Below are 57,008 nucleotides of genomic sequence, written 5' to 3'. Positions count from 1 at the left end.
GAGCAAGCGTAGTTAACCAAGCAAGTGCTTGGTTAACTTTTTTCGAGAATCAACAGCAAAAGATCGCAGCCTGCAGGGAGCTGCGATCTTTTGGCGTTTATGGTTGCTTGATACTGTTGAGTTTCATGGAGCCGACCAACAACTCAGCACCATCGAGCTGCGCCAGACCGGCAGTGTCGACCCGCTCCGGCGGATGCCCGGCACCGTGTTGCAGGTAACTCAGCAGATTCCCCACCAAAGGGTTGTGACTGACCAGCAGCACGTCGCTGACCGCGACCATCTGTTCGGCCACCTTGTCCGGCTCGGTGTCCGGGGTCAGCCATTCCACAGTGCGGATTTCCGGCTCGAACCCCAACGCGTCGCGCACCAGCTGCGCGGTTTCCTGTGCTCGCCGGTACGGGCTGGCGTAGATCGCAGTCAGCGGCTGCCCGATCAGGTTGGCAGCGCTGCGCAGCACTTCCTCGCGCCCGTGCTCCGTCAGTTCCCGCTCCGAATCGTGGGGACGGGAGCCGTGTGGCACGGCTTCCCCATGACGCAATACCCAGAGTTTCATAGTTTGGGTTCCTCATCCCGGGCCGGGTGTGGCGCAGGCGCCACGGCGTGCGGCGCTTCACCTTCCGGCGTACGCGGCGTCGGCCAATCGGCGAACGGCCAGGGTTTCTGGTCGCTGTGAAAACTGCCGAAACGACCGATCTGGGCCAGGAACTGGCTCAGACTGTCGCCGAAGTTCATCAGGCTGGCGCTCGGGGCGCCATAAATCAAACGATAGATCAACTGCACCAGTACCACAGCGCCGAGCAGGAACTGCGCCACCTGCCAAACCAGCAGGAATACCACCATCCACAGCACCCGAAGCAGAATGGACTCGTATCTGGCTTCTACTTTTTGATCACTCATGTCTCGCTCCGTTCCGGTGAAGTAATGTTTCAGTTGAAGCCACTGGTGGAAATAAAGTCGACGTCGGTCTTCGGCTCGCCGCGCATCAACAGCTCGATCACCTGCTCAAGCGTGCGCCCTTCGAACAGGATCGCGTGCAGCCCGGCGACTAACGGCATGTACACGCCCACCTCCTGGGACTTGGCCTTGAGCACCTTGAGGGTGTTCACGCCTTCGGCGACTTCACCCAGTCGATTGACCGCCTCTTCGAGGCTCAAGCCCTGGCCAAGGGCGAATCCGACCTGATAGTTGCGGCTTTTTGGCGACGAGCAGGTGACGATCAGGTCACCCACGCCCGCCAGACCGAGGAATGTCATCGGGTTGGCGCCCTGATTCACGGCAAAGCGCGTCATTTCCGCCAGTGCCCGGGTAATCAGCATGCTCTTGGTGTTTTCGCCCATGCCCATCGCCACCGCCATGCCGGCGATGATCGCGTAGACGTTTTTCAACGCCCCGCCCAGCTCCACGCCAAAACGATCGGCGCTGGCATACACCCGGAAGGTGCGGCCATGCAACACCTCCTGGACGTGCTGGCAGAGTTCTTCGTCTTCACTGGCGACCACGGTGGCGGTCAACGCGTGCTCGGCGATTTCACGGGCCAGGTTCGGCCCGGACAACACGCCGATGCGGGCCAGTGGCGCGATCTCTTCGAGAATCTGACTCATCAGCTTGAACGTGTGGGCCTCGATGCCCTTGGTCAGGCTCACCAGCATTTTGCCGCTCAACCGTTCGGCGTGCGGGGCCAGCACCGAACGCAACGCGCTGGAGGGTAGCGCGACGAAACTCAGGTCGCAGGCCTCCAGGGTGGCCTGCAGATCGGTGACCGGCGTCACACCGGGCAGGATCTTGATGCCTTTGAGGTAACGCGGGTTCTCGCGGTTGACCCGGATGGCCTCGGCCTGCTCGGGGTCACGCATCCATTGCAGGACTTGATGTCCATTTTCTGCCAGCAAGTTAGCCACGGCGGTACCAAAACTTCCGCCTCCCAAGACTGCGATCGGGCGCTGTTCAGTCATATGCAATCCGTTAATCCATACCAGTGGCGATGCCGGCATTATACGGCGCGCCCACGTGTCGGCCAGTCCCCGCGTCAATTACCGGCATGCGTAGGAAGAAGTCCGGAAATACATAGGAAAATGCTTACATCGTGACTGGAAAAGTCAACGGGCTCGGTTAACATGCGCGCCATCGATCGTTGACAAGGATGTGATGTGTCCCTCGGTTCGCCTTCTCCCCGTACGCCCTTGGTACTGGCGCTGGTACTCAGCTCGCCAGCGCTGGCCGACGACTTGTTTCTAGACGGCGAACCGTTGCCGCAGGTACTCACGGCCACGCGACTGAAGCAGTCGCCGGCCGCCGTGCCGGGGAGCATGACGGTACTCGACAGCGCGCTGATCAAGGCCAGCGGCGCCCGGGATCTCAACGAAGTACTACGCCTGGTACCGGGCATGATGGTCGGCCATATCAGCGGCAATCAGGCTACGGTGAACTACCACGGCACCCGCGCCACCGATGCGCGGCGCATGCAGGTATTGATTGACGGCCGCTCGGTATACCGCGCAGGGCTGGCCACGGTGGACTGGAGCGATATTCCGGTGGCCATGGAGGACATCGAACGCATCGAAGTTTTCCGCGGCCCGAACACGGTCAGTTATGGCGCCAATGCGTTGATGGCGGTGGTCAACATCATCACGCGCAACCCGGTCGACAGCCATGGAACTCGAATCAAGGTCACCCGCGGCCAGCGTGGCATCGACGACTTCTATGCGAGCCAGGGCGTGGGTTGGGAGGATGGCGATTTGCGTCTGTCGCTGTCCGGTCAGCAAGACGATGGCTTTGACTCCGATCGCAACGGCGGCGACTACCATGACAGTCGACGCCTGAAGCGCTTCAACCTTGCCGTCAGCCAGACCCTCGACGAACGGCAAGGCATCGATTGGCAAGTGAGCGCCAAGGATGGCACCAATCAGCGACCCTATACCTACCAACCGGTGTTCTCGGGGATTACCCGCGAAGGGGACAATTCCGACGTCACCGCCAAGGACTACGCCGGTTCGTTGCGCTGGAACTTCGACATTGATACCCGGCACAGTCTTTATATCCAGGGTTCGGCCCAGCATTGGGACCGTCAGCAAACCTGGCGTGCATGCGATGCCGAGCTTTCGTTCAGTCCCGAACTCACCGAGCTGTGGCGACTCAACCCGAACTACACCGAACGCCTGGCGCGCAATATCGAGAGCTTTCTGGGCACCGGTGCACCGGACGGCGATCCGGCCCAACGCGCACTGGCCAATCAAGTCCTCGACCAGTGGCGCAACGGCGCCCGGCAAACGGTTTGCGGTGATATAGACCAAAGCACCCGGGAGTCGCGCTACGACCTTGAACTGCAGGACACCCTGAGCCTGTCCGATAACCTGCGGCTGGTCAGCGGCTTGAACTATCGTTACGACCGGGCAGACTCCGAGACCTACTTCAATGGCACCCTCGATGACACCACCTGGCGAGCATTCGGCCAGCTCGAATGGCGCGCCAGCGAACACTGGCTTGTGCAGGGCGGCGCCATGTTCGAAGACACGCAGTTGAGCGGCAGCTCATTGACCCCGCGGATGGCGATCAACTATCTGATCAATCCGCGCCACGGCTTGCGTGCGGTGTACTCGGAAGCTATCCGCTCACCGGACATGTTCGAAAACAACGTCAACTGGAGCTATCAGGTCACGCGCCTGCAACCCGGCGCCTATGGCCAGTCCAGTGCTCGCTATTTCGTCAAGACCCGCGGCCCCGGCGACCTCGACCAGGAACACATGCGTTCCCGGGAACTGGGCTACAACGGTTATTTTGCCGAGTCGGGGTTGGCTGTCGATGTAAAGCTGTTCTACGACGAGATCACCGGGATGATCAGTGAGCCGCTGCGCAACAATCAGTACATCGCCAGCAACGCCAACACCGCACGCTACACCGGCGCGGAAACTCAGCTCGACTGGAAAATCGGCAGCGCCGACCGGTTGCGCCTGACTTATGCCTACGTCGATGCTGACGCGAGCAATCCGCAGGATGCACAACAGACCGCACGCAACAGCGGCTCAGCTGCCTGGCTGCGCGACTGGGGCCACGGCTGGAACAGTGCACTCTTCTATTATGGTGACGACGCGCTCAACGGCTATCGCTTCGAACGCGTCGACACTCGCATCGCCAAGCGCATCCGCCTGGGCAAGGCCCATCTGGAGCTGGCTGGCGTGCTCCAGCAGCGCCTCGACAAACAGCCCACCACCTTTATCGACAACAATTATGACGAGCGTCGGGTGATGTATTTCAGCGCGGAGCTGGCGCTTTAAGATGCCGCATCGTCCGTCGCGCAAGCCGCCAACCCTGGCCCAACTGCTGGCCATTGTCTGCCTGGTATTCGGTGGCTGGCTAAACAGCCTGTCGGCCGACGCCGCGGACATTCTCCTGATCGGGGTCGACGACAGCCCCGGCATGCAATCCTTTGCCCGGGCCCTGCGGCAATTGCGACCGGCCGACAACGTGCACTTTCAACCACTGGCCAGCCTGCCGCCACCGGGCAAGCTGGAGGCAAACACCCGCTTGATCCTGCTCGACCTGCCCAGTCTCGACTGGCGCCTGCAGGACATCCACGGCCCGGCGACGCTGGTGCTGCGCATCAGCCGACTGCAGGCACGGCAACACCTGGGCCAAGCCCTGCCCGCGCACCTCTGCCTGCTCTGGAGCGATCCGCCGCTGGACCGGCAATTGCGCCTCACCCGCGTGCTGCTGCCCGAGGTCAAACGGGTTGGCGTGCTGTACGACCGCCATAGCGAATTCCTGTTGAAGGAACTGCGCCAGGCCGCCCATCCCTTGGGCCTTGAAGTAGTCACCGAGCGTTGGGACAACACTCAGGACAGTCGTCCTTTGCAGGCGTTGCTGGACAATAGTGATGTATTGCTGGGCCTCGACGATCCCGATCTGTACAACCCGAAAACCGCGAAAAACCTGTTGCTCAGCAGCTACGCGCGCCAACGGGCCCTGATCGGCCCCAATGCAGGGTTCGTCAAGGCCGGGAGCCTGGCCAGCACCTACAGTGATCAGGACGACTGGCTGGCAATTCTCGATGAACTACTCGACCAACCGCCCGCCACCTGGCCGCGCACGCAGTACCCACGCCGCTTTAAAGTCACAAGCAACCTTCAGGTGTCTCGCTCCCTGGGTCTGGAACCGGTGAACGATGCGACTGTCGCGACACTGCTGGCAGAAGGAGAACGCCACCCATGACCTTCCGTCGCCGCTGGGACATCAGTACCCGCACCCAGATCATCAGCCTCGGCCCTGCCCTGCTGCTGACGTTGCTGTTAATCAGCTTCTTTACCTTCGTGCGGATCCAGGACTTGCGCCAGGAACTCAACCACACCGGCCAGTTGATTGCCAACCAACTGGCGCCGGCCACCGAATACGGGGTGATTTCGGGCAATAACGAGGTCCTCGAAAGCCTGCTCAAGGCCACGTTGGCCACGCCCAACGTGCGGTTCCTGGAAGTGCAGGACAGCGCCAACCGCATTCTGGTGTACGTCGAACAACCCTCGGCAAGCTACCACCAGCCGCACCAGGTCGAAGTGTTCCAGGCCCCCGTGCGCCTGCAGCGAATCGCGCTGCACAATGATTTTTTCCAGGACGGCAAAGTGCCCCCCACGGCGCCCGCCGAGGATTATCTGGGCCGGGTGATCGTCGGCCTGTCCAATGACGCGTTCAACCAGCGCCAGCAGGAAATCCTGCTCAAGGCTGGCATCCTGGCGCTGTTCGCCCTGCTGTTTACCTTCCTGGTTGCCCGGCGCCTGGCCTCGAGCCTGTCGCAACCCATCCGGGATATCGGTGATGCGGTGAAGGCGATCCAGGCCGGCGACTACAAAACGCCCCTGCCCATCGTCGACGACACCGAACTGGGTGCCCTGTCGCAACACATCAACAACCTCGCCAAGGGGTTGGAACAGGCCAGTCATGAGCAGCATCAGGCCATGGCGCAGTTGATCCAGACCCGCGAGGAAGCGGAAAAGGCCAACAACGCCAAGTCAGATTTCCTTGCCATGATGAGCCACGAACTGCGCACACCGATGAATGGCGTGCTGGGCATGCTGCAGTTGCTGGAAACCACCCAGATGACCGAGGAACAGGTCGAATATGCCGCGCTGGCCTCGGAATCCACCGAGCATCTGCTCAAGGTCATCAATGACATTCTGGATTTTTCGCGGATCGAACGCTCGGAACTGGAACTGGAACACATTCCCTTCAATCTCGCGGATCTGATCGCCAGCTGTGCCCAGTCATTCCAGCACAGCGCCGTACAACGCGGGCTCGACCTGCAGTTGCAGATTCCGGCGGACATGCGCGCGCTGCAGGTTCAAGGCGACCCGACGCGCATCCGGCAAATACTGGTCAATCTGGTTGGCAATGCTCTGAAGTTTACCGAGCAGGGCCGGGTCTCCATCGAATCGCAGTGGCAGTCCCTGGATCACGAACTGCTGTGGTTCACCTGCACAGTACGCGACAGCGGAATTGGAATTCCCTCGCAAAGCCTGGAATTGATGTTCGACGCGTTTCAGCAGGCCGACAGTTCCATTTCAAGACGCTATGGCGGTACGGGCCTGGGCCTGCCGATTGCGCGAACGCTCGCCGAACGCATGGGGGGCACCTTGCGCGCCCAGAGCGAGGAAGGCCGTGGCTCGGTGTTCACCCTGGAAATTCCGCTGGCGTTGTATCAACAGGCCTTGCCAGCGCGAGTACCGCGCGTATCGACCCACAAAGGTGACGGCGAAGGGCGCAATGTGCTGCTGGTCGAGGACAACCCGGTCAACCAGACGGTGATCGAAGCCATGCTGCGCAGCCTGGGCTTTACTGTCAGCGTCGCCGCCGATGGCGCACAGGCTGTGCGCAGTGCCGAGAGCCTGATTTTCGAAGCGATACTGATGGACTGCCGACTGCCGGTCATCGACGGCTATGAAGCCACTCGCCAGATCCGTGAACTGCCCGGTTGCACCGACTTGCCGATCATCGCCCTGACAGCCAACGCCTTGCAGGGTGATCGGGAAGCCTGCCTGTCGGCAGGAATGAACGATTACCTGGCCAAGCCCTTCAAACGAACCGATCTACAGCAAATTCTGCAGCGATGGGTGCAGTAGTACAGGCCTTTCGAGCATCTGCGACTGGCGTGAAAGGCGAAAGTGCGGCAGTCTTAGGCACCCGTACAAGTCCGAAATTGGGCTTGATTAAAAATTTCAGTGCACAAGTGTACATTCATGTCCTTGGTGCTGTGACTTTCACTACAACGCAATAGTCTATGAGTAGGCTGCCGGTTCGAGGCATGAACGCTTCGATCGGCCGGGAAGATTTGCCCCACCTGCCGCATGGGACTATTGAGGAGCTCGCATGACCAAACAAAACGCCTTTACCCGGGAAGACCTGCTGCGCTGCAGTCGCGGTGAGCTGTTCGGCCCAGGTAACGCGCAACTGCCCGCCCCGAACATGCTGATGGTCGATCGCATCACCCTGATCAGCGAAGAAGGTGGCAAGTACGGCAAAGGTGAGTTGGTCGCCGAGCTGGATATCACTCCGGACCTGTGGTTCTTCGCCTGTCACTTCGAAGGCGATCCGGTGATGCCGGGCTGCCTGGGCCTCGACGCCATGTGGCAACTGGTCGGCTTCTTCCTGGGCTGGCAAGGTCTGCCGGGCCGCGGTCGTGCGCTGGGTTCTGGCGAAGTGAAATTCTTCGGCCAGGTCCTGCCGACTGCCAAGAAAGTCACCTATAACATTCATATCAAGCGTGTCCTCAAAGGCAAGCTGAACCTGGCCATCGCCGACGGTTCGGTGACTGTCGACGGTCGCGAAATCTACACCGCCGAAGGCCTCCGGGTCGGCGTGTTCACCTCCACTGACAACTTCTAAGGGTTATCCGCATGCGCCGCGTCGTTATCACTGGTCTGGGCATTGTTTCGTGCCTGGGCAATGACAAAGAGACCGTCTCCGCTAACCTGCGTGCAAGCCGCCCTGGCATCCGGTTCAACCCGGAATATGCCGAAATGGGTCTGCGTAGCCAGGTTTCCGGCTCCATTGACCTCAACCTTGAAGAACTGATCGATCGCAAGATCTATCGCTTCGTCGGCCACGCGGCGGCATACGCCTACCTGGCCATGAAAGACGCCATCGCTGACTCCGGCCTGACCGAAGAGCAGGTTTCCAACCCGCGTACCGGCCTGATCGCCGGTTCCGGTGGTGCATCGACGCTGAACCAGATGGAAGCGCTGGACATCCTGCGCGAAAAAGGCGTCAAGCGCGTTGGCCCATACCGTGTAACGCGGACCATGAGCAGCACCGTTTCCGCCTGCCTGGCCACGCCGTTCAAGATCAAGGGCCTGAACTACTCCATCGCTTCTGCCTGCGCCACCAGTGCTCACTGCATCGGTACCGCCATGGAACAGATCCAGATGGGCAAGCAGGACATCGTCTTCGCCGGCGGCGGTGAAGAAGAGCACTGGAGCCAGTCGTTCCTGTTCGACGCCATGGGCGCACTGTCCAGCAAGCGTAACGACACCCCGGAACAAGCTTCCCGCGCCTACGACGCCGACCGTGACGGTTTCGTCATCGCTGGCGGCGGCGGCATGGTCGTGGTTGAAGAGCTGGAACACGCCCTGGCCCGCGGTGCGAAGATCTACGCGGAAATCGTTGGTTATGGCGCGACGTCCGACGGCTACGACATGGTTGCCCCAAGTGGCGAAGGCGCGATCCGCTGCATGCAGCAGGCGCTGTCCACCGTCGACACCCCGATCGACTACCTGAATACCCACGGCACTTCGACTCCGGTCGGCGACGTCGCGGAAATGAAAGGCGTGCGTGAAGTGTTCGGCGACAAGGCTCCGGCCATCAGCTCCACCAAGAGCCTGTCGGGTCACTCCCTGGGCGCCGCCGGCGTTCACGAAGCGATCTATTGCATGCTGATGATGGAAGGCAACTTCATTGCCGGCTCCGCCAACATCGACGAACTGGACCCTGAAGTGGCCGACCTGCCGGTGCTGACCAAGACCCGCGAAAACGCCACCATCAACACCGTGATGAGCAACAGCTTCGGCTTCGGCGGCACCAACGCCACGCTGGTACTGAAGCGCTGGGAAGGCAAGTAATTCCCCGCTGCTGAGCCGCACATGAAAACGCCCCGACTGGTTCGGGGCGTTTTTTTTTTGCCTTCAGTGAATGGACCAACACTGCGCGCCATGTGGGAGCGGGCTTGCTCGCGAAGGCGGCTGCACATTCAACATTGATGGAGCCTGAGACTCCGTCTTCATGAGCAAGTCGAATCGTCGAACCGCCGCTCCCACAGGGTCAGCGTTTTGCCCACAGGCCTTGGGCATGAAGATGAAGCTTTTGTCATGAAACTTCAGGACCTGCGACTGAATGTCGCGGTTTCCGTGGGCTGCAGGACAGTTGCCGTTTTTGCAAGATTCCCTTTCCAAACGCAGTCGTTTACTTAGCAAGCTACCAAACCCTATAACAGAGTCCTGCACATGCCTTGCTGCAGATAAACAGAGATTGGAGCTAGCAGATGACTGTAAAAGTAACTGAACGCGACGATTCACACATGTCCCATGAAGGCGTAGCCGCCGGCATCCGGATCTGGGATGTGTACCAACAAGACTTGCTGGTCGGGATGTTCCACTCCGAGACTGACGCCCACAGCTACAAGGCCGAACTGGAAATCCTGGAGCAGCAACGAGAATTACGCTCCGCCTGAGCAATGACCGCATTGAAAACGACAAACCCCGCCATGAGCGGGGTTTGTCGTTATTGCAGCCGTAGACCGCTTACCACATCAGATCGTCAGGGATCTGATAGGCCGCGTACGGATCGTCCTCGGCAGCGACTTCTTCGGTCTGTACATTCAGCTGCACGATACGCTGCGGATCGCGCTCCTGGATCTTCAGGGCCGCTTCCCGGGGGATCACTTCATAGCCTCCGGCGTGATGCACGATGGCCAGCGAACCGTTGCTCAGCTTGTTGCGCATCAGGGTGTTGACCGAGAGGCGCTTGACCTTCTTGTCGTCGACGAAGTTGTAGTAGTCCTCGGTCGTCAGCTTCGGCAGGCGCGTGGCTTCGATCAATTGCTTGACCTGGGCAGCGCGGGCTTTCGCCTCGGCCTTCTCCTGCTGCAGACGGTTGAGCTCCTGATCGCGCTTGACCTTCTCGGCCATGGCTTCCTGGGCCGCACGCTGCTGGGAGTCATCGAGTTCGATCTGACCCTTGTGGGCCAGGCGCTGCTGCTTCTGTTTGTCTTTGCTGACCTGCTTGGCCTGCTTCTGGTTGACCAGCCCTGCTTTGAGCAACTGGTCGCGAAGGGAAATGCTCATGGTGCTTATTACTCACTTAGGCAACTGCTCAACCGCAGCTGGGCACATTCTTTTCCTGGCGTTTGGCTTCACCCCACAGGGCGTCCAACTCTTCGAGGGTGCAATCTTCCATGGGACGGTGGGTGTCGCGCAATGCCTGTTCGATAAAACGGAAGCGTCGTTCGAACTTGCCGTTGGCGCCACGCAGCGCGGTTTCCGGGTCGACCTTGAGATGCCTGGCCAGATTGACCACGGAAAACAGCAGATCGCCGATCTCGTCGGCCACGGCCTCTGGATCGTTTTCCGCCATGGCCTCAAGGACTTCATCGAGTTCTTCACGGACTTTATCAAGCACCGGCAAGGCATCGGGCCAGTCGAAACCGACCTGCGCTGCGCGCTTCTGCAATTTTGCCGAGCGCGACAACGCCGGCAATGCTGCCGGGACATCATCGAGCAAGGACAGCTGTTGCGGTGCGCTGGAGTTTTCCGCGCGCTCCTCGGCCTTGATCTCTTCCCAGCGCTGCTTGACCTGTTCCTCACTCAAGCGCGGGACATCCATTGGCGCGTACAGGTCGCCCGTGGGGAATACGTGCGGATGACGGCGAATCAACTTGCGCGTGATGCCGTCGACCACGCCAGCGAACTCGAAGCGCCCTTCTTCCCGGGCCAGCTGGCTGTAGTAAACCACCTGGAACAGCAGGTCGCCCAACTCACCCTGCAGGTGATCGAAGTCACCGCGCTCGATGGCATCGGCGACTTCATAGGCTTCCTCGAGGGTGTGCGGGACGATGGTCGCGTAGGTTTGCTTGATGTCCCATGGGCAACCGTACTGCGGGTCGCGCAGGCGATTCATCAGGTGCAACAGATCTTCAAGGCTGAACATCAATCCCTCTCATCACAGGACTTCCCTGTGGGCGCGGGCTTGCTCGCGAAAGCGGTTTGCCAGACAACATTGATGTCGACTGACAGGCCCTCTTCGCGAGCAAGCCCGCTCCCACATTGGATCGGTGCTGATTTCACGGTGTGCGATTACGCCGGGTTTCGATGATGTTCGGCAGCTGGGAAATCCGCCCAAGCAACCGCCCAAGCGCGTCCAGCCCCGGAATCTCGATGGTCAGGGACATCAGCGCGGTGTTGTCCTCCTTGTTCGAGCGAGTATTGACCGCCAGCACGTTGATCCGCTCGTTGAGCAGCACCTGCGAGACGTCACGCAGCAATCCGGAACGGTCGTAGGCACGAATGACGATGTCCACCGGATAGGTGAGCACCGGTACCGGGCCCCAGCTGACCTGAATGATCCGCTCTGGCTCGCGCCCGCCCAACTGCAGCACCGAGGCACAGTCCTGGCGGTGGATGCTCACGCCGCGGCCCTGGGTGATGTAGCCCACGATCGCATCCCCCGGCAGTGGCTGGCAGCAACCCGCCATCTGGGTCATCAGGTTGCCCACGCCCTGAATCTGAATGTCGCCACGCTTGCCTGGCTTGTAGCCGGTGGCCTTGCGTGGAATCAGTTCCAGCTGTTCGTTTCCGCGTTCCGGCTCGACCAGTTGCTGCGCCAGGTTGACCAGTTGCGCCAGGCGCAGGTCACCCGCACCCAAGGCGGCAAACATGTCTTCGGCGGTTTTCATGTTGGCCTTGTCGGCCAGCTTCTCGAAATCAACCTGCGGCAGACCGAGGCGGTTGAGTTCGCGCTCGAGCAGGGTCTTGCCGGCGGCGACGTTCTGGTCGCGCGCCTGCAGCTTGAACCAGTGGACAATCTTCGCCCGCGCCCGCGAGGTGGTGATGTAGCCCAGGTTAGGGTTCAGCCAGTCGCGGCTCGGCGTGCCGTGCTTGCTGGTGATGATCTCGACCTGTTCACCGGTCTGCAGGCTGTAGTTGAGCGGCACGATGCGCCCGTTGATCTTGGCGCCGCGGCAGTTGTGGCCGATCTCGGTGTGGACGCGGTAGGCAAAGTCCAGCGGCGTCGCGCCCTTGGGCAAATCGATGGCGTGACCGTCCGGGGTAAAGATGTAGACCCGGTCAGGTTCGATATCGACCCGCAACTGTTCGGCCAGCCCGCCAATGTCACCCAGCTCTTCGTGCCATTCGAGCACCTGACGCAGCCAGGAGATTTTCTCTTCGTAGTGATTGGAGCCGGACTTGACGTCGGTACCCTTGTAGCGCCAGTGCGCGCACACGCCCAGCTCGGCCTCTTCATGCATGGCGTGGGTGCGGATCTGCACCTCCAGCACCTTGCCCTCAGGCCCGATCACCGCGGTATGCAATGAGCGGTAGCCGTTCTCTTTCGGGTTGGCGATGTAGTCGTCGAACTCTTTCGGGATGTGTCGCCACAAGGTGTGGACAATGCCGAGCGCGGTGTAGCAGTCGCGCATTTCCGGCACCAGCACCCGCACGGCGCGCACGTCGTAGATCTGGCTGAACTCCAGGCCCTTGCGCTGCATTTTGCGCCAGATCGAATAGATGTGCTTGGCCCGGCCACTGATGTCGGCATCGACGCCGGTGGCCTGCAATTCGTTCTTCAGCTGGCTCATCACGTCGCTGATGAAGCGTTCGCGATCCAGTCGCCGCTCATGCAACAGCTTGGCGATCTGCTTGTACTGGTCGGGCTCGAGGTAGCGGAAGGACAAGTCCTCCAGCTCCCACTTGATGTGACCGATACCCAGGCGGTGGGCCAGGGGCGCGTAGATGTCGAAGACCTCGCGGGCCACGCGGTTGCGCTTCTCGTCGTCCGCGGTCTTCACCGCACGGATCGCGCAGGTACGTTCGGCCAGCTTGATCAGGGCCACGCGCACGTCGTCGACCATGGCCACGAGCATCTTGCGCAGGTTTTCCACCTGGCCCTGGGTGCCCATCACCATGGATTTGCGCGGGCTCAGGCTATCGCTGATCGCCGCCATGCGCTGCACGCCGTCGATCAGTTTGGCGACCACCGGGCCGAAGCGCTGGCTGACGGTGGGCAACGGGATCTGGCCTTCGCGCACGCCCCGGTACAACACCGCGGCCACCAGCGAATCCTGGTCGAGCTTGAGGTCGGCGAGGATCTCGGCGATCTCAAGGCCGGTGCGGAAACTCGAGTTGCCTTCGGTCCACAGATTCTTAGCCGCATTGGCTTGTTGTTCGGCCTCGCGAGCGAACTCGCAGGCTTCCTTCAAGGCTTCGCGATCCAGTGCCAGATCGACACTGACCGCATGATCGAGCCAAGCCTCGAGATTGATACTGCCGTCGGTGTTGATCGGCTGGTGTGCTCTCACCTGTACCATCTTGCTTACCTTCCCTACGACGCAGATTCAATGCGTCAAATCGCTGACCTTCGTTGCCCATGAGCCCACGTCGGGCTGGTACGCGGCTGCACGGGCGGGCCAGTCGGACCAGACGAGCATCCTAGCTCGCTTCAAATAACGCCATGGCCTCGACATGTGCCGTCTGAGGAAACATATCGAGAATCCCGGCACGTTTTAACCGGTAGCCCTGCTTGATCAATTCGACCGTGTCGCGCGCCAGGGTTGCAGGGTTGCACGACACATACACCAATCGCTCGGCCCCCAGGGACTTGAGCTTGCGCACGACCTCGAAAGCGCCGTCACGCGGTGGGTCCAAGAGTACCGCACAAAAGCCTTCGCCGGCCCATTCGGCATCGGTCAAAGGCTGGGATAAATCGGCCTGAAAAAATTTAGCGTTATGCAGATTGTTGCTGATCGCATTCGCGGCGGCGCGATCGACCATCACCTGCACCCCCTCCACCGCCACGACTTCGCGAACGGCTTTGGCCAACGGCAAGGCAAAGTTACCCAACCCACAGAATAGATCGAGAACACGCTCATCGGCTTTTGGTTTCAACCAGTCGAGCGCCTGGGCGACCATCGCTTCGTTGACTCCGGCATTGACCTGGATGAAATCTCCAGGCCGGTACGCCAGGTTCAGATCCCACTGCTCAAGACGATAACCCAAGGACTGGTCAGCCTCGACCGGATGCGGCTCGCCTTCACCGTGCAACCACAACTGGGCTTCATGGAACGCGCAGAACTCCTTGAGGATGGTCATGTCGCTTTCGGACAACGGCGCCATGTGACGCAGCAATACCGCCAGCGATGAACCGCTGAACAACTCCACGTGACCCAGGGCTTGCGGCTTGCTCAAACGCCGCAGCATTTGCGGCAAGCGGGCCATGATCGGTTGCAAGGGCTGTACCAGTACCGGGCAATCATCGATGCCGACAATGTCCTGGCTGCCGGCGGCGCGAAAACCGACTTCGAGTTTTTTCGCCTTCATGTCCCAGCGCACGGCCACTCGGGCGCGACGGCGGTAAGCGAATTCCGGACCGCTTAATGGTGCAGCCCACTCTTCGGGCTCGACACCTGCGACCTTGGACAATTGCTCGGCGAGCATGCGCTGTTTCAGGGCGAGTTGTTCGTTGTGGGGCAAGTGTTGCACGCTGCAGCCGCCGCAACGGCCGGCGTGGGCGCAAGGTGCGGGGCGGCGCAGTTCGCTGGCCTTGAATACTCGCTCGGTACGCGCCTCGACCACTTTGCCGTGGGCGCCGAGCACCCGCGCCTCGACCTCCTCACCGGCCAGTGCGCCGATGACGAACCAGGTGCGACCTTCGAAAAACGCGATACCACGACCGTCATTGGCCAGGCGCTCGATGTTCAGGCGCTGCTTTTTGCCGGTCGGGACTTGCGGGGCCTTGCTGCCGCCGGTGGGTTGGAAGCGCAGGCCTCTCTCGTGCTTGGCCATCAGTTGGGCGCGTCGAAAATGCCGGTCGACAGATATCGGTCGCCACGGTCGCAGATGATCGCGACGATCACCGCGTTTTCAACTTCTTTGGACAGGCGCAGCATCGCTGCCACCGCCCCGCCCGAGGACACGCCACAGAAGATGCCTTCCTCGCGGGCCAGACGCCGGGTGACGTCTTCGGCTTCGCTTTGCGCCATGTCGACGATGCGGTCGACGCGCTCGGCCTGGTAGATCTTCGGCAGGTATTCCTGCGGCCAGCGGCGGATGCCGGGAATGGCCGAGCCTTCCATCGGTTGCAGGCCGATGATCTGCACGTGGTCGCTCTGCTCTTTCAAGTAGCGCGAGACGCCCATGATCGTGCCGGTGGTTCCCATGGAGCTGACAAAATGGGTGATGGTGCCCTGGGTCTGGCGCCAGATTTCCGGACCGGTGGTGGTGTAGTGCGCCTCGGGGTTGTCACCGTTGGCGAACTGGTCAAGCACCTTGCCACGGCCTTCGGCCTCCATGCGCTGGGCGAGGTCACGGGCACCTTCCATGCCCTCTTCCTGGCTGACCAGGATCAACTCGGCGCCATAGGCGGTCATCGCTGCCTTGCGTTCGGCGCTGGAGTTGTCCGGCATGATCAGGATCATCTTGTAACCCTTGATCGCGGCAGCCATCGCCAGCGCAATCCCGGTATTACCGGAAGTCGCTTCGATCAACGTATCACCGGCGTGGATCTGTCCGCGCAACTCGGCGCGGGTGATCATCGACAGCGCCGGACGGTCCTTGACCGAACCCGCCGGGTTGTTCCCCTCGAGCTTGAGCAAAAGGGTATTGCTGGTGGCGCCGGGCAGGCGCTGCAAACGGACCAGCGGAGTGTTGCCGACGCAATCGGCGATGGTTGGGTACTGCAAGGTCATGGCGTATTCGCAATCCAGACTGCGGGGGCGCCTATCATACCGGCAAACCTGCGAAGGCCATATCACGCAAAGTGCGGTGCTTATGGCTTGTGGGAATAAGGCGGGTTCACAAGACAGGACATGAAGCCGCTTGCGCCTCCTTGCGAATCAGAGCGATTGTGGATGGGATAGTGTGCTGGCGAGGGCGTCATCGCTGAGAGTTCCATCGTCCGCCACCAAGCGCATGTTCATCCGCAACCCGCTGCCGGTGTTCTGCGCCCAGAGCTTGCCGCCCTGTCGTTGCACCGCATTCCTGGCGATGCTCAAGCCCAAACCGAACCCACCATTCCCCGGGCGCGAACCGTCGAGCCGGGTAAAGGGCAGGAAGATGCGCTCCAGATCCGCTTCCGCCACCCCGCCACCCTGATCGTCCATCCACAGGTGCCAGTAATCGCCATCGCGTCGCCCGCCTAGGGTGACCACGCCACCCTTGGGCGAATGTCGGATCGCATTGCGCAGCATGTTTTCCAGGGCCTGGGCCAGGGTATTGAGGTGGCCGCGCACCCAGCAGGAGGCGTCCACCGAACATTGCAACTGCCCGTCCGGCCAGCAACTTTCGTAGCAGGCGTTTTCCGTGAGCATTTCCCACAAGGCCTGGACCTGGATCGCTTCGTCGGGCAATCGCGTGCGTTCCGTGTCGAGCCAGGCCAGTTGCAGTGTGTCTTCCACCAGCCGCTGCATGCCATCGACCTCGCGGCCGATGCGCTCGCGCAATTGCTCAAGGCCCTGCTCGCTTTCGCTGGCCACCCGCAGGCGGCTCAACGGCGTGCGCAATTCATGGGACAGGTCGCGCAACAGTTGCTGCTGCAGCGCCACGGTGCTTTGCAGGCGTTCGGACATGTGATCGAACGCCCTGCCCAGCTCCCCCAGTTCGTCGGCGCGATTGGTGGTGCGGCGCGACAGTCGCACATTGAGCTGATCGGCACGCCAGGCGTTGGCCTGTTCACGCAGGTGATTGAGCGGCACCACCAGCAAGCGGTACAGGCCGACGCACAACAGCAAGGTGAACAACCCGGGAATGACCCCGTTGGTGATCACCCGCCAGAACACCCGGTAGCGTCCGGGCACGAATCGTTGTGGCAGTTCGATCACCAGGCTGCCGACGGAAGGGTCGCCGGGAAACGGCACCCGCATCCACGGCCGGCCTTTCTTGTGGATGGGCCAGTCCAGGCCGCGCAGAAACGTCAGGTGTTCTATTTCATCGTCGGTCAGCGCAAAGCTGCTCAAGGACTGCAGATCCCCGCCGATGACTCCGACCCAACTCTGTTCCCGGTGATGCATGGTCTGCAGCCACTCATCGACCCCATCGGTCCGGCGCTGTTGCCACGCCTGCTCCGCCTCCGCGGCATAACGCGTCAGGGTGCCTCGGGCCAAGTCCGACAGGAACTGATTGCGCTGTTCCATGTAGCGGCCCCAGGACCAGCTCAACCAGATCATCAGCAGGCAGAACGCCACCAGCAGGCAGGCCAGTTTCCAGAACAGCGAATGCCGGCCCGGCAAGTTACATTTCATCGACGGCACTCAGGCTGTAGCCCTTGCCCCAGACCGTGCGCACCTCCCGCTCGGTATAGCCAATGGCCTTGAGTTTGCGGCGAATCTGGCTGATGTGCATGTCCAGGCTGCGATCGTGGGCGGCATAACCGCGCTGCAGCACCTGCTGATAAAGGAAGGCCTTGCTCAACACTTCATCGACGCTGCGGCTCAGGGTCTCTAGCAGGCGATACTCACTGCGGGTCAGGCCGGCAGGTTGCTGGCGATAAAAAACGTCGCAGTGTTCGTCGTCGAAACGCAGACTGTCCACCTCGGCTACCATCGCCACCGGCGTCGGTCGGCGATCGAGTGCCACCCGGCGCAGGATGGCTTCGATGCGCACGCGCAACTCGGCCATGCTGAAGGGTTTGGGCAGGTAATCATCGGCCCCCAGGCGGAAGCCGCTGATGCGGTCGGCCTCGGCGCCGAGGGCCGACATCAGCAGCACCGGGGTGGAATGGCTGCGGCGCAGTTGCGTCAGCACCGCCAGCCCGTCCAGCCCCGGCAACAGGATGTCCATCAACACCACATCGAAGGCTTGCTTGCGTGCAATGTCCAGACCTTCCTGGCCGTTCTGGCACCAAGTCACCTGGAAACCGCTGCGGCCCAGATGTTCATGAACATAGGCACCGAGTACGAGGTCGTCTTCGATGGAGAGGATTCGGGGATGGCCTGCGTTGATGGTCGTCATTAGCATCTGCAAATAATTCTCAGTCGTTAATTATTCAAGATTGCTTCGTCCGGGGCAACCCGAGGGTTTGCGCAGGGCACAAAAGCGCACGAGCAACCGACGAGTGACGACATGAATTATCGAGGATCGCCCGCTTGCAAATCGCTACACTGCGCAAGTGGCGCGTGCCGGACGCATGCGCAGCCCGATAAATAGCCGGTTGCAGGAGAGAGGCGTGCTGACGAAACTGGGAATCAAAGGCCGCGTGCTGCTGCTGACGTTGCTGCCGACCAGCCTCATGGCATTGGTCCTGGGCGGTTATTTCACCTGGATGCAGCAATCGGACCTGCAAACCCAACTCCTGCAGCGTGGCGAAATGATCGCCGAGCAACTGGCGCCGCTGGTGGCGCCCGCCATGGGGCATAACAACAACGAGCTGCTGGAACGTATCGCCACCCAGTCCCTGGAACAACCGGACGTGCGCGCCGTGACGTTCCTTGCGCCAGATCGCACGCCCCTGGCCCACGCCGGGCCGATCATGCTGACCCAGGCGCCAATGGGCGGTGACTCTCGAATGCTGCGCCGCAGTGGCAGCGAAGCAACGCGTTATCTGCTGCCGGTATTCGGCAAACACCGCAACCTGGCGGGCGACGTGATCCCTGACGAAGCCGACCGCCTGCTGGGCTGGGTCGAACTCGAGCTGTCCCACACCGGCATGTTGCTGCGCGGCTACCGCAGCCTGTTCGCCAGCCTGCTGATGATCGGCGCTGGCCTCGGAGGCGCAGCGTTGCTGGCCTTGCGTATGGGCCGCACGATCAATCGGCCGCTGACCCAGATCAAACAAGCCGTGGCGCAACTCAAGGACGGTCACCTGGAAACCCGCCTGCCGCCTCTGGGCAGCCAGGAGCTGGATGAATTGGCCTCCGGCATCAATCGCATGGCCGGCACCCTGCAGAATGCCCAGGAAGAACTGCAACACAGCATCGACCAGGCCACCGAGGACGTGCGCCAGAATCTCGAGACCATCGAGATCCAGAATATCGAACTTGACCTTGCACGCATGGAAGCGCTGGAGGCGAGCCGGATCAAGTCCGAGTTCCTGGCCAATATGAGCCATGAAATTCGCACGCCGCTCAACGGCATCCTTGGCTTCACCCACCTGCTGCAAAAAAGTGAACTGACCCCGCGCCAGCTCGATTACCTGGGCACCATCGAAAAATCCGCCGACAGCCTGCTGGGGATCATCAACGAGATCCTCGACTTTTCGAAGATCGAGGCCGGCAAGCTGGTGCTCGACCATATTCCGTTCAATCTGCGAGACCTGCTGCAGGACACGTTGACCATCCTCGCCCCGGCCGCCCACGCCAAACAGCTGGAGCTGATCAGCCTGGTCTATCGCGACACGCCCCTGTCGCTGGTGGGTGATCCGTTGCGGCTCAAGCAGATCCTGACCAACCTGGTCAGCAACGCGATCAAGTTCACCCGCGAGGGCACCATCGTCGCCCGGGCCATGCTCGAGGAAGAGCACGAAGACAGCGTGCAATTGCGCATCAGCGTCCAGGACACCGGCATCGGCCTGTCGAACCAGGATGTACGCGCGCTGTTCCAGGCTTTCAGCCAGGCCGATAACTCGCTGTCGCGGCAACCCGGCGGCACCGGCCTGGGGTTGGTGATCTCCAAGCGTCTGATCGAACAAATGGGTGGCGAAATTGGCGTCGATAGCACGCCGGGCGAAGGATCGGAATTCTGGATCAGCCTGAACCTGCCCAAGACCCGCGACGATGCCGAAGATTTGCCGAGCGCGCCACTGCTCGGGCGGCGGGTTGCAGTGCTGGAAAACCATGAGCTGGCGCGCCAGGCGTTGCAGCATCAACTGGAAGACTGCGGCCTGGACGTCACCCCGTTCAATACCCTGGAGAGCCTGACCAACGGCGTCACCGGCGCACACCAGACCGATCAGGCGATCGAGCTTGCGGTGCTGGGGATCACCAGCAACGACATGCCTCCGGAACGTCTCAACCAGCACATCTGGGACCTCGAGCACCTGGGCTGCAAAGTGCTGGTGTTGTGCCCCACCACGGAACAGACGCTGTTCCACCTGTCGGTGCCCAACCCCCACAGCCAGCTCCAGGCCAAACCGGCCTGTACCCGTAAGCTGCGGCGCGCACTGTCCGACCTGGTCAACCCGCGGCAGTTGCGCAGCGAATCCAACGAGCCGGTGTCCAGCCGCGCGCCGAAGGTGCTGTGCGTCGACGACAACCCGGCCAATTTGCTGCTGGTGCAAACCCTGCTCGAAGACATGGGCGCCAAGGTACTCGCCGTGGAAAGCGGTTATGCGGCGATCAAGGCGGTGCAGAACGAGACGTTCGACCTGGTGCTGATGGACGTGCAGATGCCCGGCATGGACGGGCGCCAAAGCACCGAAGCGATCCGCCAATGGGAAAGCGAGCGGCATTGCACGCCTCTGCCGATCGTGGCCCTCACCGCGCATGCCATGGCCAACGAAAAACGCGCGTTGCTGCAAAGCGGCATGGACGATTACCTGACCAAGCCGATCAGCGAGCGGCAACTGGCGCAAGTGGTCCTCAAATGGAGCGGGCTGGCACTGCGCAACCAATCGCCGGAGCGCGCAGGCGACAGCCACGGCAGCACCTACGAGTTGCAGGTGCTCGATCACGAAGAAGGCTTGCGCCTGGCAGCTGGCAAGGCCGACCTGGCAGCCGACATGCTGGCAATGCTGCTGGCGTCGCTGGAAGCCGACCGCGAAGCCATCCGCCAGGCCCAGCAAAGCAATGACCACAACGCCCTGATCGAGCGGGTCCATCGCCTGCACGGCGCGACCCGCTATTGCGGCGTGCCGCAACTGCGCGCCGCCTGCCAACGCAGTGAAACCCTGCTCAAGCAGAAAGACCCGAAGGCCTTCGGCGCGCTTGAGGATCTCGACCGGGCGATCAATCGCCTGGCCGCCCAGGCACGCATCAACGCCTGATGCAGCGCAAGGCGCCCGACGATGCATGGGCGAATAATGTAGGTGCGAAACGCCAGGACATTCAGGGAGAACCCATGCGCACGATTCTATTCAGCAGCCAGACCTACGACCGCGACAGCTTTCTCGCCGCCAATCTGCCGCCCGGTATCGAATTGCACTTTCAGTCGGCACGCCTGAGCCTCGATACCGTCGCATTGGCCGAGCATCACGAGGTGGTCTGCGCCTTCATCAATGACGACCTCGGCGCCCCGGTACTCGAACGCCTGGCCGCAGGCGGTACACGCCTGATCGCCCTGCGCTCGGCGGGCTACAACCATGTCGACCTCGCGGCAGCGAAGCGCCTGGGGCTGGCGATCGTGCGCGTCCCGGCCTATTCGCCCCACGCCGTGGCCGAGCATGCCGTCGCCCTGATCCTGGCACTCAACCGCCGCTTGCACCGCGCCTACAACCGCACCCGCGAAGGGGATTTCAGCCTGCACGGGCTGACGGGGTTCGACCTGGTGGGCAAGACCGTCGGCGTGGTCGGCACCGGGCAGATCGGCGCGACCTTCGCGAAAATCATGAATGGGTTCGGCTGCCAACTGCTGGCCTACGATCCGTTCCCCAACCCGCAGGTCGAAGCCCTTGGCGCCCGCTACCTGGACTTGCCACAGCTCCTTGCCGAGTCGCAGATCATCAGCCTGCACTGTCCGCTCAACGAGCAGAGCAAGCATTTGATCAACCGCCAATCCCTGGCGCACATGCAGCCAGGCACCATGCTGATCAATACCGGCCGCGGCGGCCTGGTCGACACCCCTGCGCTGATCGATGCTTTGAAGAGCGGTCAACTCGGTTATTTGGGACTGGATGTGTACGAAGAAGAAGCCCAATTGTTTTTCGAGGACCGCTCCGATCTGCCGTTGCAGGACGACGTATTGGCACGGTTGCTGACCTTCCCCAACGTGATCGTCACGGCGCACCAGGCTTTCCTGACCCGTGAAGCCTTGGGCGCGATTGCCGCGACCACCTTGCAGAACATCGCGGCCTGGACGGCCGGGGCCCCGGAGAATCAGGTCGAGGGTGGTTGAACCTGATCGAAGGTCATATGCCCGCACCATGCTGCGCGTATGCCCGTGCTAGCATATCGCGCATATTTGGAGGACCCATGGTCGAACACGATTTCCGCTACACCCTGATGAACCCGCAACACACCCTCACCGAATGCCGCGCCCTGGTGCCGGGGCGTTATCAGGTCACCGGCAACGGCGGCTCGATTCGTAACAACGACGTGCTGGTCGTGACCCTCAAGGGCGCCAAGGACTTGTCCATGCGCCTGACCGTCGAAACGGTTCGCCACCTGATCAATCCGCCGGGTCAATGGGTCGCAGTGGCCAGTGGCCCGGTGTTCGGCGAACTGGCGATCCATACCTGGCAGGTGAACTGCGACAGCTGCGCCAAGGAGCTGAGTTTCGAGTTCGCTGTTGACGCCAAGCTGGGCAACAAGGCCGAAAAGCCTGCCGCCACCGCGCGGATTGCCGAGCTGGGCTGGACCACCGTGGGTGACAAGCACCTGTGCCCAAAATGCCAGGAGTCTGCGTGATGAAACGCCTCGCTCTGACCGCGATGGTGGGTGCAAGCCTGCTGGGCTGCGCCGCCGAACCGGTGCAACTTGAACAAAACCGCAGCTACATCCTGGAATGGATCGGCGAACGTCCGTTGATGGATTACAGCCACCTGACCATCACCCTGGGTGAAGACGGTCGCGCCTACGGCAACGGCGGCTGCAACCACTGGTTCGCGCCGTACACCCTGGAAGGCCACAAGCTGAGCTTCGGCAAGATCGGCAGCACCCGCAAACTCTGTGCGCCGGCCCTGATGGAGCAGGAAAAACGCTTCCTCCAGGCACTGGAAGGCGTGCAGCGCTGGGACGTCTCGTCGATCGACCAGATGCGTTTCTGGCCTGCTGAAGGCAAGCCGCTACGCTGGTGGCTGGAAGAGGGTTGATCCCGCCTGGATGATCGTTCCCACGCAGATCGCGGGAACGATCATCAGTTAGTCGCCTGCAAAGCTTCGAGCTTGGCCACCACCCCCGCCGCCGTCTGCTCGCCCATCAATTGTTCCCGCACCTTGCCCTTGTTATCGATGATGTAGGTCACCGGCAACGCCTCACTGCGCGGCAGATCGAACAACTCGGAAGGGTCCTGCACCAGCACGGTGAACTTGATGCCGAGTTTCTCGCTGGCACTTTTCAGCTCTTCGCCCTGCACATTGTCGAAGTTGACCCCGAACACGCCGATCTTCTTGTCCTTGAGTTGCTCGGCCAGTGTGTTCAACTCCGGAATCTCGGTACGGCACGGCCCGCACCATTCGGCCCAGTAATTGATTACCAGCCACTTGCCGTCCAGGCGCTCGGCGGCGACCTTCTGTCCGTTCTGATCGATCCCGTAGTCGTTACCGCAGCCCCCCAGCATCAACGCCCCGATAATCGTCAATGCCGCTGCCAGTCGCCTTGTCATGTCATGTTCCTTGTCCAGAATTGAATGCGCGTGCGCCCCATCGCCTGCCAAGGTTCAGGATTACGCGCTGCCCAGTTAGAATAGCCGCCACCTTACGCAAGATGCGACCCGCTCATGACCGATCTGACGCTTTATCACAACCCGCGCTGCTCGAAATCCCGCGGTGCGCTCGAACTCATAGAAGCCCGCGGCCTGACCCCGACGGTGGTCCGCTACCTGGAAACGCCGCTGGACGCCGCGCAAATCCAGAGCCTGCTGGGCAAACTCGGGATCAGTGCCCGCCAACTGCTGCGCACCGGCGAAGACGAATACAAGGCCCTGAACCTGGCCGACAGCAGCCTGAGCGAGGCGCAGTTGATCGCTGCCATCGCCGCCCACCCGAAACTGATGGAGCGACCGATTCTCGAAGTCGGTGACAAGGCCATCATCGGCCGTCCGCCAGAGCAGGTCCTGGAGTTGTTGCCGTGAGTGCGCCGTACATTCTGGTGCTCTATTACAGCCGCAGCGGCTCGACCAATGAAATGGCCCGGCAAATTGCCCGTGGCGTCGAACAGGCCGGCCTTGAAGCCCGCCTGCGCACGGTACCGGCGATTTCCACCGAGTGCGAAGCCGTGTCGCCGGATATCCCGGAGGAAGGCGCGCTCTACGCAAGCCTCGATGACCTGAAGAACTGCGCCGGCCTGGCGCTGGGCAGCCCGACCCGCTTCGGCAACATGGCGGCGCCACTCAAGTACTTTCTCGACGGCACCAGCAACCTGTGGCTGACCGGCGCCCTTGTGGGCAAACCCGCCGGAGTGTTTACCTCCACTGCAAGCCTGCATGGCGGGCAGGAAACCACGCTGCTGTCGATGATGCTGCCGTTGTTGCACCACGGCATGTTGATCACGGGCCTTCCCTACAGCGAGTCGGCGCTACTGGAAACCCAGGGCGGCGGTACGCCATACGGCGCCAGCCATCACGCCGGTGCCGATGGCAAAAGCGGCCTGGATGCCCATGAAGTGGCGCTGTGCCGGGCCCTGGGCATGCGCCTGGCCAAGACTGCACTGAAACTGGAGGGTTGAGGGTGGCCAAGAAGCCGAAGGTCCTGCCCGCCATCGAATGGCTCGAACCACGGGTTCGGGCCATGCGCGTTATCAGCCTGCTGTGTTTTTTTGGCCTGGTGGGATTGCTCTGCGTTTACTACCTGATGGTCGCCGACCTGCACGGTGCGCGGCCGTGGGTGATCCTGCTGATTGAACTGGTGCCACTGCTGTTGCTGGCGCCGGGCATGATTGTCGGCAATGCCCGGGGACATTCATGGATGTGCTTTGTGGTGAACCTGTACTTCATCAAGGGCGCATTGGCCGCTTATGACCCGAACCGGCAGGTCTTCGGCGTGCTGGAGATGGCCGCGAGCCTGGCGGTGTTCTGTTCGGCACTGTTGTATGTGCGGTGGCGGTATCAGTTGAACCGCAAGTTGGCTGGCGAGGGCGAAATCTCCGTCGCCTGAGAGATTGCAATCGCCAGCAGGCTGGCTCCCGCAGGAGCTTTGTGATGTGGGAGCCAGCCTGCGGGCGGCTTAATGATTCACTGTGTAAGCCAGCATCATCGAAATCTGGCTCATCGGCCGCCCGCCACTTTGTTCATGCCACTGGTTGAACACATCCTGCACCAATGCCAGGTCGCGCAAGCTGGTTGGCACCTTGTCGACGATCTTCTGCGCATTCAACGCCGCCACTACGTCGTAGCTCGGCACAAAGGTGTCCTTGCCAACCATGCGCAAGAAGCGCGGCGCCGACAACCCGCCCAACTGATGGCCGCGTTTTTTCAACAAGGTCCACAGCCCGACGATATCGGTCACCGGCCAATCGGCGATCATCGCCCCGAAGCTGCCCTGCTCATGGGCCACGTCCAGCACGAACTGGGCATTGCGCGGCACGCTCTTGAGCTTGCCCAGGTGGCGGATGATCCGCGTGTCCTGCATCAGCCGTTCCAGGTGCTCGGCGCTCATCAGCACGACTTTTTCCGGGTCGAACCTGAAGAACACTTCTTCGAAGGCCGGCCACTTGGCGTCCACCAGGCTGTGCTTGAGCCCGGCGCGGAAGACGCGCAATGCCATGGTCGAGAGGTAGCGGTCATCGCTGATCTTACGCAATTGCGCCGGGGTCTTGGGCAGGGGCAGATGGGCTTCCAGTTCAGCGGCCGAACCGAAGCGGTTCAGACAGTATTCGTTCAGCCACTTGTAATCGCGCATGCCCTCTCCCAAGAATTAAAACGAAGCAAAAACCTGTGGGAGCGGGCTTGCTCGCGAAGGCGGTGCGTCATTCAACATTGTTGTCGACTGACACAACGCCTTCGCGAGCAAGCCCGCTTCCACAATTTTGTTTAGAGGTTGACCACATTGACGAAGCGCGAAGCGGCGCTTTCGTCGATCTTGAGGCTGGTGAAATCGAACAGGTTACGATCCGCCAGTTGCGACGGGATCACGTTCTGCAGGCTGCGGAAAATGCTTTCGGTGCGGCCCGGGGTCTTGCGCTCCCAGTCTTGCAGCATTTCCTTGACCACCTGGCGTTGCAGGTTTTCCTGGGAGCCGCAGAGGTTGCACGGGATGATCGGGAACTGCTTGAGGTCCGAGTAAGCCTGGATGTCCTTCTCGTTGCAGTAGGCCAGCGGGCGGATCACCACGTTGCGCCCGTCATCGGCACGCAATTTTGGCGGCATGGCCTTGAGCGAGCCGTTGAAGAACATGTTCAGGAAGAACGTCTCGACGATGTCGTCGCGATGGTGACCGAGGGCCATCTTGGTCGCGCCGATTTCGTCGGCGAAGGTGTAGAGCGTGCCACGACGCAGGCGCGAGCACAGCGAACAGGTGGTCTTGCCTTCCGGAACCAGCTCCTTGACCACCGAGTAGGTGTCTTTCTCGACGATGTGGTACTCGATGCCCAGCTCCTTGAGGTAAGCCGGCAGCACATGCTCGGGGAAACCCGGCTGTTTCTGGTCCATGTTCACGGCCACGATCTCGAACTTGATCGGCGCGACCTTCTGCAAGTGCATCAGCACATCAAGCATGGTGTAGCTGTCCTTGCCGCCGGACAGGCAGACCATGACCTTGTCACCGTCTTCAATCATGTTGAAATCGGCAACTGCCTCACCGGCCTGTCGGCGAAGGCGCTTTTGCAGTTTGTTCTGGTTGACCGTAAGAGTGCCCATGACGCGAAATCCGTGAGGTGTGACGAAAGGCGGGCATTTTACGCAAAAACCTTTCAAGGGCGTAGTGCCCCGACGGATCGCGCGCCCTACAGATACAACAGCGATTACCCCGGCGCTTTACAGCGCAATTTGCTCTAAGCCTTACCCCCTGTAGGGTTAAGACCTTCCTATACTGCGACATAAGGTCGCATTCACATACAGACCTATTACTTACTTGGCCACGTTGGCCCGTAGGGCGCTCCACTGGGGGGCGACGGTAAAAACAAGAGGAGTGACTGGCATGATCCATCACGTAGTGGGGCTCTTCACCCACCCTGACCAAGAATGGAAAGAGATTCGTGGCGATCAGGAAGAAAGTATCAGCCACATGTACCTGACCCATACGCTGATCCTGGCGGCGATACCGGCGGTTTCGGCCTTTATCGGGACCACGCAGGTGGGCTGGGTCATCGGCAATCGCCCCCCGGTGATGCTGACCGTGGAAAGCGCACTATGGATGACAGTCATGTCGTACCTGGCGATGCTCGGCGGTGTAGCGGTGATGGGTGCGTTCATCCACTGGATGGCCCGCACCTATGACGCCAATCCGAGCCTCGCACGCTGCATCGCGTTCGCAACCTATACCGCTACGCCGCTGTTCGTCGGCGGCCTCGCGGCCCTGTACCCCCACCTGTGGCTGGGGATGGTCGTCGGCACGGCAGCCATCTGCTACACGGTTTACCTGCTGTACGTGGGGCTGCCAACCTTCATGAACATTCCATCTGACGAGGGCTTCCTGTTTTCAAGTTCGGTGCTCGCCGTAGGCCTGGTGGTGCTGGTAGCCATCATGGCGTTCACCGTGATTGTCTGGGGACTCGGCGTGGGGCCGGTCTATACCAATTAACAGCTCACCACAAAAAAATCAGATCTGCCGACACAGGGCCGCCGCAAGGCGGCCTTTTAATGCCCAGGCACAAAGAACGCTGAAGACCATTCGGCGCTTCGCCGATTCGCAAGGCCCCGGGCTTGCGGCATACTCGACTGATCTGGAGATCCATCAAGCATGCCCGAGCAACTCAACATCCGCGTCGAAGACTGTTTTCAACAAGCCGAATCCTTTTTTAAACGACCTTTCAAACGCCCTGTGGTCAGCCTCAAGCTGCGTGGGCAGAAAGCCGGTGTCGCGCATCTGCACGAGAACCTTCTGCGTTTCAACCCGCAGTTGTACCGGGAAAACACCGAAGATTTTCTCAAGCAGACCGTCGCCCATGAAGTCGCGCACCTGATCGCCCATCAATTGTTCGGCGACCGCATTCAGCCTCACGGCGAAGAGTGGCAACTGATCATGCGCGGTGTTTACGAACTGCCGCCCAACCGCTGCCACACCTACGACGTCAAACGCCGTAGCGTGACCCGTTACATCTACAAGTGCCCGTGCGCCGACAGCGATTTCCCGTTTTCGGCACAGCGTCATGGCCTGGTGCGTCAGGGGCGGCGGTATTTGTGTCGGCGGTGTCGCAATACCCTGGTGTACAGTGGGGAAATGCGGATTGAGTAGCGGGAACTGTGGTGGCTGGGCCGGCCTATTCGCGGGCAAGCCCGCTCCTACAGAATCACTTTGGCACGCCGCAGTGCCTCAATCCGCTGCGCACTGAACCCCAACTCCCCCAACACCTGATCGGTATGCTGGCCAAGCGCCGCGCCAATATGCCGAGGCTCAGGCAACCCCTGCGAGAACTTCAAGGGGCACGCCATCTGCGCCTGGCTCGAACCATCCCCCCGCGGCACTTCAGTCACCATTTCCCGCGCCTGCAACTGCGGATGCCGCACCGCCTCCCCCAGGCTCAAGACGGGCTCGACACAGGCATCAAGCTCGGCGAACAGCGCACACAGGTCGGCAAAGTCATGCTTTTCGAACTCGCTCTTCAACGCTTCCTTGAGCTGGTGCTGCGGTGCAGGCTGCACCGATAAGCCCAGGCTCGCCCACTCCTCCAGCCCCAGCGCCATGCACAACTGTTTCATGAAGCCCGGTTCCAGGCTGCCCACCGACAACCAGCGCCCATCCCGGGAGCGGTAATAGTCGTAGAAGCTGCCGCCATTGAGCATCTGCTCTTCCCTACCCGGCTCGACCCCGCAGGCCAGGTACCCGGCACCCGCCATGGCGTTCAGGCTGAACGCGCAATCGGTCATGCTCACGTCCAGATGCTGGCCCTGCCCGGTTTGCTGGCGTGCAATCACGGCCGCCAGCAAGCCGATGACCCCGTGCAGTGAGCCACCGGCGATGTCTGCTACCTGCATGCCCAGCGGCAGCGGCCCACTGTCGGCGCGACCGCTGTAGCTGGAAAGCCCGGCCAGGGCCAGGTAGTTGATGTCATGGCCGGCGCGGTCCTTGTAGGGGCCAGTCTGGCCGTAACCGGTGATCGAAACATAGATCAGCCGGGGATTGATCGCTTTCAAGGCTTCATAACCCAGCCCCAATCGTTCCATGACACCGGGGCGGAATTGCTCCAGGACGATGTCATGGTCTGCGAGCAACGACTTGATCACTTCCAGGGCCTGCGGCTGCTTGAGATCCAGCGCCAGGCTGCGCTTGTTGCGATGGAGGTAGGCATGGCTGGCCGATACGCCCCGGTCGTGGGGTGGCAGCACGCGCAGGAGGTCAATGCGGGTGGGTGATTCGATGCGCAGCACCTCCGCGCCCATGTCGGCCAGCAACAATGAGGCGAACGGCCCTGGCAACAGCGTCGAAAAATCCAGGATCTTGAGGGAGGCCAATGGACCAGTCATGAGTATTCTCCATGGACGATCCCCCAGACTAGGCAGCCAGGCGGATTGCAGCAATCACCTTGGGCGCCAGTTTTGCTGACCGTTGCGCTCAACTGGCCAGAATGAAAAAACCCGCCGAAGCGGGTTTTTCATTACATCAGGACTTACTTGGCGTTACTCGGGGTTGCGCCCTCGATATGGCCCAGAACGTCGTCTTTAGGCTCGTCGGCAATGCCACGGCCGCCCGAGGCCAACTCGGCTTGCAGCACGTCAGTGTCCAGCTCCTTGACCCACTTGGCCACGACGATGGTGGCAACGGCGTTACCAACCAGGTTGGTCAGCGCACGGGCTTCAGACATGAAACGGTCGATACCCAGGATCAACGCCAGGCCGGCAACCGGCAGGTGGCCTACGGCGGACAGGGTGGCGGCCAGTACGATGAAGCCCGAACCGGTCACGCCTGCAGCACCCTTGGAAGACAGCAGCAACACCACCAGCAAGGTGATCTGGTGCGTGATATCCATATGAGTGTCGGTGGCCTGGGCAATGAACACCGCAGCCATGGTCAGGTAGATCGCAGTACCGTCGAGGTTGAACGAGTAGCCGGTCGGAATCACCAGGCCTACCACCGACTTCTGCGCACCCAGACGCTCCATCTTGATCAGCATGCGCGGCAGCACCGACTCCGAAGAGGAAGTACCCAGCACAATCAGCAGCTCTTCACGGATGTAGCGGATCATCTTCAGCACGCTGAAGCCATGCAGGCGGGCAATCGAACCCAGCACGATCAGGATGAACAGCAGGCATGTAATGTAGAAGCAGGCCATCAACTGGCCCAGTTGCACCAGCGAGCCGACACCGTAGGCACCGATGGTGAAGGCCATGGCACCGAAGGCACCGATCGGCGCGAGCTTCATGATCATGTTGATGATGTTGAACATGACGTGAGCGAAACGATCGATGAGGTCCAGCAACGGCCTGCCGTAGGCGCCCAGGCGATGCAGGGCGAAACCGAAGATCACCGAGAACATCAGCACTTGCAGGATGTCGCCCGTGGCGAATGCGCCGACGATGGTGGACGGGATCACGTTGAGCAGGAAGCCGATAACGCTTTGGTCCGCGCCAGCAGCGACATACTGTGCCACCTTGGAGGCATCCAGGGTGGTCACGTCGATGTGCATGCCGTCACCCGGCTGGACGATGTTGACCACCACCAGGCCGACCAGCAGCGCGATCGTCGAAACGATCTCGAAGTACAGCAATGCGTAACCGCCGGTCTTGCCGACCGACTTCATGTCCTGCATGCCGGCGATACCGCTGACGACAGTACAGAAAATGATCGGGGCGATGATCATCTTGATCAGCTTGATGAACCCGTCACCCAGTGGTTTTACTGCCACACCGAGCTGTGGATAGAAGTGACCGAGCAAGATACCGATGACAATTGCAACGATCACCTGGAAATACAGGGATTTATACAGTGGCTGACGAGTCGTCATTGCAAAGTTCCTCAAGAGTGCGCGGCGACAACATCCAACTGTTGCCTACCTCACCTCAATTGCGAACCCTCCTGCACTGGAGGGATTTGTTTTTTCGAGCTGCTCGACGGCAGGCATCTGCTGGTCTTATCGCAAAGCCCGTGCCACCTTGTGCGAAAAGCCTGTAAGCCTTTTGCCAGCAAGGCCTGCAGGTTTTTACAACTCATCGCAACGCATTCGCGCAATGGCGGATTTCCGCCCACTCATCGGATCAAGCCGGGTAATCTGGCGGATATCCGCCTTGTTCTTGCGTAACAACCACGGCTACCATCCGTCGCTCAATGGACGGACTTGCCTGCTATGCGCGAACGCACCATCGCCAGTCATTTCGCCCGTGCCGCCCTCGGTGGCGCGCAACGGCGTGGCTACGATTATTCGAAACTGTTGCAGCAGTTGGGGATCAGTCCCGAGTTGCTCGACGAGCCTCGGGCGCGCATCCCCCCAGAACAATTCACCCGGCTGGTCCAGGCGTTGTGGCTGGCACTGGACGACGAGTACCTGGGTTTCGGCCGTGGTATCAGCAAGCCCGGCAGCTTCGCAATGATGTGTCATGCCGTTATCCATTGCCGCAATCTGGATAAGGCACTGCATCGCGGACTATTTTTTTATAGCTTATTCCCGGACGCTCCGCGCCTGACGCTGACGCGCGAAGACGAAATGATTCGACTGAGCCTGGACGATTCGCAGCTCTGGGACCCGGAACATTTCCTCACCGAAAGTCTATTGGTGATCTGGCATCGCTTCCCCAGTTGGTTGATCGGCCAGCGTATTCGACTGGAACACGCCACGTTCAGTTACCCGCGACCGGACCATGGCGCCGAATACGAGTTGCTGTTCTCGTGCCCGCTCGAGTTTTCGGCACAACAGAGCAGCCTGCTGTTTCATGCCCGCTACCTGGACATGCCACTGCTGCAAGACGAACGCACGCTCAAGCAGTTCCTTGAGCGCTCGCCTGCCGACCTGTTATCCCGCCCGGATGACGGCCACAGCCTGAGCAGCCAGTTGCGACGCTTGCTCAGCAGCGACCGCTCACCCTGGCCGGATCTGGAGGCCGTGGCTGCGCACCTGCATATCAGCCCGCAAACGCTACGTCGGCATCTACGAGAAGAAAACACCAGTTTTCAGGAGTTGAAGGACCAACTGCGCAGGGATATTGCCATTTATCACCTGGGCCGCAACGACCTGCCCTTGCAACAGATCGCCGAGCAACTGGGCTTTTCCGAGCCATCGGCGTTTCATCGGGCGTTCAAGAAGTGGACCGGGCTGACGCCCGGGGCTTATCGGGCTCGGGAAAACTGAGTTCAACTGGCAACTATCGCCGATCACACCGGCGGGAAATGAATACGGAAAGCCGCCCCCCCAAGGGGTGAGTCGCCCAGGGTCAGTTTTGCGCCATAGCTTTCGATGATGTCCTTGACCACCGCCAGGCCAATTCCCTGCCCCGGATGCTGGCGGTCCAGACGCTCACCGCGCTGAAGGATCCGCGTGCGCTGATCGAGCGGGACACCTGGGCCATCGTCTTCTACGCATATCTCGACGCCATTGAGGGTACGCACGCTGATGCGCACTTCGCTCAGGCACAGCCGATACGCGTTTTCCAGCAGATTGCCCAGCATCTCCAGCAAGGCACCCTGTTCGATAGGGGCCAGGCACTGCTCCGGCAAATCGAAGGTCACCTGTACCCGTTTGTCGCGATAGACCTTGTCAAGCGTATCGCAAAGGCTCTGCAACACGGGCTGCAGGCGTACCTGATGGCGCACCAGGCCGCTTTTGCGCAGGCTTGCGCGTTGCAACTGGTAACTGATCTGCTGGCTCATGCGCTCGATCTGGGTCTGCAACACCCAGGCCTGATCCCGGTCCTCAGGGCGTTGTGCCATGTCTTCGCTGACCCCCTGCAACACCGCCAAGGGGGTTTTCAGGCTGTGAGCCAGATCGTCGAGGGAATCGCGATAACGGCTACGCTGTTCGCGCTCGCTGTGCAGCAAGCGGTTGAGAGAGCCGGTCAGGCGCAGCAATTCCCGTGGGTGTTGTTCACTCAGGCTTTCGCGGGTGCCGCTTTCGATCTCATCGAGTTCCTGGCTCAGCCGGCGCAATGCCTGCAACCCCCACGACAGGCCGGCCCATAGCAATGCCAGTAGCACCAGCAAGGCTGCACCGAACCCCAGGTAAAGGTTGTCCCGCAGGCCGTCGAGCGTGGCATCGTATTCTCGCGCTGGCTGCAACGCGACGAAGCTGAACGCCGCGCTTTTGCCGCCCAGCAATTTGACCTCGACGTCATAGACGAAGAATTCCTGGCCATTGTCCTGGCGAATCCTGGCAAATTCATTACCGCGTCCGTCGTAACGCGGCTTGTAATTGATGTTCTCCTCAAGGGTGTCTTTCGAGCGCCACACCAATTGGCCTTCGCGGCTGTAGATGTAACCGAGCAAGTTGCCATCGGCCAGGTTGAAGCGCTCATCGGGCAACTGGTCCGGCATCTGCAAGCGGTTGTTCTCGACCCGCGCGGCAGAGATCAACGTGGTGACGTCCGACGCCAGTCGCTGCTCGATGGCGTCCTGCAGCGCCAGGCTGAACGCTCCCTGCATTGCCGGCAGCAACGCCAGCATGAACAAAACCGCCAGGATCGTGGCGGCGAGCATCAGGCGAACGCGAAGAGAACCGATCAACTGCAGCGCTCAGTGAACAGATAGCCCAGGCCACGCACCGTATCGATTGGCTTGAAACCGGTTGTACCTTCGAGTTTTCGGCGCAGACGGCCGACCAGCACCTCGATCACGTTCGGATCGCGCTCGTCATCGTCCGGGTAGAGCTGCTCCATCAAGCGGTCCTTGGGCACCACTTGCTGATGATGGCGCATCAGATACTCGAGAATCCGGTATTCATAGGCGGTCAATGCCAGTGGTTGCTCATCAAGGGACGCCTGTTTGCGATTAAGGTCCAGCAGCAACGGCCCGGCGACGATCGTTGACTGGGTAAATCCGCTGGAGCGACGCAACAAGGCATTCAGCCGGGCCTCCAGTTCTTCAAACTGGAAGGGCTTGACCACATAATCGTCGGCACCGGCAGCAAGGCCTTCAACCTTGTCCTGCCAGTTACCGCGTGCTGTGAGGATCAGGATAGGAAAGGTCTTGCCCTGCGAGCGCAACTGACGAATCAGATCCAGTCCACCCATGCCCGGCAACCCAAGATCAATCACCGCCAGGTCGTGGTTGAACTGTTCTGTCTGATACAGCGCATCGACGGCGTTGCCCACGGACTCGACCACATGGCCGCTATCCGTCAGGCGGGTTTGCAGGTGATGACGCAACAGCGCTTCATCCTCGACGACCAGCAGTTTCATTTCGCTCTCCCAGGCAAATCAAATACTCCAGAGGCACATCGACGCACCTCGATGACTGACAGGCTGCAGCGGATCAATCTCTTGGATTTATCCGCTGCAGCCTGTCACACACGGTTTTAGAAAGCGTAGTTGGCTGAGAGGTAGGTCTGCGCGCTGCTGGTCAAGCTCAGCGAACCCTGTTTGCTACCACTTCGCTCGCTCATTTCGGTGCCGGCGTTGCTGCGCAGGTAACGGTACCCCAGTTCAACCGAAGTGTTTTGCGAAACCTGTTGCAGAATGCCTGCCTGTGCGCCTATGGCGTAACCGATGTCGCTGTCGCGACTGAAGCCGGGTGATTCCTGGGTCATTTTGGTCAACCCGGCCGAGACACCGCCGAACAGCTTGGTGCTGGCAGCCAACGGATGGAACAGATCGTAGCTGCCCAGCAGGTTTTCCTGACGCAGTTTAATGCCATTGTGCGATCCCGACACGTTGTCGTACGTGGCGTAGTAACGGCCTTGGTTGTTTTGCTGGCCCAGACGCAAGCCCCAGGTGTTGTCCTTGCCAATTACGCCGTCGGCGTTCGGACGGTCGAGGTTATCGTTCAAGGCATGGGATTTTTTGATCTTGTCGCTGGTCTGCCCATAAGTGAGGCTGGCGAAATTGTCGGTGGAAGCGAACGCTGCGGTGCTCGCGCCGAAAACGGTGAATGCCAGCAGCAATTTTTTGAATCCAGTCATGAGTGAAACTCCTCGTGAGTTCGTGCGTGAGTTCGTGTTGTTTTGGCTACGAGGCAAGATTACTCACGCCGCCCTGAACTCACCCTGAACACGCACTTAACCTGAGCTGAACCATATCCACTGAGCTGTTTGATGATTTTCTTGTAGGAGATCCGACCATGCGCATGCTCTTCGCCCTCTTCTTGCTCGCCGCCAGCGGGCTGGCCCAGGCCACCATCAAGACTCAGGAAATCCCTTATCAAAGTAGCGACGGCACCCGGATGATTGGCTATTACGCTTACGATGACGCGATAAAAGGCCCGCGCCCTGGCGTCGTGGTGGTGCATGAGTTCTGGGGCTTGAACGACTACGCCAAGCGGCGCGCCCGCGACCTCGCCGGCCTGGGTTACAGCGCTCTGGCCATCGATATGTATGGCGATGGCAAGAACACCGAGCACCCCAAGGATGCGATGGCCTTCATGCAAGCCGTGCTCAAGGACAACGCGATCGCCAGCGCGCGCTTCCAGGCGGGACTCGACTTGCTCAAACAACAGGCGCAAACCGATCCGCACAAGCTGGCCGCCATCGGCTACTGCTTCGGCGGTGGCGTGGTGCTCAACGCGGCACGTCAGGGTGTGCCCCTGGCCGGGGTCGTGAGTTTCCATGGCGCGCTGGTCACCAATACCCCAGCGACTCCGGGTAGCGTCAAGGCGAAAATCCTCGTTGAACACGGCGCCCAGGACAGTCTGGTAACCCCGGAAAACGTCGCTGCCTTCAAGGCCGAGATGGACAAGGCCGGCGCCGACTACCGGTTCGTCAGCCTCGACGGCGCCAAGCACGGTTTCAGCAATCCCGACGCCGATCGCTTGAGCCATGGCGATCACGGTGGGCCGGATATCGGCTACGACAAGGCTGCGGACGAACGCTCGTGGGCGGATATGCAGGCGTTCTTCAAAAAGATCTTTGGCTAAACGATCGACCGCCGCACGGCTATCGCGGGCGAGACACATCGCCCGCGATGCCTGGCATCAGGACTACCCAGCATCAAGGCAACCCGGCAAAATGCCCGACATGAATCCCGTCCCCGCCCTGCCCGTCTGCTGCACGCCCCTCGATGCCCATTGGCCACTGCCGGTGGTGCTGCCTGATGCGGTGCTGTTGAGTACCCACTTCGATACATCGCGACTGCTCAGCGATGATTTCCAGCGCAGCGCCATTGAGGCACCCGCGAGCATCCAGCGCTCGGTCGCCAAGCGCCAGGCAGAATTTCTCGCCGGGCGGATCTGCGCCCGCGCCGCATTGCAACAATTGGAAGGCCTGAACTTCAGCCCGGCCATCGGCGATGACCGGGCGCCTGTCTGGCCTGCGCACATCACTGGCTCCATCACCCACAGCACCGGTCGGGCCGCGGCGATCGTCGCGAAGAAAACCCATTGGCGCGGGCTGGGAATGGACATGGAAAACCTGCTCAATGTCGAGCGCGCCGAACGCCTGGCTGGGGAAATCCTTACCCCGCCGGAACTGCAGCGCATGGCCGCCGGGCGTCGCGATCAGCTGGCGTTGCTGGTCACCCTGACTTTTTCAGTGAAAGAAAGCCTGTTCAAGGCGCTCTACCCGATCGTGCGCCAACGTTTCTACTTTGAACACGCCGAGGTGCTGGAGTGGACCGATTCAGGTGAGGTGCGGTTGCGGCTATTGACTGACCTGTCGGGTGAATGGCGTAACGGCACCGAGCTGGATGCGCAGTTCGGGGTCAAGGATGGGCAGTTGTTGAGTCTGGTCAGTATAAAGGCCTGACGTTTATTGCTGTCTGTCAGGACCTCATCGCTGCGATGCGGCGACCCGACAAGCCAGCGCCTACAAGGGATTTGTGACGTTGCGGGTGACCGGGAGCTCAGCGCTTTTCCTGGTTTCTCGGCCAGCTCAAGCTGAAACACGCGCCGCCCAGGCTCTTGCTCTTGCCGATCAACGCCCGGCCGTCGTGCCAATGGATGATCCGCCGCACGATCGACAATCCCAAGCCATGGCCGCCCGAGGCTCGGGTCCGGCTGTCGTCGAGGCGCAGGAACGGCGTGAAAATTTTCTCCCAGGCCATTTCCGGCACCCCCGGCCCGTCATCTTCGACATCCACCCGACAACGCTGCTGCCCCACCTGATAACTGATGGTGACCCGCGATTGTGCGTGGCGCATGGCATTGCTCACCAGATTCTGCAGCGCCCGATGCAGGTAGCGCGGCTCGGCCTCGACCCAGGCGTCGTCGCAGTCGGCGGCCGACAGGCACAATCCTCGCTGCACCGTGACGTCGGCGCGCAAGGGCGCCAGCTCTTCGATCACTTGATTGACCAAGGCATCCAGATCGATACGCTGAAAGTTCAGGGCGGGCGAGCCTTGTTCCAGTCGCGCGTAAGTCAGCATCTCGTCGACCAGACGGTCGAGGTCCTCGATATCGTGGTCCATGCCTTCGCAGTATTTTTCCAGGTCTTGCGGGGTCTTGGCCGAGCCGATCATTTCCAGGCCAAACCGCAGACGTGCCACCGGCGTACGCAATTCGTGGGACACGGCACGTACCAGCTCGCGCTGAATGGCCAGCAACTGTTGCAGGTGCTCGGCCATGCCGTTGAACGCCGACGCCAGTCGCCCCACCGAGTCCGCACCACGCGCCGGCACACGGGTTTCCAGGCTGCCCTTGGCGATCCGCGTGGCTGCCGCTTCCAGCCCGCGCAAGCGGCGTTCCAGTTGCCGCACCAGCAGATACACGATCAAGCCGATCAGGCTCAGCCCCAGGGCGGCAATCAGCACCAGCCATTCAGGCGGATAAGGATTCATCTGGTACAGCGGGCCGATTTCCAGCACCCACGGCGTGCCGACCATGCCGGCGAACACCCGGATCGAATCGCCCTCCTTGCCCAGCGCCATCACGGTGTCGCCCTCTGACACTCGACGGCTCTGGTCTTCGTCCATGTCGGCGTCCTGGACCGTGACGAGGCGCAAATCGAATCCAAACCCCTTGTCCTGCTTCAATTGCGCCAGGCGCACCGGTTGCTCGCCCACGGGGTAGCGCACCAGTTCGTCCGCCAACAGATAGATAGTCGCCCGGGCGAGTTGTTCGCTGATCTGCTGGACCTCACCCGTGAGAACAAGCTGCTCTTTGTCGCTGACCAGTCGATAAACCCTGGCCGCATGCGGGCCGGTCTGCTCCACCAGGGCCTGGCCGCGCAATACGCGGGTGCGCTGGGTCAGGTCGAGGTCGGTCTGGGCAAAGGTTTTCAGCGCCAGCGGAATCCCCAGCAGCCGCTCCCACACCAACAGGGCCCGGCGGCGCTCGGTCGGGTTCATCGGTTGCAGGTTGTCGGCCATCAGCGAAAACGTGCCGTGGGCCAGTCGTTCGCGGTACTGCTCGCCGCGCACCTGATTGAGCAGGTGCAAGGCCAGCACACCGAGTACCGCCACCAGTATCAGCGCGGCACACATGCCGCCGTAGATACGCAGGAAGATCGAGTTCACAGGGTCGGGTCTACGCAGGCCTCGGGGACAAACAGGTAGCCTTTGCTGCGCACGGTCTTGATCAGTCGCGGGTGGTCCGGGTCATCGCCGATCTTGGGGCGGATGCGCGAGATGCGAACGTCGATGGAGCGGTCCTGGCCGTCATAGCCGATGCCGCGCAATGCGGTGAAGATCTCTTCCCGGGAGAGGATACGCCCGGCGTTGGCAACCAGCAGCCAGAGCAAGTCGAACTCGGCGCTGGTCAGTTCGATGCCGTTGTCATGCAGCCAGGCTTCGCGCAAGGCGTTGTCCACCACCAGCGGGCCGAACTGCAGGCGCCGTTGTTTTTCCGGGATGGCTTCCGGCGCGTCACTGCGTCGCAGCAAGGCCTGGATGCGCGCCAGCAGCAAGCGCGGGCGCACCGGCTTGCACACGTAGTCGTCGGCCCCCAGGTCCAGGCCGAGGATCTGGTCGGTGTCGTCGGTGCGCGCGGTGAGCATCAGGATCGGGCCGTCATAACGGTCGCGAACCTTGCGGCAAATGCTCAAGCCGTCTTCGCCCGGCAGCATCAGGTCGAGAATCACCAGGTCCGGTTGTTCCTTGATGATGCGGGCTGCGGCCAGGGCACCATTGCCTTCGATCGAGACACGCAGGCCATTGGCTTGCAGGTAATCGCGCGTCAGTTCGGCCAGACGCTGATCGTCCTCAACAATCAATACCTGCCAGGCTTCTTGCTCCACCGGTGACCTCTACTTGCCAGAAACGCTCATAAGGAAGGATCCGCCCGTCTTTTTGTAATGATAGGGGAGGATAAATTGCATACATGCTGGCCGATTGTATAAACGTCGCCCACGCAGAACACAAGCCGGTAAATGCGTTCGGAGAACAGCGTTTTTTGTGATAGGGTTCGCGCCCTTAAAATTCTGATCAGTCATTTTCTGCCGTTAAAAATCACTGAAAAAAGCTTCAATCCAGCTAGGTCGCGGCCTACACGCCGGTTCCCTCTTTCACACACAATTTACGCACAGTTTATCCACAGGCAGCACGTTGCATTCGCCCCCCAAAACGCATTATCTTGTAGCCCGCGCATTCAAAAATCCCTACATGTAGGGTTTTACGCTAAAAACCAAACACAAACCGGACAGCAATTTCAAGCGCTTTTCATACGTCTTTCCGGTTGAACCAAACGTATTTTTCGAAGACCAAACCGCGCGTGCGGATGGCTACTGTATTTCGACCCAAAGTGGGGGAAAACGGTACGGGTGTTGCAGTCATTACTGACACCTGAAAAGGAATGCGGTATCGAGCAAAAGCTCGCACCCAAACTTCGGCACGGACGGCCTCATCAGCCTTTTTCCTACTGTCCCGAAGTTGTTATGCCCGACACCCACGTCGGTTGTAGTGCTTCAGGACAGAACGGTGGGCACCGTGATGGTGCCCAAACAAACATAGAGAATGTGGAGACCCCCCATGCAAACCGACACAACTCGCGAGAACCCGCAGGGCACCTTGCCGCAGGCTGCTGATTCGAATTCGGATCTGTCCGCCACCGCGCCTGGTCAGCTGCGCGTGATCAAGCGTAACGGCACTGTCGTTCCTTATACCGATGACAAGATCACCGTCGCCATCACCAAAGCGTTTCTCGCAGTTGAGGGCGGCACTGCTGCCGCTTCGTCGCGCATCCACGACACCGTGGCGCGCCTGACCGAACAGGTCACTGCCACTTTCAAGCGTCGCATGCCATCGGGCGGCACCATCCACATCGAAGAAATCCAGGACCAGGTCGAACTGGCCCTGATGCGTGCCGGCGAGCAGAAAGTGGCCCGCGACTACGTGATCTACCGTGACGGTCGTTCGAAAGAACGCGCTGCCCACGCTCCGGCCGAGCAAGCGGTCGACGCTCACCCGTCGATCCGCATCACCCGCGCCGACGGCAGCCTCGCGCCGCTGGACATGGGCCGCCTGAACACCATCGTCACCGAAGCGTGCGAAGGCCTGGAAGAAGTCGACGGCGACCTGATCCAGCGCGAAACCCTGAAGAACCTGTACGACGGCGTGGCCCTGACCGACGTCAACACCGCCCTGGTGATGACCGCCCGTACCTTGGTCGAGCGTGAGCCGAACTACTCCTTCGTGACCGCCCGCCTGCTGATGGACACCCTGCGTGCCGAAGGCCTGGGCTTCCTTGGTGTCGCCGAGAGCGCGACCCACCACGAGATGGTCGACCTGTACGCCAAGGCCCTGCCTGCCTACATCGCCAAGGGTATCGAATTCGAATTGCTGAACCCGGTCCTGGCCGACTTCGACCTGGAAAAACTCGGCAAGGCGATCAACCACGAGCGTGACCAGCAGTTCACCTACCTGGGTCTGCAAACCCTGTACGACCGTTACTTCATCCACAAGGATGGTATTCGCTTCGAACTGCCACAAATTTTCTTCATGCGCGTGGCCATGGGCCTGGCGATCGAAGAAAAACAGAAAGAAGATCGTGCGATCGAGTTCTACAACCTGTTGTCGTCCTTCGACTACATGTCCTCGACCCCGACCCTGTTCAACGCCGGTACCCTGCGTCCACAGCTGTCGAGCTGCTACCTGACCACCGTGCCGGATGACCTGTCGGGCATCTACCACGCGATCCACGACAACGCCATGCTGTCGAAATTCGCTGGCGGCCTGGGCAACGACTGGACCCCGGTTCGTGCGCTGGGTTCGTACATCAAGGGCACCAACGGCAAGTCCCAGGGCGTCGTACCGTTCCTGAAAGTCGTGAACGACACTGCCGTTGCCGTTAACCAGGGTGGCAAGCGCAAAGGCGCCGTGTGTGCCTACCTGGAAACCTGGCACATGGACATCGAAGAGTTCATCGAGCTGCGCAAGAACACCGGTGACGACCGTCGTCGTACCCACGACATGAACACTGCCAACTGGATCCCTGACCTGTTCATGAAGCGTGTCTTCGATGACGGCAAGTGGACCCTGTTCTCGCCGTCCGAAGTACCGGACCTGCACGACCTGACCGGCAAGGCCTTCGAAGAGCGCTACGAGTACTACGAAGCCCTGACCGAGTACCCGGGCAAGGTCAAGCTGTTCAAGACCATCCAGGCCAAAGACCTGTGGCGCAAGATGCTGTCCATGCTGTTTGAAACCGGCCACCCATGGCTGACCTTCAAGGACCCGTGCAACCTGCGCAGCCCGCAGCAGCACGTCGGCGTGGTCCACAGCTCGAACCTGTGCACCGAGATCACCTTGAACACCAACAAGGACGAGATCGCCGTTTGCAACCTGGGCTCGATCAACCTGCCGAACCACATCGTCGGCGGCAAGCTCGACACCGCCAAGCTGCAACGCACCGTGAACACCGCCGTGCGCATGCTCGATAACGTGATCGACATCAACTACTACTCGGTGCCGCAAGCGAAGAACTCCAACTTCAAGCACCGTCCGGTCGGCTTGGGCATCATGGGCTTCCAGGACGCGCTGTACCTGCAGCACATCCCTTACGGTTCCGACGCTGCCGTCGAGTTCGCCGACAAGTCGATGGAAGCGGTCAGCTACTACGCGATCCAGGCCTCCTGCGACCTGGCAGACGAGCGTGGCGCCTACGAGACGTTCCAGGGCTCGCTGTGGTCCAAGGGCATCCTGCCGCTGGATTCGCAACAGATCCTGATCGAGCAGCGTGGCCAGAAGTACATCGATGTCGACCTGAAGGAATCCCTGGACTGGGCACCGGTTCGCGCCCGTGTACAGAAAGGTATCCGTAACTCGAACATCATGGCCATCGCACCGACCGCGACCATCGCCAACATCACTGGCGTTTCGCAGTCGATCGAACCGACCTACCAGAACCTGTATGTGAAATCGAACCTGTCGGGCGAATTCACCGTGATCAACCCGTACCTGGTTCGCGACCTCAAGGCTCGCGGCCTGTGGGACTCGGTCATGATCAACGACCTGAAGTACTACGACGGTTCGGTGCAGCAGATCGAGCGCATCCCGCAAGAACTCAAGGAGCTCTATGCGACCGCGTTCGAAGTGGACACCAAGTGGATCGTCGACGCGGCCAGCCGTCGTCAGAAGTGGATCGACCAGGCCCAGTCGCTGAACCTGTACATCGCCGGCGCTTCGGGCAAGAAGCTGGACGTGACCTACCGCATGGCCTGGTACCGTGGTCTGAAAACCACTTACTACCTCCGTGCCCTGGCTGCGACCAGCACCGAGAAGTCGACCATCAACACCGGTAAGCTGAACGCTGTTTCCAGCGGCGGCAACCACGGTGACGATTCGGTCCTGGCCGCTCCGGCAGGTCCTGCTCCAGTGCCGAAGGCTTGCGCCATCGACGAGCCGGATTGCGAAGCTTGCCAATAAGCTGAGCCGCTAACAGCAAACCCCCGACAGGCCCCTGGCTTGTCGGGGGTTTTCTTTTGATCTAAAAAAAAGCCCCTCTGGCGAGGGGCTCCTTGTACAGCGCTTTCAACCAGCCCGCATCAGGCCATCTGAATGATGGTCTGCATGATGGTGCTCTGGGTAGAGATGGTCTTGGCGTTCGCCTGGTAGTTGCTCTGCGCCTTGATCAGGTCAACCAGTTCATTGGTCACGTTGACGTTGGACTCTTCCAGGGAGTTGGAACGGATCGTCCCCAGAGAGCCGGTTTCCGGCGCGTCGTAACCCGGGATGCCCGAGGCGTAGGTTTCTTTCCAGCTGGTACCGCCGACAGGCTGCAGACCTTGTTCGTTGGTAAAGCTGGCCAATGCCAGCTGGCCAATAGGCTTGGTCTGGTAGTTGCTGAAGTTGGCCAACAGCACACCGCTGCCGTCGATGGTCAGGTTGGTGATCTGACCTGTGGCGTAACCGTTCTGCGCGGGAATGGAGCGTGCGGTGTCGGCGTTGAACTGAGTCGTGTTGCCCATGGCAATGGTCAGGCCGTCCGGATCTGCGGCTGCACCATTGGATGTCCAGACACCATCCTTGACTGTACCCGGGGTCCAGTTGGTAATTTTCAGCTCATTACCGATCACTGGCGCAGGCGTTGGAACGGTCGGCGGCACTGTGGGTGGCACCGGCGTGCTGACCGATACCAACTTGCCCGATGTGTCGAAGGTCATGGTCGAAGCAATTGGCGGTGTTGCAACGTCCGTCGGATCGCTACCGTCCGGGTTGCGATCATCGATCAGGGTGTAGGTATCCCAGGTGTTCGGCCCGGTCTTGACCATGTACTGATCCATGGTGTGCTGGTTGCCTTGGGTGTCAAAAACCGGCGTGGTGAACTTCTTGGTGTAAGTTTCCGCCTTGCTCGGGTCGAACTTGTTGACCGCCACTGTCTGATCGATCACCGCAGCCGTGGAGTTCAGGTTGATCGTCGACGATACCGTGGTGGTGGATTTCGGCGCCAGGTTAGACGTGTCGATGCGCAGGTCGGTCAATACGCCATTGACGATCTTGCCATTGGCATCCACACCGTAGCCTTGCAGCCGCGCAGTACCGTCGCTGTTGGTAACGTAGCCTTCCTTGTCGACCTTGAACGTACCGGCACGGGTGTAGGACAGCGAGCCGCTGTTGTTCAATACGAAGAAGCCCGAGCCATTGATGCCCATGTCCAGCACGTTACCGGTGGCGCTGATATCGCCCTGGGTAAATTGTTGCGAAACGTTAGCCAGGCGCACGCCGCTACCCGTAACCTTGCTGCCCGTGCCCAGCTTGGACGCCGAGTACACGTCTTCGAATTCTGCGCGGGACGATTTGAAGCCGGTGGTCGCAACGTTGGCGATGTTGTTGCCGGTGACGTCCAGTTGCTTGTTGGCGGCATAGAGACCGCTAAGGCCGATGTTAAAAGACATGATCCACTCCTTTGTGCCGCGTTAGCCGGCTCTATATACCAATGGTTTGCACTTTGGACAGGGCGACACTGCCGAGCCCGGCCAGATTGAGCATCAACTCACCGCCGGTCTGGCTGATGGTCACGCTGTTGACCGTTGCCGGCAGGTTGGTGACCAGTGCCACGCCCTTGTCATCGATGGTGGTGTTCGCCGCGAAGGTATACGTCCCCGATTCGACGACCGTACCGGCATCGTCCTTGCCATCCCAGGTAAAGCTGCTGGTGCCGGCTGGCTGATCATCCAGCTTGATGGTGCGGACAGTCTTGCCATCCTTGTCGGTGATTTTCACCGCCACTTCAGCCACCGACTGCGGTATCACAACCGAACCGGTCATACCCTTCGTGGTATCGACCACGGACTTGTCGCCCGGCGCAATGACTGAGCGCCCGACCAGTGACGAAGCCTGCAACGCCTGAGACGAGTTGTAGTTGCCGGCGATGCCGGACACGGTATCGTTGAGCGTGGTGATGCCTTCCAGGCTGCTGAACTGCGCCAGCTGCGCCACGAACTCGCCGTTGCCCTGAGGCTCCAGCGGGTTCTGGTTTTTCAGTTGGGTGACCAGCAACTGCAGGAACGCGTCCTTGCCCAAGGCCTTTTTGCCCGTGGCACTACCCGCCGCCGATGCCAGGCTATCGGCATTGGTATTGGTCTTGATCGACGAGTTCGCCAGGATGTCGTTGAGGCTCAAGCCACTGGTGGTATCGGTAACACTCATCTGAGTCGCCCCTTATCACTGACCGAGGGTCAGGACCTTCTGCATCATGGTCTTGGCGGTATTCATCATTTCGGCGTTGGTCTGGAATGAACGGCTCGCAGAAATCATGTCCGCCATTTCTTCCACCACGTTGACGTTCGGGTAGTACACATAGCCCTTGGCGTCGGCAGCCGGATGGTTCGGCTCGTAGCGTGCCTCAAGGTTGCTTTGGTCCTCGACCACGCCCAGCACCTGTACGCCTTGACCGGCCGCGTCCTGATTCTGGAACAGCGAATCGCTGCCACCGGCCTGGCCTCCCTGGAACATGGTGGCGAACACCGGATGACGTGCACGGTAAGTCTGGTCGATGCTCGACGAGACAGTCTCGGCGTTGGCGATGTTCGAGGCCACGGTGTTCAAGCGCGTGGTCTGGGCACTCATGCCGCTACCGGCAATGTTGAAAACACTGGACAGGGACATGAATTACTCTCCGCGCAGGGCTGACACCAGCCCTTTGAATTTGCTGTTGAGCAGGGTGAAGCTAGCCTGGAAATTGACCGAGTTTTCCGCGTAGTTCGACTGTTCCAACTGAGCGTCCACGGTGTTCTGGTCGATCGACGGTTGCATCGGCGTGCGGTACATCAGCGACTCGTCGCCATTGCCCAGGCCCTGGGCTTCGATATGACGGCTGTTGGTCATGTTCAAGGCGAAGGTGCCGTTCTTGGCTTTGTCGTTCTGCGCCTCGAGCACTTTCGAGAACTCCAGGTCCCGCGCCTTGTAGTTCGGGGTGTCGGCGTTGGCAATGTTGTTGGCCAGGACTTCGGCACGCTGGGCGCGGAAGCCCAGTGCCTTTTCGTGAATACCGAGCGCTTTATCGAAGCTGATGCTCATGTCGGGAAACCTTCGGGTGCCTGATTTTTCGTAGGATGGACATAGCAAGCGTCATGCCAATTAAGAAAACCCCGTAAACCGGGGCTTTGCGGGCACCGGCCCCTGCGGCAACGACAGAAAAGCGGCAACCGGTTTCCGCTGGCTGCCGCTTTTCTGCCGCTTGGCACGGTCGAAAGGACACTGCCGCCCCTGTAGGAGCTGGCTTGCTAGCGAAAGCGGTGTGTCAGCAATTTAGATGTCGGCTGACACCACGTCTTCGCGGGCAAGCCAGCTCCCACAAGGGGCAAGCGCTACCGGCAGAAATCATCAGGCATAAAAAACGGGAGCCCCTTAGGACTCCCGTTTTCCATACACCAATAAAATCATTTCGCCTGGTAAATAATCCCCGGGCTGCACTGGACCATCTGGTAATGATCCGGCAATCCGTTCAACGCTTCGGAAGCACCGAGAAACAGATAACCGCCCGGCTTCAAAGTGCTGTGAATGCGCAACAGGATGTCCTTCTTCACCTCGGCGGAGAAGTAGATCAGCACGTTGCGACAGAACACGATGTCGAACTTGCCAAGGCTCGCGTAGCTGTCCAGCAGGTTGAAGGAGCGAAACTCTACGCGGCTCTTGATCGGCGCCTTGATAGCCCAGCGTCCCGGCCCCTTGGGATCGAAATAACGCTGCAGCCGCTCCGGTGACAGGCCGCGACCGATGGCCAGGCTGTCGTACTCGCCTGTCTTGCAATTGTTCAGCATGGTGCCCGACAGGTCGGTGGCCACAATCTGCACGCCCATTCTCAACTGCCCGGGATTGAACCGCTCGAACTCATCGATGGACATCGACAGCGAATACGGTTCCTGACCCGACGAGCATGCCGCCGACCAGATCCGCAGACGCTGGCCGGGACTGGCCTTGATCGCTTCGGGCAGCACCTTGTTCTTCAAGACTTCAAACGGATAGGTATCACGAAACCACAGTGTTTCGTTGGTCGTCATCGCATCCACGACCATCTCGCGCAACCCGCTGCGCGGTTGGGTCTGAATGCGCTGGACCAGCTCACCCAGGGACTTGATGCCCTGCTGCTCCATCAGTTTGTTGAGACGGCTGGAGACCAGGTACTGCTTGTTTTCACCGAGCAAAATGCCACAGGCTTTTTCCAGGAACACCCGGAACTGTTCGAAATCCAAATTACCCGTAGACAATGCTGCCGCCTCTAAAATCGTGTTGACTGCCGGGGGCCGAACGCCCCTAGCTGATGTCTGCTGCCTTGATCCGGTCGACTACCCGGGATGCCAGGTCATCAGGGCGGAATTTGGCCAGGAAGTCATCGGCACCGACTTTCCTGACCATCGCCTGATTGAACACACCTGACAACGAAGTATGCAGGATGATATGAAGCTTTTGCATGCGCGGGTCGTTGCGGATCTCAGCCGTCAGGGTATATCCGTCCATTTCCGGCATCTCGATGTCGGAAATCATCATCAGGAACTCCTCCTCCGGGCGCTTGCCCTCGTCGACCAGTTTGCGCAGGTAATCCAGCGCTTGCCGGCCGTCGTTCAACGCCACCACCTCGACACCGACCGTTTGCAGGCAACGGGTCACCTGCTTGCGCGCCACCGACGAGTCATCGACCGTCAGCACACGCAAGGAAAGCGCCTTGTGCTGGGTCTCGACATCGATCACACCGGCGGAAATCGCTTCCGGCGTCGGCGCCACTTCCGCCAGCACCTTCTCGACGTCGATGATCTCGACCAGTTGGTTATCAACCCGAGTCACCGCCGTCAGGTAGTGATCGCGCCCCGTGCCCTTGGGTGGCGGATGAATCTCCTCCCAGTTCATGTTGACGATGCGTTCCACCGAGCGCACCAGGAATCCCTGGGTCTTGGTGTTGTATTCCGTGATGATCACGAAGGGATTGCCCTTGTCCTTCAAGCCACCGGAACCGGTCGCCATCGCCAGGTCAAGGATCGGAATCGTTGCCCCCCGAATATTCGCCACGCCACACACGACAGGACTGGACTTGGGCATCAACGTCAGCTTGGGGCATTGCAACACCTCCCGCACCTTGAACACGTTGATCCCATACAGCTGCTGGCCGTCGAGACGGAACAACAGCAACTCAAGGCGATTCTGCCCCACCAGTTGCGTGCGCTGGTTTACCGAATCCATTACACCAGCCATGCCTGACTCCTACGCCAACGCTAAGTGTTGTTGCGACGCGCCTCCATCACTAAACGGCACGGCGCTTGCTTTTTATCTTGTCATGAACACAGAACCGACATTTTTCCGCCGTCTGACCACCCCATGCCGCCAATGGCTCGGGGTGCTGTCGGCCGTTTGCCTGTTCAACGCTGGCAGCCCTGCCCTTGCTGACGCGGTTACCTTGCCTGACATGCTTATCGGCGTCACCCAGGGCTTTCTTGAATTCACCGTAGAGGACTATCTGGCGACCAGTCAAACCTCAGGTCGCTACGAGATCCAGGTGAATCCACTCGATCCGCGCCTGCGCATGCCGATGTGCGACAAGGAATTGACAGCCACCCTGGAGAGTCCGGCCAAGCCTTTGGGCCGCGTAACGGTCAAGGTTCGCTGCGAGGGAACATCCCCCTGGACCGTCTTCGTGCCCGCTCAAGTACGCCTGTTTCGCGAGGTTGTCACCACCACCCGGCCCCTGCGTCGCGCCGGCATTGTCGAACCGCAAGACGTCATGCTGCGTGAGCGCGATATCAGCCTGCTCAACCAGGGTTACCTGACATCCGTGGACCAGGCCGTGGGCCAGCGACTTACCCGACCAATGGTCAATGATCAGGTCATCAGCCTGGTGCACATCGAACAGGCGGAAGTCATACGCAAGGGCGACCAGGTGGTGATTACCGCCCGCAGTGGTACGCTCAGCGTGCGAATGCCCGGCGAGGCATTGGCAGGGGGTGGCCTGAGCGAACAGATTCGAGTCAAGAACCTCAATTCCAAACGGGTCATCAAGGCTCAGATCATTGCGCCGGGCCAGGTGGAAGTGTCCATGTAGGGCTCAACGGGAGTGAAGAAGTGGCGCCGACCTCGGCGGTTCCCTAAACTGTGAGCCAGGCAAGGCAAGCGCTGGCGCGCGCACGCTCATTTGATAAATGAGCCTAAAGTTTTTCAGGGAATGGCCGAAAACATGGCAAGCGTCCAAATTCCCCAGAGGTTTTTACCATGGTCATCGATTTCAGCCGATTGAACAGCTCCCCGTCGCTCACGGGCAGTACACGTACCAGCGCCGCCAGGGAAACTGCCGAAACCGGCAAGCCTGCTGAGCCTGGTATCCCGGCCGAACAGGCCAGTACCGTCAAAAGCGGAGAGTCGGTACACCTGAGCAATGAGGCGCAACAGTTGCAGAAGATCACCGATACGCTGCGCGATCAGCCTGTCGTCGACAAGTCCCGAGTGGCCGAGTTGAAAGCAGCCATCGCCGATGGCAGCTATAAAGTCGACAGCAACCGTGTAGCCAGCAAACTGCTCAACTTCGAAGCCCAGCGCTAGGCCTCGGCCCGCGCTGGCTTTTGGACGCTTAAACCCAAGGCCAGCCATGCACGATACTAATTTACTGCAACTGATCACCGACGACCTTGCTCCAGCGCAACGTTTGCTGGAGTTACTGCGCACCGAATCCCTCGCCTTGCATGGCCGTGACATGCAGTTGCTGGAAGAGATTCTGGCGCAGAAGCAGGCAATGATCATCGAGCTCGAGCAGCATGGCCGTAAGCGCACCGAGATTCTCACCCGCCTGAACCTGCCAGCCAACCGCAGCGGGCTGGAGCAGCTGGCCAGTCAATCGAGCGTCGGCGATGCATTGCTGGCGCAAAGCGATGTGCTGACCGACCTTCTGGCCCAATGCCACGCCGCCAACGCCAAAAATGGACAATCGATCCTGGTACAGCAGGCCGCCACGGCCACCCAGCTGAGAATCCTTAACGGCGGTGAACAACCCGCGCTCTATGACGCCAGCGGATCATTCTCCAGGCTTGTGAAACCACGCCCGCTCAGTCAGGCTTGAGCCTGGCGATAAGCACACTCTATCAAGACGCGAAACATGCTGGCAAAATGCCGCTAGCCGTAGTCAAAATTTGTCTGGAGATTGATTAACCGTGTCCAATGCCTTAAACGCGGAAGATGCGCCGCAGCCACCCAAGGTGCTCAGCACCCCCCTGGAAATCTCCGGCAATTTGCGCCAGCTCCTAGACAGCCATGACCCGCTGATCATCACGTTCCACGAGCGCAGCCAGCGCTTCCAGAGTTATCTGGTGGACCTGGATCGTGAACGCAACATGATTGCCCTGGACGAAATGATTCCCCGCGATGGCGAACGTTTCCTGCTGGCCGGCGAACCCTATAAGGTCGAAGGTTTTCATGAAGGTGTGCGCATCGCGTGGGAAAGCAATGGCCAGCTGAGCATCGACGAATCCAATGGCAGCCGTTGCTACCGTGGCACCCTGCCCGATGAGGTCGTCTATCACCAGCGGCGCAATGCATTCCGTGCCGCCTTGAAACTGGCGCAACTGGTCAACGTTAATCTGGACGGTGAAAAGCTCAAGGCATCGATCAGTGGCAAGCTGCTGGACATTTCCGCCACCGGCTGCAAGTTGCGCTTCGAGGGCGACATCACTGGCAGCCTGCAGTTGGGTCAGGTCTACGACCGTTTCAACGCCGACTTGCCCTTCGGCAAAATGACGGCGCCGGTCGAACTGCGCTACCTGCACTTCGAAGAAAAGATCTCCACCACCTTCGCCGGCGTGCGCTTCCACAACATGAGCGGGCTGGTGCAGCGTCAGGTCGAGCGGTTCGTCTACCAGTTGCAACGCGAAGCGCGGCGCTTCGATAAAGACGACTTCTGAGACAACGTCTCCAGCAAAAAAACGGGCAGCTCCTTGTGGTGACTGCCCGTTTTTTTTACCTGAATTATTATGGCCTGGCTTCGGTAAAACTCTGCTCCCTGCCTGAATCCGGTTCCTGAGGCGGTTGATCCGTTTCCGGCTCAGACTCCGGTTGCGCACTCGGCTCGGGAGAAACCGGATTCTGCATCTGGTCCTGTACCACCTGCTCATCCACCCGCGGATCGAGGGCCGCCACCAGAGGCGAACTCGACATACTGTCCGGCATGGCGACGTGATGCAGCGGAGCGTCGTCCACCTGGTGCAGGTTGGTCACCGCTTTCGGACGAATTCGCCACACCAGCACCAACGCAAAGAAACTGAAGAATGCATAGAGCATCTGGCTGCCGAACAACTTCATCAACACACCCGCCACCAGCGGCCCGATGCTGGCACCCACGCCGTAGGTCACCAGCAACATTGCCGTCAACGATACCCGCCGATCGCCCTCGACATGGTCATTGGAGAAAGCCACTGCCAACGGATACAGGCAGAACTGGACCAACGAGCAAAGGAACCCGGCGACGAAAAGAACCTCCAGCGGCACCTGCTCCATGATCGCCAGGGGCAAGGCGGCCAACGCCAGGCTGAATGCAAAGCAGCGGATCAACAGCGCCCGGTCATAGCGATCGGATAACCATCCCAATGGCCACTGCACCAGCAGCCCGGCAAAAATGCAGCTACCCATGAACAGGCCGACCTGCTCCGTGGACAATCCTTGCTGAGAGGCGTACAGCGGCGCCAGGCCGTAGAAGGAACCGACAATCAACCCAGCCCCCAGGACGGTACTCAATGACTGCGGCACGCGTTTCAAAAAGAACCGCGGCTCCATGGGCGCGGGATGCAAAGGCGCCGGGTGAATCCGTCGGGTCAGGGCCACCGGCACCAGGCACAGCGTGAAACAGAGCGCCACCAGCATCAGCAGTTCCAGGCCCAGGCCCGGGTGCATGACCAGGATCAACTGGCCCAGCACCAACCCCAAGTAGGAGGCGATCATGTAGCCGCTGAACACCAGCCCGCGCTGCTTGGCTTCGGCCTGCTCGTTGAGCCAACTCTCGATGACCATGTACTGGCACATCATGCCAAGACCGACGATCACCCGCAGGAACAACCAGGCAGGCAACCAGTTCACCAGGCCATGGCCCAGTACCGCCGCGCCGACGATCCCGGCACAGGCCGAGTACGCTCGTATATGTCCGACCCGGGCAATCAACCGATGGCCGATCTTGCCACCCAGTACCAGGCCGAAATAGTTGGCCGCCATCAACGCACCGACCCACAGGCTGTCGACATGATCGGCAGCCAGGCGCAACGCCAGGTAAGTACTCAACAGGCCCGAGCCGATCAACATCATCAGCGAAGCGAAATAAAGCGCTCGAAAGGACTTCCAGATTTGGCGCAACGAGCGGCTCCTTGCAGTGAGTGACGGGCTATTCAAACGATAGCCCGGTGTCGACATTTCGTCAGGCCTGGGCAGCCAGGACGCGCCGCTCCCAGGGAGTGATTTCATCTTGGAAACTGGTCAATTCCATGGTCTTCGAAGCGATGTAGCCTTCGATGAACTCCTTGCCGAACAGTTCCATTGCCAACTGGTTACGTTTCAGACGCTCCAGTGCTGCATGCAAGGTACAGGGTAATGAAAGTTTATCCGGCACCTGGAATTCACCCTGGATCGGCTCATCGGGTTGCAGTTGGTGTTCGATGCCATACAACCCGGACGCCAGACTCGCCGCAATCGCCAGATACGGATTGGCGTCAGCCCCCGGCAGGCGGTTCTCGACCCGACGAGCGACCGGCGAACTGGCGGGAATGCGCAAGCCGGCCGACCGGTTGTCATGGGACCAGCAGGCATTATTCGGCGATGCAAAGGGATGGCACAAGCGCTGATACGAATTCACGTTCGGCGCAAACAGCGCGGTGAAATCCGCCATGGCCGCTTGCTGACCACCGATAAAATGACGGAACGTCGCGCTCGGCTGACCGGTTTCGTCGCTGAAGACATTCCGCCCCGTATCGATCTCGACGATGCTCTGGTGAATATGCATCGAACTGCCTGGCGTGTGCGCCAATGGCTTGGCCATGCAAACCACGATCAGGCCGTGCTTGAGTGCGACTTCCTTGAGCATATGCTTGAACAGCAATGTCTGGTCGGCCAGCAGCAAGGGATCGCCGTGCAGCAGGTTGATTTCGAACTGACTGACGCCCATCTCGTGCATGAAGGTGTCGCGAGGCAGGCCTAGCGCCGCCATGCATTCATAGACCTCGCGGAAGAACGGCCGCAGACCATTGTTGGAACTGACACTGAATGCCGAATGCCCCTCCTCGCGACGACCGTCCAGGCCCATCGGGGGCTGGAAGGGCTGGGTCGAATCGGTATTGGGAGCGAAGACAAAAAACTCAAGCTCGGTGGCCACCACCGGTGCCAGGCCAATGGCTGCGTAACGCGCGATGACTGCCTTGAGCTGGCCTCGGGTCGACAGATTGGAGCTTTCGCCCGTCAACTCGTGCGCATCACAGATGGCCAATGCCCGAGGGTGATTGCTCCAGGGCAGGCGGTGGATCTGCGCAGGATCAGGCACCAGCGCGAGGTCGCCGTCATCGCAACCGTAAAAACGCGCCGGCGGATATCCGCCCATGATGCATTGCAGCATCACACCCCGTGCCAACTGCAGACGACGTCCTTCCAGGAAGCCCTCGGCCGTCATTACTTTGCCCCGTGGTACGCCATTCAAGTCCGGCGTGACGCATTCGATCTCATCAATGCCGGTCAATCGCTGCGCGAGTGAGCCCAGGCCATCGGTTGTCATGACGCAATCCTTGTTTATACAAGCCGCGAGCGGCAACTCGTACAAAATAGGCTCCGCGTGTTCGGAATATCAAGCACGATGCACAAAAATGTAGGAGGCACCTGGATCAAGGAAGATAGAGCCTGAAGACACCGCCGCCGAGAGGGCCGCCATTGCTGATTTCCGTACGTCCGCCTACGCCGTTACGTTGATGCAGCGCGGCAATCCGGTCGGCAAAGTACAGACCCAGGCCGGTGCTGCCAGTGCTGTGGTTGATACCCTGCACGTACTCCGCCTGGCGCTCGATCATCTGTGGGGGATAACCGTCACCATCGTCGTTGATGGTCAGGACCAGTTGCCCGGCTTCGTCGCTGGCGCTGATCAACACCGCCTGCCGGGCATGACGAATTGCGTTGTTGATGCTGTTGGCCAGTACCGAAGCGATCAGCTCGCGGTCGAAGAAACCCAGAGGACTCAGGGGATCGACTTCAAACGTGGCGGCAATACCGCGGCTGGCAAACACGTCCTGATGGCAAGCCAGTTGCGCTTCTATGAAGTCATCCAGTTCGTGGTAGGCCGGCTGCAGGGGCATCTGGTTAACCCCCAGTTTGTACAGGCCGAGCAACTGCACCAGCATGCCGTTGAGGTGTGCGAACTCGAACTCGATCACACCTTGCTCGGGGGTAAGGCGCGCTGACGCCGGCAAGCTCGCCAGGCACTGACTATGGGCTTGCATCAGCATGGCCAGCGAGTTCTTCATGTCGTGTACAGTGGAAGCAATTACCGTCGAGAAATCCAGTGCCTGTTGGTGGTCATTCATTCGCCAAATGCCTTGTTCTTGAGCTTTTTATAACGCGCAAAACGCGAGTCAGTGTCCGGCATCAAGCCGACCATTTTCAGGCAGGCCCGACATTCCACCATTTCCGCCGAAGGAACATTGGTGTCGGTGCCATGCAACAACGCTTGTGCAAGGTTCAGCGCGATGCTGATGTTCTTGGGCTGCAGTGCCAGGGCTTTGCGAAAGATTCCCCGGGCCTGCACCAGGTCACCGGTCTTGTACACGCGCACGCCCTGGCGATTGAGATCGGCCGCCACGTTACCGGAGTTGAGGATGTTCGGATCGTCAGTCAACTTGGCGATGCCCTTCATCACGGCGGGATCGTCGCCGTAGATTTCCGCACAGTTTTTCAACATCGAAGCGCCCGCATTGGCCTGACCCAGCATCTGCAATTGCTTGGCGACCAACAGCGCCGCTTCGGCGCTCATGAACTGCTCCATGCCATCTAGCCGCAAGATCGCTTGCTCGGTCAGTTTTTCCGCGGTTTCGGCATCGTTGATCAACAGGCTGGTCGCCTTCATCAATCGCGCCCTGATTTGCAGACCGGGATCAGAGGGGTTGTCCTTGGCCACCGCACTCAGGGTCGTGTTGATTTCAAGACGAGTGCGGGTATCCAGGCCTTTTTCACTGCCCTTGCTGATCAAGGCGTGAGCCAGTCCGAGGTTGCTTTCCGCATCCTTGAAACGTGACTGGGCACCCTGGGCAACCGCCTGGCGGTAAGCTTTGGATGCGGTGTCAAAATCTTCATTGACCATGGCCAGTTTGCCCAGCTGTGCTTGTCTGCGCACAGCCAGTGGCGACAAGCGAATCGCCTCTTCCAGGACGCGTTGGGCGGCCCTGGTATCCCCTTCTGCAACCAGCACCTGCGCCATGCCATCGTAGAGCGCCGGCATCATCGGGAACACCTTCAGCGCTTTTTCGTAGAGGGCTTTTGCCTGGTTGACCTGGCCCCGCTTGAACAGCAACTTGCCCAACCCGGCAAACGCCCACGGCAAGGGTCGGTCAGCAATGATGCCGTCGTAAAGACGCTCCAGGACCTCATTCTGATTGAGATCGCGCAGGGCGTCGGCGCGGTAGCGCAAGCACAATGGCGAATAGCGGATGTCCTGTTTGCACAAGGCGATGCAGGCATTGAGCACTTCAACCGGCTTGCCACGGTCGAGGGCCTGCAGTATCGGCTTGAGCAACGTCTTGCGCTGCACCAGTCGCTCCAGGCGTTGGGCCAGGCCGGAGCGGTTGAAGGGTTTGGTCAGGTAAGCATCAGGTTCGTGTTCCAGGGCGCTGAGCACCATGGCCTGGCTGGTTTCAGCAGTGACCATCACGAATACACTTTCATGACTGATCAGCTTGTCGATCATCAGGTCTTCAAGCACCTGCTGACCGTTCTTCTTGCCATCGCCCAGGTGAAAGTCCTGCAGGATGAAATCGTAGGATTTCTGCGAACACATCTTCAGTGCCTGTTCGCCAGTGTCGGCCGTGTCCACATCCTTGACTCCCAACTCCCGCAGCATGGACCTGACCGAACTGCGGAAATCCGAGAAATCATCGACGATCAGAAAACTCTTTTGGTGATACGACAGCATCGAAGATTTCCAGGCAATTTAAGAAGAAGAACCTAAAGGCGAACGCACGGACAAGATCAGCTTCACTGCCCTTTACGGCGCGCAGATGATAGCGGTTAGCCATCAGCCAGCAAGGGATTTCTCTTGAAACCGTGATGAGCATCGCTGCGACCCTATGGGTTATCGGCCAGCAGTAGCGTTCTCTTGAAGCGAGGGGAGTTGAATTGAGCGTTTTGGCTGCGAAAAAGTCTTGATGCACACGCAGCTGGCGAGGGTGTTGCGATGGTTTGCTGGGGCCACAAAGACAAAACCCCTACCTGCATACGCAGATAGGGGTTTTGGAATTTAATCTTGACGATGACCTACTCTCACATGGGGAAACCCCACACTACCATCGGCGATGCATCGTTTCACTTCTGAGTTCGGGATGGGATCAGGTGGTTCCAACGCTCTATGGTCGTCAAGAAATTCGGGTACTGAGTCGTGGCCGGTTGGCCTCGCTTCAGCAAATTGGGTATGTGATAGCTTGGTGTTTTGTGAGTATCTCGAACTTTCGGTTCGTTTCGTCTTCACACACCGCAATCTGGTCTCTCTCGAGTTCGCAAATTGCTTGGGTGTTATATGGTCAAGCCTCACGGGCAATTAGTATTGGTTAGCTCAACGCCTCACAGCGCTTACACACCCAACCTATCAACGTCGTAGTCTTCGACGGCCCTTCAGGGGACTCAAGGTCCCAGTGAGATCTCATCTTGAGGCTAGTTTCCCGCTTAGATGCTTTCAGCGGTTATCTATTCCGAACATAGCTACCCGGSAATGMC

Annotated in this window: 53 protein-coding genes and 2 rRNA genes; 23 read left to right on the top strand and 32 right to left on the bottom strand. The window is 60.1% G+C overall.

Annotated elements, in window-relative coordinates; genetic code table 11:
• Nucleotides 1-97: 97 nt before the first annotated feature.
• Genes sixA through BKX96_RS23935 form a run of 3 tightly spaced genes read right to left on the bottom strand, consistent with a single transcriptional unit; the run spans nucleotide 98 to nucleotide 1,952 of the window.
• A complete protein-coding gene (gene sixA / locus BKX96_RS23945; RefSeq protein ID WP_046817714.1) occupies nucleotides 98-553 on the bottom strand; it encodes a phosphohistidine phosphatase SixA in 456 nt (151 codons plus the stop codon).
• Nucleotides 550-897: a DUF4389 domain-containing protein gene (locus BKX96_RS23940; RefSeq protein WP_046817715.1), complete on the bottom strand. Its 348-nt coding sequence runs from the start codon at nucleotides 895-897 to the stop codon at nucleotides 550-552. Before BKX96_RS23940 ends, sixA begins: the two co-directional genes overlap by 4 nt.
• Nucleotides 898-926: 29 nt before the next feature.
• Complete coding sequence (locus BKX96_RS23935; RefSeq protein ID WP_046817716.1) at nucleotides 927-1,952, bottom strand: NAD(P)H-dependent glycerol-3-phosphate dehydrogenase; 1,026 nt, start codon at nucleotides 1,950-1,952, stop codon at nucleotides 927-929.
• Nucleotides 1,953-2,147: 195 nt separating this feature from the next.
• Between BKX96_RS23935 and BKX96_RS23930 the strand changes: the two genes are divergently transcribed.
• From BKX96_RS23930 to BKX96_RS23905, 6 genes are all read left to right on the top strand, one after another.
• The gene (locus tag BKX96_RS23930) at nucleotides 2,148-4,271 is read left to right on the top strand and encodes a TonB-dependent receptor plug domain-containing protein (protein WP_077185619.1); all 2,124 of its coding nucleotides are present in this window, start codon (nucleotides 2,148-2,150) and stop codon (nucleotides 4,269-4,271) included.
• Nucleotide 4,272: 1 nt separating this feature from the next.
• A complete protein-coding gene (locus BKX96_RS23925; RefSeq protein WP_077185618.1) occupies nucleotides 4,273-5,205 on the top strand; it encodes an ABC transporter substrate-binding protein in 933 nt (310 codons plus the stop codon).
• Entirely contained in the window at nucleotides 5,202-7,103 is a 1,902-nt protein-coding gene (locus tag BKX96_RS23920; protein ID WP_046817719.1) for an ATP-binding protein, read from the top strand. The genes BKX96_RS23925 and BKX96_RS23920 overlap by 4 nt, the downstream gene beginning before the upstream one ends.
• A gap of 247 nt (nucleotides 7,104-7,350) precedes the next feature.
• Nucleotides 7,351-7,866 (top strand): 3-hydroxyacyl-[acyl-carrier-protein] dehydratase FabA, encoded by a 516-nt coding sequence (fabA, locus tag BKX96_RS23915; protein ID WP_003179264.1) that lies wholly within the window; start codon nucleotides 7,351-7,353, stop codon nucleotides 7,864-7,866.
• Nucleotides 7,867-7,877: 11 nt separating this feature from the next.
• On the top strand, nucleotides 7,878-9,098 hold the full coding sequence (gene fabB / locus BKX96_RS23910; protein WP_007957797.1) for a beta-ketoacyl-ACP synthase I: 1,221 nt from the start codon (nucleotides 7,878-7,880) through the stop codon (nucleotides 9,096-9,098).
• Between the two features lie 419 nt (nucleotides 9,099-9,517).
• On the top strand, nucleotides 9,518-9,706 hold the full coding sequence (locus tag BKX96_RS23905) for a hypothetical protein (RefSeq protein WP_046817720.1): 189 nt from the start codon (nucleotides 9,518-9,520) through the stop codon (nucleotides 9,704-9,706).
• Nucleotides 9,707-9,776: 70 nt separating this feature from the next.
• Here the strand turns inward: BKX96_RS23905 and BKX96_RS23900 are convergent, their stop codons facing one another.
• The 7 genes from BKX96_RS23900 to BKX96_RS23870 all read right to left on the bottom strand — a co-directional run bounded on the left by BKX96_RS23900 (nucleotide 9,777) and on the right by BKX96_RS23870 (nucleotide 18,194).
• The gene (locus BKX96_RS23900; protein WP_046817721.1) at nucleotides 9,777-10,319 is read right to left on the bottom strand and encodes a DUF2058 domain-containing protein; all 543 of its coding nucleotides are present in this window, start codon (nucleotides 10,317-10,319) and stop codon (nucleotides 9,777-9,779) included.
• A gap of 28 nt (nucleotides 10,320-10,347) precedes the next feature.
• On the bottom strand, nucleotides 10,348-11,181 hold the full coding sequence (gene mazG / locus BKX96_RS23895; protein ID WP_077185617.1) for a nucleoside triphosphate pyrophosphohydrolase: 834 nt from the start codon (nucleotides 11,179-11,181) through the stop codon (nucleotides 10,348-10,350).
• Nucleotides 11,182-11,314: 133 nt separating this feature from the next.
• Nucleotides 11,315-13,558 (bottom strand): GTP diphosphokinase, encoded by a 2,244-nt coding sequence (gene relA, locus BKX96_RS23890; RefSeq protein WP_046817723.1) that lies wholly within the window; start codon nucleotides 13,556-13,558, stop codon nucleotides 11,315-11,317.
• Between the two features lie 121 nt (nucleotides 13,559-13,679).
• Complete coding sequence (gene rlmD / locus BKX96_RS23885) at nucleotides 13,680-15,032, bottom strand: 23S rRNA (uracil(1939)-C(5))-methyltransferase RlmD (RefSeq protein WP_077185616.1); 1,353 nt, start codon at nucleotides 15,030-15,032, stop codon at nucleotides 13,680-13,682.
• Entirely contained in the window at nucleotides 15,032-15,934 is a 903-nt protein-coding gene (gene cysM, locus BKX96_RS23880) for a cysteine synthase CysM (RefSeq protein WP_046817725.1), read from the bottom strand. The genes rlmD and cysM overlap by 1 nt, the downstream gene beginning before the upstream one ends.
• A 147-nt stretch (nucleotides 15,935-16,081) precedes the next feature.
• Nucleotides 16,082-17,485 (bottom strand): sensor histidine kinase, encoded by a 1,404-nt coding sequence (locus BKX96_RS23875; protein ID WP_077185615.1) that lies wholly within the window; start codon nucleotides 17,483-17,485, stop codon nucleotides 16,082-16,084.
• The gene (locus BKX96_RS23870; RefSeq protein ID WP_046817727.1) at nucleotides 17,475-18,194 is read right to left on the bottom strand and encodes a response regulator transcription factor; all 720 of its coding nucleotides are present in this window, start codon (nucleotides 18,192-18,194) and stop codon (nucleotides 17,475-17,477) included. The genes BKX96_RS23875 and BKX96_RS23870 overlap by 11 nt, the downstream gene beginning before the upstream one ends.
• Before the next feature lie 214 nt (nucleotides 18,195-18,408).
• Between BKX96_RS23870 and BKX96_RS23865 the strand changes: the two genes are divergently transcribed.
• From BKX96_RS23865 to BKX96_RS23850, 4 genes are all read left to right on the top strand, one after another.
• The gene (locus BKX96_RS23865; RefSeq protein WP_046817728.1) at nucleotides 18,409-21,162 is read left to right on the top strand and encodes a response regulator; all 2,754 of its coding nucleotides are present in this window, start codon (nucleotides 18,409-18,411) and stop codon (nucleotides 21,160-21,162) included.
• Nucleotides 21,163-21,236: 74 nt separating this feature from the next.
• Complete coding sequence (locus tag BKX96_RS23860) at nucleotides 21,237-22,229, top strand: 2-hydroxyacid dehydrogenase (RefSeq protein ID WP_077185614.1); 993 nt, start codon at nucleotides 21,237-21,239, stop codon at nucleotides 22,227-22,229.
• Nucleotides 22,230-22,306: 77 nt separating this feature from the next.
• Nucleotides 22,307-22,741 (top strand): hypothetical protein, encoded by a 435-nt coding sequence (locus BKX96_RS23855; protein ID WP_046817729.1) that lies wholly within the window; start codon nucleotides 22,307-22,309, stop codon nucleotides 22,739-22,741.
• Nucleotides 22,741-23,145: an META domain-containing protein gene (locus BKX96_RS23850; RefSeq protein WP_046817730.1), complete on the top strand. Its 405-nt coding sequence runs from the start codon at nucleotides 22,741-22,743 to the stop codon at nucleotides 23,143-23,145. The genes BKX96_RS23855 and BKX96_RS23850 overlap by 1 nt, the downstream gene beginning before the upstream one ends.
• A gap of 44 nt (nucleotides 23,146-23,189) precedes the next feature.
• On the opposite strand, the gene BKX96_RS23845 is transcribed toward BKX96_RS23850, so the two are convergent.
• Nucleotides 23,190-23,657: a TlpA disulfide reductase family protein gene (locus BKX96_RS23845; RefSeq protein ID WP_077185613.1), complete on the bottom strand. Its 468-nt coding sequence runs from the start codon at nucleotides 23,655-23,657 to the stop codon at nucleotides 23,190-23,192.
• Nucleotides 23,658-23,771: 114 nt separating this feature from the next.
• Here BKX96_RS23845 and arsC point away from each other — a divergent pair, with 114 nt between their 5' ends.
• Genes arsC through BKX96_RS23830 form a run of 3 tightly spaced genes read left to right on the top strand, consistent with a single transcriptional unit; the run spans nucleotide 23,772 to nucleotide 25,146 of the window.
• Nucleotides 23,772-24,125, top strand: a complete 354-nt coding sequence (gene arsC / locus BKX96_RS23840) for an arsenate reductase (glutaredoxin) (RefSeq protein ID WP_046817732.1) — start codon at nucleotides 23,772-23,774, stop codon at nucleotides 24,123-24,125.
• Nucleotides 24,122-24,718: an NAD(P)H:quinone oxidoreductase gene (gene wrbA, locus BKX96_RS23835; protein WP_046817733.1), complete on the top strand. Its 597-nt coding sequence runs from the start codon at nucleotides 24,122-24,124 to the stop codon at nucleotides 24,716-24,718. The genes arsC and wrbA overlap by 4 nt, the downstream gene beginning before the upstream one ends.
• A 2-nt stretch (nucleotides 24,719-24,720) precedes the next feature.
• The gene (locus tag BKX96_RS23830; protein ID WP_046817734.1) at nucleotides 24,721-25,146 is read left to right on the top strand and encodes a DUF2069 domain-containing protein; all 426 of its coding nucleotides are present in this window, start codon (nucleotides 24,721-24,723) and stop codon (nucleotides 25,144-25,146) included.
• Between the two features lie 69 nt (nucleotides 25,147-25,215).
• Here the strand turns inward: BKX96_RS23830 and BKX96_RS23825 are convergent, their stop codons facing one another.
• Both BKX96_RS23825 and ttcA read right to left on the bottom strand, forming a co-directional pair.
• Complete coding sequence (locus BKX96_RS23825; RefSeq protein ID WP_046817735.1) at nucleotides 25,216-25,890, bottom strand: DNA-3-methyladenine glycosylase I; 675 nt, start codon at nucleotides 25,888-25,890, stop codon at nucleotides 25,216-25,218.
• Nucleotides 25,891-26,021: 131 nt separating this feature from the next.
• Nucleotides 26,022-26,846: a tRNA 2-thiocytidine(32) synthetase TtcA gene (gene ttcA, locus BKX96_RS23820; RefSeq protein ID WP_046817736.1), complete on the bottom strand. Its 825-nt coding sequence runs from the start codon at nucleotides 26,844-26,846 to the stop codon at nucleotides 26,022-26,024.
• A 280-nt stretch (nucleotides 26,847-27,126) separates the two neighbouring features.
• Here ttcA and BKX96_RS23815 point away from each other — a divergent pair, with 280 nt between their 5' ends.
• Nucleotides 27,127-27,729: a Yip1 family protein gene (locus BKX96_RS23815; protein ID WP_046817737.1), complete on the top strand. Its 603-nt coding sequence runs from the start codon at nucleotides 27,127-27,129 to the stop codon at nucleotides 27,727-27,729.
• A gap of 159 nt (nucleotides 27,730-27,888) precedes the next feature.
• Nucleotides 27,889-28,383: a SprT family zinc-dependent metalloprotease gene (locus BKX96_RS23810; protein WP_077185612.1), complete on the top strand. Its 495-nt coding sequence runs from the start codon at nucleotides 27,889-27,891 to the stop codon at nucleotides 28,381-28,383.
• A 47-nt stretch (nucleotides 28,384-28,430) separates the two neighbouring features.
• Here BKX96_RS23810 and BKX96_RS23805 read toward each other — a convergent pair whose 3' ends face one another.
• The gene (locus BKX96_RS23805; RefSeq protein WP_077185611.1) at nucleotides 28,431-29,612 is read right to left on the bottom strand and encodes a CaiB/BaiF CoA transferase family protein; all 1,182 of its coding nucleotides are present in this window, start codon (nucleotides 29,610-29,612) and stop codon (nucleotides 28,431-28,433) included.
• 143 nt (nucleotides 29,613-29,755) lie between these two features.
• Complete coding sequence (locus BKX96_RS23800) at nucleotides 29,756-31,090, bottom strand: dicarboxylate/amino acid:cation symporter (protein WP_046817740.1); 1,335 nt, start codon at nucleotides 31,088-31,090, stop codon at nucleotides 29,756-29,758.
• Nucleotides 31,091-31,429: 339 nt separating this feature from the next.
• On the opposite strand from BKX96_RS23800, the gene BKX96_RS23795 reads away from it, so the two are divergent.
• A complete protein-coding gene (locus BKX96_RS23795; protein ID WP_077185610.1) occupies nucleotides 31,430-32,428 on the top strand; it encodes an AraC family transcriptional regulator in 999 nt (332 codons plus the stop codon).
• A 23-nt stretch (nucleotides 32,429-32,451) separates the two neighbouring features.
• Here the strand turns inward: BKX96_RS23795 and BKX96_RS23790 are convergent, their stop codons facing one another.
• The 3 genes from BKX96_RS23790 to BKX96_RS23780 form a co-directional block, all read right to left on the bottom strand.
• Nucleotides 32,452-33,795, bottom strand: coding sequence for an ATP-binding protein (locus tag BKX96_RS23790; RefSeq protein WP_046817742.1), 1,344 nt, complete (start codon nucleotides 33,793-33,795; stop codon nucleotides 32,452-32,454).
• Nucleotides 33,792-34,469, bottom strand: coding sequence for a response regulator transcription factor (locus BKX96_RS23785; RefSeq protein WP_077185609.1), 678 nt, complete (start codon nucleotides 34,467-34,469; stop codon nucleotides 33,792-33,794). Before BKX96_RS23785 ends, BKX96_RS23790 begins: the two co-directional genes overlap by 4 nt.
• Nucleotides 34,470-34,585: 116 nt before the next feature.
• Complete coding sequence (locus tag BKX96_RS23780; protein ID WP_077185608.1) at nucleotides 34,586-35,188, bottom strand: hypothetical protein; 603 nt, start codon at nucleotides 35,186-35,188, stop codon at nucleotides 34,586-34,588.
• Nucleotides 35,189-35,346: 158 nt separating this feature from the next.
• Between BKX96_RS23780 and BKX96_RS23775 the strand changes: the two genes are divergently transcribed.
• Nucleotides 35,347-36,138: a dienelactone hydrolase family protein gene (locus tag BKX96_RS23775; protein ID WP_046817745.1), complete on the top strand. Its 792-nt coding sequence runs from the start codon at nucleotides 35,347-35,349 to the stop codon at nucleotides 36,136-36,138.
• 100 nt (nucleotides 36,139-36,238) lie between these two features.
• Entirely contained in the window at nucleotides 36,239-36,964 is a 726-nt protein-coding gene (locus tag BKX96_RS23770) for a 4'-phosphopantetheinyl transferase family protein (protein ID WP_201343614.1), read from the top strand.
• Between the two features lie 97 nt (nucleotides 36,965-37,061).
• On the opposite strand, the gene BKX96_RS23765 is transcribed toward BKX96_RS23770, so the two are convergent.
• On the bottom strand, nucleotides 37,062-38,672 hold the full coding sequence (locus BKX96_RS23765) for an ATP-binding protein (protein WP_046817747.1): 1,611 nt from the start codon (nucleotides 38,670-38,672) through the stop codon (nucleotides 37,062-37,064).
• Nucleotides 38,669-39,391, bottom strand: a complete 723-nt coding sequence (locus BKX96_RS23760; protein ID WP_046817748.1) for a winged helix-turn-helix domain-containing protein — start codon at nucleotides 39,389-39,391, stop codon at nucleotides 38,669-38,671. Before BKX96_RS23760 ends, BKX96_RS23765 begins: the two co-directional genes overlap by 4 nt.
• A gap of 730 nt (nucleotides 39,392-40,121) precedes the next feature.
• On the opposite strand from BKX96_RS23760, the gene BKX96_RS23755 reads away from it, so the two are divergent.
• On the top strand, nucleotides 40,122-43,016 hold the full coding sequence (locus tag BKX96_RS23755; RefSeq protein WP_077185607.1) for a ribonucleoside-diphosphate reductase subunit alpha: 2,895 nt from the start codon (nucleotides 40,122-40,124) through the stop codon (nucleotides 43,014-43,016).
• Between the two features lie 119 nt (nucleotides 43,017-43,135).
• Here BKX96_RS23755 and flgE read toward each other — a convergent pair whose 3' ends face one another.
• The 6 genes from flgE to BKX96_RS23725 form a co-directional block, all read right to left on the bottom strand.
• Nucleotides 43,136-44,485 (bottom strand): flagellar hook protein FlgE, encoded by a 1,350-nt coding sequence (gene flgE / locus BKX96_RS23750; protein ID WP_046817750.1) that lies wholly within the window; start codon nucleotides 44,483-44,485, stop codon nucleotides 43,136-43,138.
• Between the two features lie 31 nt (nucleotides 44,486-44,516).
• On the bottom strand, nucleotides 44,517-45,239 hold the full coding sequence (gene flgD, locus BKX96_RS23745; protein ID WP_046817751.1) for a flagellar hook assembly protein FlgD: 723 nt from the start codon (nucleotides 45,237-45,239) through the stop codon (nucleotides 44,517-44,519).
• Between the two features lie 15 nt (nucleotides 45,240-45,254).
• Complete coding sequence (gene flgC / locus BKX96_RS23740) at nucleotides 45,255-45,698, bottom strand: flagellar basal body rod protein FlgC (protein ID WP_042607186.1); 444 nt, start codon at nucleotides 45,696-45,698, stop codon at nucleotides 45,255-45,257.
• A 3-nt stretch (nucleotides 45,699-45,701) separates the two neighbouring features.
• A complete protein-coding gene (flgB, locus tag BKX96_RS23735) occupies nucleotides 45,702-46,109 on the bottom strand; it encodes a flagellar basal body rod protein FlgB (RefSeq protein WP_020800602.1) in 408 nt (135 codons plus the stop codon).
• 362 nt (nucleotides 46,110-46,471) lie between these two features.
• Nucleotides 46,472-47,299, bottom strand: coding sequence for a protein-glutamate O-methyltransferase CheR (gene cheR / locus BKX96_RS23730; protein ID WP_046817752.1), 828 nt, complete (start codon nucleotides 47,297-47,299; stop codon nucleotides 46,472-46,474).
• Nucleotides 47,300-47,345: 46 nt separating this feature from the next.
• Nucleotides 47,346-48,278, bottom strand: a complete 933-nt coding sequence (locus BKX96_RS23725; protein WP_046817753.1) for a chemotaxis protein CheV — start codon at nucleotides 48,276-48,278, stop codon at nucleotides 47,346-47,348.
• Nucleotides 48,279-48,360: 82 nt separating this feature from the next.
• On the opposite strand from BKX96_RS23725, the gene flgA reads away from it, so the two are divergent.
• The 4 genes from flgA to BKX96_RS23705 all read left to right on the top strand — a co-directional run bounded on the left by flgA (nucleotide 48,361) and on the right by BKX96_RS23705 (nucleotide 50,968).
• Nucleotides 48,361-49,122 carry a flagellar basal body P-ring formation chaperone FlgA gene (gene flgA, locus BKX96_RS23720; RefSeq protein ID WP_082240502.1) on the top strand — a complete coding sequence of 254 codons (762 nt, stop codon included), beginning with the start codon at nucleotides 48,361-48,363 and terminating at the stop codon, nucleotides 49,120-49,122.
• A 167-nt stretch (nucleotides 49,123-49,289) separates the two neighbouring features.
• Entirely contained in the window at nucleotides 49,290-49,616 is a 327-nt protein-coding gene (flgM, locus tag BKX96_RS23715; protein ID WP_077185606.1) for a flagellar biosynthesis anti-sigma factor FlgM, read from the top strand.
• 46 nt (nucleotides 49,617-49,662) lie between these two features.
• Complete coding sequence (locus tag BKX96_RS23710; RefSeq protein WP_046817756.1) at nucleotides 49,663-50,130, top strand: flagella synthesis protein FlgN; 468 nt, start codon at nucleotides 49,663-49,665, stop codon at nucleotides 50,128-50,130.
• Nucleotides 50,131-50,221: 91 nt separating this feature from the next.
• Entirely contained in the window at nucleotides 50,222-50,968 is a 747-nt protein-coding gene (locus BKX96_RS23705) for a flagellar brake protein (RefSeq protein ID WP_046817757.1), read from the top strand.
• Between the two features lie 67 nt (nucleotides 50,969-51,035).
• On the opposite strand, the gene BKX96_RS23700 is transcribed toward BKX96_RS23705, so the two are convergent.
• From BKX96_RS23700 to BKX96_RS23675, 6 genes are all read right to left on the bottom strand, one after another.
• Complete coding sequence (locus tag BKX96_RS23700) at nucleotides 51,036-52,406, bottom strand: MFS transporter (protein WP_077185605.1); 1,371 nt, start codon at nucleotides 52,404-52,406, stop codon at nucleotides 51,036-51,038.
• A gap of 61 nt (nucleotides 52,407-52,467) precedes the next feature.
• On the bottom strand, nucleotides 52,468-53,709 hold the full coding sequence (locus BKX96_RS23695; protein WP_179092178.1) for a glutamine synthetase family protein: 1,242 nt from the start codon (nucleotides 53,707-53,709) through the stop codon (nucleotides 52,468-52,470).
• A gap of 208 nt (nucleotides 53,710-53,917) precedes the next feature.
• The gene (locus BKX96_RS23690) at nucleotides 53,918-54,610 is read right to left on the bottom strand and encodes a sensor histidine kinase (protein WP_046817760.1); all 693 of its coding nucleotides are present in this window, start codon (nucleotides 54,608-54,610) and stop codon (nucleotides 53,918-53,920) included.
• Nucleotides 54,607-56,211, bottom strand: a complete 1,605-nt coding sequence (locus tag BKX96_RS23685; protein WP_046817761.1) for a tetratricopeptide repeat-containing response regulator — start codon at nucleotides 56,209-56,211, stop codon at nucleotides 54,607-54,609. Before BKX96_RS23685 ends, BKX96_RS23690 begins: the two co-directional genes overlap by 4 nt.
• A gap of 328 nt (nucleotides 56,212-56,539) precedes the next feature.
• Nucleotides 56,540-56,655: ribosomal RNA gene (gene rrf / locus BKX96_RS23680) — 5S ribosomal RNA — on the bottom strand.
• 156 nt (nucleotides 56,656-56,811) lie between these two features.
• Nucleotides 56,812-57,008, bottom strand: a 23S ribosomal RNA gene (locus BKX96_RS23675); the annotation flags it as partial.

It is taken from the genome of Pseudomonas putida (genome assembly GCF_001976065.1).
GTDB classification, from domain to species: domain Bacteria; phylum Pseudomonadota; class Gammaproteobacteria; order Pseudomonadales; family Pseudomonadaceae; genus Aquipseudomonas; species Aquipseudomonas serbica.
Note: the sequence above shows the minus strand (reverse complement) of the source record. Positions and strands in the feature narration are given on the sequence as shown.

Bases quoted from the DNA above. Each gene is read 5' to 3' on its own strand.
- sixA (WP_046817714.1), bottom strand. From the start codon at position 553: ATGAAACTCTGGGTATTGCGTCATGGGGAAGCCGTGCCACACGGCTCC.
- BKX96_RS23940 (WP_046817715.1), bottom strand. From the start codon at position 897: ATGAGTGATCAAAAAGTAGAAGCCAGATACGAGTCCATTCTGCTTCGG.
- BKX96_RS23935 (WP_046817716.1), bottom strand. From the start codon at position 1,952: ATGACTGAACAGCGCCCGATCGCAGTCTTGGGAGGCGGAAGTTTTGGT.
- BKX96_RS23925 (WP_077185618.1), top strand. From the start codon at position 4,273: ATGCCGCATCGTCCGTCGCGCAAGCCGCCAACCCTGGCCCAACTGCTG.
- BKX96_RS23920 (WP_046817719.1), top strand. From the start codon at position 5,202: ATGACCTTCCGTCGCCGCTGGGACATCAGTACCCGCACCCAGATCATC.
- fabA (WP_003179264.1), top strand. From the start codon at position 7,351: ATGACCAAACAAAACGCCTTTACCCGGGAAGACCTGCTGCGCTGCAGT.
- fabB (WP_007957797.1), top strand. From the start codon at position 7,878: ATGCGCCGCGTCGTTATCACTGGTCTGGGCATTGTTTCGTGCCTGGGC.
- BKX96_RS23905 (WP_046817720.1), top strand. From the start codon at position 9,518: ATGACTGTAAAAGTAACTGAACGCGACGATTCACACATGTCCCATGAA.
- BKX96_RS23900 (WP_046817721.1), bottom strand. From the start codon at position 10,319: ATGAGCATTTCCCTTCGCGACCAGTTGCTCAAAGCAGGGCTGGTCAAC.
- mazG (WP_077185617.1), bottom strand. From the start codon at position 11,181: ATGTTCAGCCTTGAAGATCTGTTGCACCTGATGAATCGCCTGCGCGAC.
- relA (WP_046817723.1), bottom strand. From the start codon at position 13,558: ATGGTACAGGTGAGAGCACACCAGCCGATCAACACCGACGGCAGTATC.
- rlmD (WP_077185616.1), bottom strand. From the start codon at position 15,032: ATGGCCAAGCACGAGAGAGGCCTGCGCTTCCAACCCACCGGCGGCAGC.
- cysM (WP_046817725.1), bottom strand. From the start codon at position 15,934: ATGACCTTGCAGTACCCAACCATCGCCGATTGCGTCGGCAACACTCCG.
- BKX96_RS23875 (WP_077185615.1), bottom strand. From the start codon at position 17,485: ATGAAATGTAACTTGCCGGGCCGGCATTCGCTGTTCTGGAAACTGGCC.
- BKX96_RS23870 (WP_046817727.1), bottom strand. From the start codon at position 18,194: ATGACGACCATCAACGCAGGCCATCCCCGAATCCTCTCCATCGAAGAC.
- BKX96_RS23860 (WP_077185614.1), top strand. From the start codon at position 21,237: ATGCGCACGATTCTATTCAGCAGCCAGACCTACGACCGCGACAGCTTT.
- BKX96_RS23855 (WP_046817729.1), top strand. From the start codon at position 22,307: ATGGTCGAACACGATTTCCGCTACACCCTGATGAACCCGCAACACACC.
- BKX96_RS23850 (WP_046817730.1), top strand. From the start codon at position 22,741: ATGAAACGCCTCGCTCTGACCGCGATGGTGGGTGCAAGCCTGCTGGGC.
- BKX96_RS23845 (WP_077185613.1), bottom strand. From the start codon at position 23,657: ATGACAAGGCGACTGGCAGCGGCATTGACGATTATCGGGGCGTTGATG.
- arsC (WP_046817732.1), top strand. From the start codon at position 23,772: ATGACCGATCTGACGCTTTATCACAACCCGCGCTGCTCGAAATCCCGC.
- BKX96_RS23825 (WP_046817735.1), bottom strand. From the start codon at position 25,890: ATGCGCGATTACAAGTGGCTGAACGAATACTGTCTGAACCGCTTCGGT.
- ttcA (WP_046817736.1), bottom strand. From the start codon at position 26,846: ATGGGCACTCTTACGGTCAACCAGAACAAACTGCAAAAGCGCCTTCGC.
- BKX96_RS23815 (WP_046817737.1), top strand. From the start codon at position 27,127: ATGATCCATCACGTAGTGGGGCTCTTCACCCACCCTGACCAAGAATGG.
- BKX96_RS23810 (WP_077185612.1), top strand. From the start codon at position 27,889: ATGCCCGAGCAACTCAACATCCGCGTCGAAGACTGTTTTCAACAAGCC.
- BKX96_RS23805 (WP_077185611.1), bottom strand. From the start codon at position 29,612: ATGACTGGTCCATTGGCCTCCCTCAAGATCCTGGATTTTTCGACGCTG.
- BKX96_RS23800 (WP_046817740.1), bottom strand. From the start codon at position 31,090: ATGACGACTCGTCAGCCACTGTATAAATCCCTGTATTTCCAGGTGATC.
- BKX96_RS23795 (WP_077185610.1), top strand. From the start codon at position 31,430: ATGCGCGAACGCACCATCGCCAGTCATTTCGCCCGTGCCGCCCTCGGT.
- BKX96_RS23785 (WP_077185609.1), bottom strand. From the start codon at position 34,469: ATGAAACTGCTGGTCGTCGAGGATGAAGCGCTGTTGCGTCATCACCTG.
- BKX96_RS23780 (WP_077185608.1), bottom strand. From the start codon at position 35,188: ATGACTGGATTCAAAAAATTGCTGCTGGCATTCACCGTTTTCGGCGCG.
- BKX96_RS23775 (WP_046817745.1), top strand. From the start codon at position 35,347: ATGCGCATGCTCTTCGCCCTCTTCTTGCTCGCCGCCAGCGGGCTGGCC.
- BKX96_RS23770 (WP_201343614.1), top strand. From the start codon at position 36,239: ATGAATCCCGTCCCCGCCCTGCCCGTCTGCTGCACGCCCCTCGATGCC.
- BKX96_RS23755 (WP_077185607.1), top strand. From the start codon at position 40,122: ATGCAAACCGACACAACTCGCGAGAACCCGCAGGGCACCTTGCCGCAG.
- flgE (WP_046817750.1), bottom strand. From the start codon at position 44,485: ATGTCTTTTAACATCGGCCTTAGCGGTCTCTATGCCGCCAACAAGCAA.
- flgD (WP_046817751.1), bottom strand. From the start codon at position 45,239: ATGAGTGTTACCGATACCACCAGTGGCTTGAGCCTCAACGACATCCTG.
- flgC (WP_042607186.1), bottom strand. From the start codon at position 45,698: ATGTCCCTGTCCAGTGTTTTCAACATTGCCGGTAGCGGCATGAGTGCC.
- flgB (WP_020800602.1), bottom strand. From the start codon at position 46,109: ATGAGCATCAGCTTCGATAAAGCGCTCGGTATTCACGAAAAGGCACTG.
- BKX96_RS23725 (WP_046817753.1), bottom strand. From the start codon at position 48,278: ATGGCTGGTGTAATGGATTCGGTAAACCAGCGCACGCAACTGGTGGGG.
- flgA (WP_082240502.1), top strand. From the start codon at position 48,361: ATGAACACAGAACCGACATTTTTCCGCCGTCTGACCACCCCATGCCGC.
- flgM (WP_077185606.1), top strand. From the start codon at position 49,290: ATGGTCATCGATTTCAGCCGATTGAACAGCTCCCCGTCGCTCACGGGC.
- BKX96_RS23710 (WP_046817756.1), top strand. From the start codon at position 49,663: ATGCACGATACTAATTTACTGCAACTGATCACCGACGACCTTGCTCCA.
- BKX96_RS23695 (WP_179092178.1), bottom strand. From the start codon at position 53,709: ATGACGGCCGAGGGCTTCCTGGAAGGACGTCGTCTGCAGTTGGCACGG.
- BKX96_RS23690 (WP_046817760.1), bottom strand. From the start codon at position 54,610: ATGAATGACCACCAACAGGCACTGGATTTCTCGACGGTAATTGCTTCC.
- BKX96_RS23685 (WP_046817761.1), bottom strand. From the start codon at position 56,211: ATGCTGTCGTATCACCAAAAGAGTTTTCTGATCGTCGATGATTTCTCG.